This is a genomic window from Sunxiuqinia sp. A32, assembly GCF_052690465.1.
The window spans coordinates 230,686-284,054 of record NZ_JBQYLI010000006.1; the positions used below are offsets into that span (position 1 = coordinate 230,686).

42 protein-coding genes (1 of these 42 running past the window's edge) are annotated in these 53,369 nt (G+C 38.0%); 15 read left to right on the forward strand and 27 right to left on the reverse strand.

The genetic code is table 11. The features are described from left to right. Positions 1-1,404 carry the start of a c-type cytochrome biogenesis protein CcsB gene (gene ccsB, locus ACUNWD_RS08520; protein ID WP_445587370.1) on the reverse strand. It extends 1,644 nt beyond the left edge of the window, so only the first 1,404 of its 3,048 coding nucleotides appear in the window; it begins with the start codon at positions 1,402-1,404; its stop codon lies off the left edge, out of view. A 228-nt stretch (positions 1,405-1,632) separates the two neighbouring features. Between ccsB and ACUNWD_RS08525 the strand changes: the two genes are divergently transcribed. After that, on the forward strand, positions 1,633-1,845 hold the full coding sequence (locus ACUNWD_RS08525; RefSeq protein ID WP_445587371.1) for a YgaP family membrane protein: 213 nt from the start codon (positions 1,633-1,635) through the stop codon (positions 1,843-1,845). Between the two features lie 73 nt (positions 1,846-1,918). On the opposite strand, the gene ACUNWD_RS08530 is transcribed toward ACUNWD_RS08525, so the two are convergent. Beyond that, positions 1,919-2,350: a hypothetical protein gene (locus ACUNWD_RS08530; RefSeq protein WP_445587372.1), complete on the reverse strand. Its 432-nt coding sequence runs from the start codon at positions 2,348-2,350 to the stop codon at positions 1,919-1,921. Between the two features lie 160 nt (positions 2,351-2,510). Next, positions 2,511-5,135, reverse strand: a complete 2,625-nt coding sequence (gene alaS, locus ACUNWD_RS08535; RefSeq protein ID WP_445587373.1) for an alanine--tRNA ligase — start codon at positions 5,133-5,135, stop codon at positions 2,511-2,513. Between the two features lie 173 nt (positions 5,136-5,308). Here alaS and ACUNWD_RS08540 point away from each other — a divergent pair, with 173 nt between their 5' ends. From ACUNWD_RS08540 to ACUNWD_RS08555, 4 genes are read left to right on the forward strand one after another with little or no spacing between them, the layout of a single operon-like run. Next, entirely contained in the window at positions 5,309-6,280 is a 972-nt protein-coding gene (locus tag ACUNWD_RS08540; protein ID WP_445587374.1) for a M23 family metallopeptidase, read from the forward strand. A gap of 12 nt (positions 6,281-6,292) precedes the next feature. Then, positions 6,293-6,634 (forward strand): MerR family transcriptional regulator, encoded by a 342-nt coding sequence (locus ACUNWD_RS08545; RefSeq protein ID WP_445587375.1) that lies wholly within the window; start codon positions 6,293-6,295, stop codon positions 6,632-6,634. Between the two features lie 45 nt (positions 6,635-6,679). Then, positions 6,680-7,777, forward strand: a complete 1,098-nt coding sequence (locus tag ACUNWD_RS08550; protein WP_445587376.1) for a Nif3-like dinuclear metal center hexameric protein — start codon at positions 6,680-6,682, stop codon at positions 7,775-7,777. 24 nt (positions 7,778-7,801) lie between these two features. Then, positions 7,802-8,578, forward strand: a complete 777-nt coding sequence (locus tag ACUNWD_RS08555) for a zinc ribbon domain-containing protein (protein ID WP_445587377.1) — start codon at positions 7,802-7,804, stop codon at positions 8,576-8,578. A gap of 56 nt (positions 8,579-8,634) precedes the next feature. Here ACUNWD_RS08555 and ilvA read toward each other — a convergent pair whose 3' ends face one another. From ilvA to ACUNWD_RS08575, 4 genes are all read right to left on the reverse strand, one after another. Then, positions 8,635-9,885, reverse strand: a complete 1,251-nt coding sequence (gene ilvA / locus ACUNWD_RS08560; protein ID WP_445587378.1) for a threonine ammonia-lyase — start codon at positions 9,883-9,885, stop codon at positions 8,635-8,637. Positions 9,886-10,040: 155 nt separating this feature from the next. Further along, on the reverse strand, positions 10,041-10,850 hold the full coding sequence (locus tag ACUNWD_RS08565) for a TPM domain-containing protein (protein WP_445587379.1): 810 nt from the start codon (positions 10,848-10,850) through the stop codon (positions 10,041-10,043). A 6-nt stretch (positions 10,851-10,856) separates the two neighbouring features. Then, positions 10,857-11,297: a TPM domain-containing protein gene (locus ACUNWD_RS08570; protein WP_445587380.1), complete on the reverse strand. Its 441-nt coding sequence runs from the start codon at positions 11,295-11,297 to the stop codon at positions 10,857-10,859. Positions 11,298-11,309: 12 nt separating this feature from the next. Then, complete coding sequence (locus ACUNWD_RS08575; protein ID WP_445587381.1) at positions 11,310-11,903, reverse strand: LemA family protein; 594 nt, start codon at positions 11,901-11,903, stop codon at positions 11,310-11,312. A 131-nt stretch (positions 11,904-12,034) separates the two neighbouring features. On the opposite strand from ACUNWD_RS08575, the gene ACUNWD_RS08580 reads away from it, so the two are divergent. After that, positions 12,035-14,035: a urocanate hydratase gene (locus ACUNWD_RS08580; RefSeq protein ID WP_445587382.1), complete on the forward strand. Its 2,001-nt coding sequence runs from the start codon at positions 12,035-12,037 to the stop codon at positions 14,033-14,035. A gap of 6 nt (positions 14,036-14,041) precedes the next feature. Here the strand turns inward: ACUNWD_RS08580 and ACUNWD_RS08585 are convergent, their stop codons facing one another. The 6 genes from ACUNWD_RS08585 to porU form a co-directional block, all read right to left on the reverse strand. Beyond that, positions 14,042-16,207, reverse strand: a complete 2,166-nt coding sequence (locus ACUNWD_RS08585) for a tetratricopeptide repeat protein (RefSeq protein WP_445587383.1) — start codon at positions 16,205-16,207, stop codon at positions 14,042-14,044. A 61-nt stretch (positions 16,208-16,268) separates the two neighbouring features. Further along, positions 16,269-16,601, reverse strand: a complete 333-nt coding sequence (locus ACUNWD_RS08590) for a thioredoxin family protein (RefSeq protein ID WP_445587384.1) — start codon at positions 16,599-16,601, stop codon at positions 16,269-16,271. Continuing rightward, positions 16,601-16,960: a CoA-binding protein gene (locus tag ACUNWD_RS08595; RefSeq protein WP_445587385.1), complete on the reverse strand. Its 360-nt coding sequence runs from the start codon at positions 16,958-16,960 to the stop codon at positions 16,601-16,603. Before ACUNWD_RS08595 ends, ACUNWD_RS08590 begins: the two co-directional genes overlap by 1 nt. A 26-nt stretch (positions 16,961-16,986) precedes the next feature. After that, on the reverse strand, positions 16,987-17,466 hold the full coding sequence (gene ispF, locus ACUNWD_RS08600) for a 2-C-methyl-D-erythritol 2,4-cyclodiphosphate synthase (protein ID WP_445587386.1): 480 nt from the start codon (positions 17,464-17,466) through the stop codon (positions 16,987-16,989). After that, positions 17,466-18,641, reverse strand: a complete 1,176-nt coding sequence (porV, locus tag ACUNWD_RS08605) for a type IX secretion system outer membrane channel protein PorV (protein ID WP_445587387.1) — start codon at positions 18,639-18,641, stop codon at positions 17,466-17,468. Before porV ends, ispF begins: the two co-directional genes overlap by 1 nt. A 115-nt stretch (positions 18,642-18,756) precedes the next feature. After that, entirely contained in the window at positions 18,757-22,482 is a 3,726-nt protein-coding gene (gene porU / locus ACUNWD_RS08610; protein WP_445587388.1) for a type IX secretion system sortase PorU, read from the reverse strand. A gap of 227 nt (positions 22,483-22,709) precedes the next feature. On the opposite strand from porU, the gene ACUNWD_RS08615 reads away from it, so the two are divergent. Together ACUNWD_RS08615 and ACUNWD_RS08620 are read left to right on the forward strand one after the other, a co-directional pair. Further along, positions 22,710-24,167, forward strand: coding sequence for an SUMF1/EgtB/PvdO family nonheme iron enzyme (locus ACUNWD_RS08615; protein ID WP_445587389.1), 1,458 nt, complete (start codon positions 22,710-22,712; stop codon positions 24,165-24,167). A gap of 61 nt (positions 24,168-24,228) precedes the next feature. Then, entirely contained in the window at positions 24,229-25,521 is a 1,293-nt protein-coding gene (locus tag ACUNWD_RS08620) for a UDP-N-acetylmuramoyl-tripeptide--D-alanyl-D-alanine ligase (RefSeq protein ID WP_445587390.1), read from the forward strand. A gap of 26 nt (positions 25,522-25,547) precedes the next feature. On the opposite strand, the gene trxA is transcribed toward ACUNWD_RS08620, so the two are convergent. Beyond that, positions 25,548-25,919: a thioredoxin gene (trxA, locus tag ACUNWD_RS08625; protein ID WP_445587391.1), complete on the reverse strand. Its 372-nt coding sequence runs from the start codon at positions 25,917-25,919 to the stop codon at positions 25,548-25,550. A gap of 182 nt (positions 25,920-26,101) precedes the next feature. Here trxA and ACUNWD_RS08630 point away from each other — a divergent pair, with 182 nt between their 5' ends. After that, a complete protein-coding gene (locus ACUNWD_RS08630) occupies positions 26,102-27,523 on the forward strand; it encodes a CCA tRNA nucleotidyltransferase (RefSeq protein ID WP_445587392.1) in 1,422 nt (473 codons plus the stop codon). Here ACUNWD_RS08630 and ACUNWD_RS08635 read toward each other — a convergent pair. From ACUNWD_RS08635 to ACUNWD_RS08650, 4 genes are all read right to left on the reverse strand, one after another. Further along, positions 27,511-28,536, reverse strand: coding sequence for an endonuclease/exonuclease/phosphatase family protein (locus ACUNWD_RS08635; protein ID WP_445587393.1), 1,026 nt, complete (start codon positions 28,534-28,536; stop codon positions 27,511-27,513). The two genes, ACUNWD_RS08630 and ACUNWD_RS08635, sit on opposite strands and share 13 nt — an antisense overlap. A gap of 5 nt (positions 28,537-28,541) precedes the next feature. Continuing rightward, a complete protein-coding gene (locus ACUNWD_RS08640; protein ID WP_445587394.1) occupies positions 28,542-30,011 on the reverse strand; it encodes a right-handed parallel beta-helix repeat-containing protein in 1,470 nt (489 codons plus the stop codon). Between the two features lie 84 nt (positions 30,012-30,095). Beyond that, positions 30,096-31,535 (reverse strand): sodium:solute symporter, encoded by a 1,440-nt coding sequence (locus tag ACUNWD_RS08645; protein ID WP_445587395.1) that lies wholly within the window; start codon positions 31,533-31,535, stop codon positions 30,096-30,098. Further along, positions 31,532-32,650 carry an exo-beta-N-acetylmuramidase NamZ family protein gene (locus ACUNWD_RS08650; protein WP_445587396.1) on the reverse strand — a complete coding sequence of 373 codons (1,119 nt, stop codon included), beginning with the start codon at positions 32,648-32,650 and terminating at the stop codon, positions 31,532-31,534. Before ACUNWD_RS08650 ends, ACUNWD_RS08645 begins: the two co-directional genes overlap by 4 nt. 154 nt (positions 32,651-32,804) lie before the next feature. On the opposite strand from ACUNWD_RS08650, the gene ACUNWD_RS08655 reads away from it, so the two are divergent. The 3 genes from ACUNWD_RS08655 to ACUNWD_RS08665 all read left to right on the forward strand — a co-directional run bounded on the left by ACUNWD_RS08655 (position 32,805) and on the right by ACUNWD_RS08665 (position 37,118). Next, positions 32,805-35,747 carry a glycoside hydrolase family 3 N-terminal domain-containing protein gene (locus tag ACUNWD_RS08655; protein ID WP_445587397.1) on the forward strand — a complete coding sequence of 981 codons (2,943 nt, stop codon included), beginning with the start codon at positions 32,805-32,807 and terminating at the stop codon, positions 35,745-35,747. Between the two features lie 249 nt (positions 35,748-35,996). Further along, positions 35,997-36,248 (forward strand): DNA-binding protein, encoded by a 252-nt coding sequence (locus tag ACUNWD_RS08660; RefSeq protein WP_445587398.1) that lies wholly within the window; start codon positions 35,997-35,999, stop codon positions 36,246-36,248. Positions 36,249-36,329: 81 nt separating this feature from the next. Then, a complete protein-coding gene (locus tag ACUNWD_RS08665; protein WP_445587399.1) occupies positions 36,330-37,118 on the forward strand; it encodes a 3-keto-disaccharide hydrolase in 789 nt (262 codons plus the stop codon). Positions 37,119-37,182: 64 nt separating this feature from the next. Here the strand turns inward: ACUNWD_RS08665 and ACUNWD_RS08670 are convergent, their stop codons facing one another. Then, a complete protein-coding gene (locus ACUNWD_RS08670) occupies positions 37,183-38,892 on the reverse strand; it encodes a DEAD/DEAH box helicase (protein WP_445587400.1) in 1,710 nt (569 codons plus the stop codon). Between the two features lie 299 nt (positions 38,893-39,191). On the opposite strand from ACUNWD_RS08670, the gene ACUNWD_RS08675 reads away from it, so the two are divergent. Beyond that, a complete protein-coding gene (locus ACUNWD_RS08675; protein WP_445587401.1) occupies positions 39,192-39,605 on the forward strand; it encodes a hypothetical protein in 414 nt (137 codons plus the stop codon). Between the two features lie 83 nt (positions 39,606-39,688). Then, complete coding sequence (locus ACUNWD_RS08680) at positions 39,689-39,934, forward strand: hypothetical protein (RefSeq protein ID WP_445587402.1); 246 nt, start codon at positions 39,689-39,691, stop codon at positions 39,932-39,934. Positions 39,935-39,954: 20 nt separating this feature from the next. Here ACUNWD_RS08680 and ACUNWD_RS08685 read toward each other — a convergent pair whose 3' ends face one another. Continuing rightward, positions 39,955-41,085, reverse strand: a complete 1,131-nt coding sequence (locus tag ACUNWD_RS08685) for a nucleotidyltransferase family protein (protein ID WP_445587403.1) — start codon at positions 41,083-41,085, stop codon at positions 39,955-39,957. After that, positions 41,072-42,217, reverse strand: a complete 1,146-nt coding sequence (locus ACUNWD_RS08690) for a hypothetical protein (protein WP_445587404.1) — start codon at positions 42,215-42,217, stop codon at positions 41,072-41,074. Before ACUNWD_RS08690 ends, ACUNWD_RS08685 begins: the two co-directional genes overlap by 14 nt. Before the next feature lie 346 nt (positions 42,218-42,563). On the opposite strand from ACUNWD_RS08690, the gene ACUNWD_RS08695 reads away from it, so the two are divergent. After that, positions 42,564-42,860 carry a hypothetical protein gene (locus tag ACUNWD_RS08695; RefSeq protein ID WP_445587405.1) on the forward strand — a complete coding sequence of 99 codons (297 nt, stop codon included), beginning with the start codon at positions 42,564-42,566 and terminating at the stop codon, positions 42,858-42,860. 108 nt (positions 42,861-42,968) lie between these two features. Here ACUNWD_RS08695 and ACUNWD_RS08700 read toward each other — a convergent pair whose 3' ends face one another. The 6 genes from ACUNWD_RS08700 to ACUNWD_RS08725 all read right to left on the reverse strand — a co-directional run bounded on the left by ACUNWD_RS08700 (position 42,969) and on the right by ACUNWD_RS08725 (position 53,133). Next, positions 42,969-45,164 (reverse strand): glycosyl hydrolase family 28-related protein, encoded by a 2,196-nt coding sequence (locus tag ACUNWD_RS08700; RefSeq protein ID WP_445587406.1) that lies wholly within the window; start codon positions 45,162-45,164, stop codon positions 42,969-42,971. Positions 45,165-45,193: 29 nt separating this feature from the next. Continuing rightward, positions 45,194-47,605 carry a glycoside hydrolase family 2 protein gene (locus ACUNWD_RS08705; RefSeq protein WP_445587407.1) on the reverse strand — a complete coding sequence of 804 codons (2,412 nt, stop codon included), beginning with the start codon at positions 47,603-47,605 and terminating at the stop codon, positions 45,194-45,196. A gap of 37 nt (positions 47,606-47,642) precedes the next feature. Then, positions 47,643-49,088: a sulfatase family protein gene (locus ACUNWD_RS08710; protein WP_445587408.1), complete on the reverse strand. Its 1,446-nt coding sequence runs from the start codon at positions 49,086-49,088 to the stop codon at positions 47,643-47,645. 46 nt (positions 49,089-49,134) lie between these two features. Further along, positions 49,135-50,619, reverse strand: a complete 1,485-nt coding sequence (locus tag ACUNWD_RS08715) for a sulfatase (RefSeq protein WP_445587409.1) — start codon at positions 50,617-50,619, stop codon at positions 49,135-49,137. A gap of 34 nt (positions 50,620-50,653) precedes the next feature. Next, positions 50,654-52,039: a sulfatase family protein gene (locus ACUNWD_RS08720; protein ID WP_445587410.1), complete on the reverse strand. Its 1,386-nt coding sequence runs from the start codon at positions 52,037-52,039 to the stop codon at positions 50,654-50,656. A gap of 536 nt (positions 52,040-52,575) precedes the next feature. After that, a complete protein-coding gene (locus ACUNWD_RS08725) occupies positions 52,576-53,133 on the reverse strand; it encodes a hypothetical protein (protein ID WP_445587411.1) in 558 nt (185 codons plus the stop codon). Positions 53,134-53,369: the final 236 nt, after the last annotated feature.

Below are 53,369 nucleotides of genomic sequence, written 5' to 3' on the forward strand. Positions count from 1 at the left end.
AAAGAGCAGCACGGCAACCAAACCAACAACAGCTTTGGTTTTGCCCATTTGCTTTAGATGACGAACTTTAAACTGGAAATAAGAATTCTTATTAAATAACGAGAAAATCATCCCCAAAGCCAGCAACAAATAGCCAAGATAAGTTACTGCCGTTCCAAGAAAATCTTTATTTACCGAAAGAACCGTACCCAGTTCGTCCTGATCATATGATGACTGGTAAAAACGATAACCTCGATATTTTAGCGTGTTATTCATAAAAATCCGAAAATCTCTATTAATATTTCGTTCGTCATCAATCAGTTTAATTTCGCTTGCAAATGAGGATGGGCTATCCGAACCTATGTATCGTTCCAATTGAAAATCATCGAGGTAAAGAGAAAATGGCAAATTCAGTATTTTCGATCCATAAGTCAATTCAATAGAAGTTCCGCCTACTTTTACTGAAATTGGGTCACCAACTTGACGATCGCGACCAAATACATTCGCAACCTGCTTTCGCTGTCCATCAGAAACCTCAACGACAACTGCATCTTCAATTGAACTTTCCGGCGCCCCTCTTGTAACGCGCATTATTCCTTTTGCATAGAATTTTTTTATTAAAACAAGGTAATTATCAAATGCATACAAATGCATTGGCAATAATTCGGCTTTTGTATTGGCACTTAATTGTTCTGGTTCTTCCCCTCCCATGGATCGGATCTCCAAATCACGATCGGCTTCCACAAAAAGCTTTTCTCCATCTGTTGAAAATTCAAGGTTCGAACTTGTCTCAAACCCAATGGTCGACGGCCCCAGATTAATTTGCTCACCCTCGCGGAAAGTAAATGACTGCATCCCCTGACCAGCAGAAATCACAAAATCCACCAGCGGTTCACCAGATGGATGTTCAACTGGTGTACGAACAGCATCTTTTACAAACCCGATACTTTTTATTTCAACGTTTTGCCCACCGACTTCAAAGCTCGTATGAAACTGTTTTGAACTCAATTCAGAAAAAAGAACTCTCTTCTTAATTTCTTTCCCTTCCGTATTAATCGTAAAATACGTATCGGTTGATATAATCTCATTGGTTTTTGTTTTCTCCCGGATGTGCATAACACCTTCATAACTATAATACCGTGTTATAGCGGCACCAAAAACAATAAGAATAAATGATAAATGAAATATCCCAACCGTCAATCGTTGTTTACGATACTGACGATACCTAAAAAAATTATAGACCATATTAATTCCCAATAGAAGAAAAACCAGTTCAAACCAAGTCGTATTGTACACCAGAGCCTTCGCAGCCGGTGTGCCATAACTACTTTCAATAAATGTAGCAATGGCCATTGCGAATGCTAAAACCAACAATAAAAAACCCATAAAAGAAGTGGAAACAAGGAATTGAATTATTTTCTTCATCAGAATGCCAGTATAAATTTATTAGATCGAATACATTTAATTTGAAAAGGAACTTAAAACCAATCTCAAATTAATTCTTTACCAATAACATTTATAAGCAAGATTAGTTGAAATTTACTTCCACAGGGGAAGCGTTCAGGGAAGGTTTTACCAATTTTAATATAGTAAATGAAACAAAATTGCTACTAAAATTGTAAAAGCGATTACATCATTTAAAATCTAATAATTATGAAAAAGAACATGGGTATTGCAGATCGTACAGTTAGGGCTATAATTGCCATTGTAATTGCGATTCTTTATTACACAGAAGTTATAAGTGGAACACTGGGAATTGTTTTACTTGTTTTAGGGTGTATTTTTCTGTTAACAAGTATTATTAGTTTGTGTCCGTTATATCTACCTTTTGGATGCAATACCATCAAGAAAGAGAAAACAACTTAATTGTACTCGATAAATCTGAAATCGTTAAAATCTATCAGGTTCCTGGTAGATTTTTTTTTAGAAAAATGAATCCCTAATTCGAACGTTTTTTCAGCTGCTCTATTTTCTGCTGAAGTAATTCTACTTTTTCATTCTTTTGAATTGAAAATGTTTCAGTTTCCTGAATAACAAATTGATACAGTTTGACAGACTTTTCGTAAAACTCCAAACTCCTTCTGGTTTGGCTCTGTGCATTCAATAATTCAGCTTCGGCGTAAAATAATTCAGCTAATATCTCAAGATGATCGTGGGTGTAATTATGCTCTTGAATTAAATTTTGATTCAGGTCATCTAAACTAATTCTTCGAAAAAATGCAGCATCTTCTTTTAAATAATCCTGGTAAGCCTGCTCGATTGAATCACCAGCTTTTTGAAAGTTTCCCTTTTTTATCAAACCTAGAATTCCGGCAATCAAATCACCGATCATTTCAATCATTCGAAGAATATAATCTTTTTGATAACTCATCGTAATTATTATTGAGGTGATTTTATAAAGATAACAAAAATTATTCCGGGCTGTAGCTATCTCGCAATCACTGCTCAGTTCGCGGGTAAAATCCACAGCACCCATAAAAAATCCCGATCAAAATTGACCGGGATTTTCACATTATAGTTTTTCAAATTTTCTATTCGACAAAAGTCACAGCCTTCTCAATTGCAGCATCAATGCCAGCAACATCTTTGCCACCAGCAGTTGCGTAAAATGGCTGTCCTCCACCGCCACCTTTCATTTCCTTGGCAGCTTCACGAACAATCTGGCCGGCATTCAGTCCTTTTTCCTTCACCAGAGTATCAGAAATCATAATGCTCAAACTTGGTTTGCCATTAATTTCAGCACCCAAAACCAAAAACAGATTCTCAACTTCACCTTTCAACTGAAAAGCCAAATCTTTAATTGACTGAGGTGAATCCAATGCCACCTTTTCAGCTATTACATTGACTCCATTCAAATGTTTTACTCTCTGCTTCAATTCATCCTTAATGCCAGCTGCAGCCTCCTTTTCAAACGCTTCAATTTGCTTTTTCAATTTGGCATTTTCATCCAGCAAATCTTCTACCGATCTTTTAAGATTCTTGGTATTATTGAATAATCCACGAACTTCAGCAAGCTCATCCATATTTTTATTAATAAACGCTTCTGCTTTATCTGCAGTAATTGCTTCAATACGTCGAACACCAGCAGAAATCGCACTTTCTGAAGTAATCATAAACGATCCAATTTGTCCGGTTGACGGTGCGTGGGTGCCACCACAAAGCTCAACGGAATCACCAAACTTAATCACCCGAACATTGTCACCATATTTTTCACCGAAAAGAGCAATCGCTCCCATTTCCTGCGCAGCAGCAAACGGTATATCAATCTTTTCTTCTTGTGAATAATTTTTACGAATCAACTCATTTACTCGAGTTTGGATTTTGTCCAATTCGTCCTTACTAACTTTTTGGAAATGCGAAAAGTCAAAACGAAGATGTTCTGCATTAACCAATGAACCCTTCTGCTCAACATGAGTTCCAAGGATTTCCCGCAAAGCCTGATCAAGCAAGTGTGTTGCTGTATGGTTATTGGCAGTCAACCGGCGTTTAGAGTTGCTAACCACCGCTTTGAATTGGGCTGTTGCATCAGCAGGTAATTCTTTTGCAATATGAACAGTAAGGTTATTTTCCTTTTGCGTATCAATAATGCTTGTTTTAATTCCATTGGCCTCGATGTAACCAGTATCGCCAACCTGACCACCCGATTCTCCATAAAACGGAGTCTGATCAAATACCAAATGGAAAAATGCTTTGTCTTTTTGTTTTACCTGACGATAGCGGGCAATCTGAATATCAGCTTCCAACTGGGTGTAGCCTACAAATTTAACCTCATCGATTTTCTTAAGCTCAATCCAATCTCCTGTTTCCTGAGCAGCTGCATTGCGCGAACGATCCTTCTGCTTTCCCATTTCCTCGTCAAACTCGGCGCGATTCACTATCAAACCATTCTCTCGAAGAATAAGTTCTGTTAAATCAAGTGGAAACCCAAAGGTATCATACAATTCAAAAGCAGTCTTACCAGCCACTTCCGTTTTGCTTTCTTTCTTAGCTTTGCCCATCACATCATCCAGCAAGCGAATTCCGGTTTCGAGCGTGCGCAAAAAGCTTTCTTCTTCTTCCTTAATTACCTTTTCTATCAATGTCTGCTGAGCTTTCAATTCAGGGAAAGCATCACCCATATTATTTTTCAGCGATTCTACCAACTTATTAATGAATGACTCGCGGAAGCCAAGGAAAGTATAACCATAACGAACTGCACGACGCAAAATACGGCGAATTACATAACCCGCTTTATTATTGGAAGGTAACTGTCCATCTGCAATCGCAAAAGCAATCGCACGCAAATGGTCTGCGATCACGCGCATGGCAATATCATCCTTTTCGTTTTCGCCATATTTCTTGTTGCACAACTTGCCAATTTCAGTGATAACCGGTTGGAACACATCCGTGTCATAATTGGATTGCTTTCCTTGCAAAACCATACACAAACGCTCGAATCCCATTCCCGTATCCACATGCTTTGCAGGAAGTTCCTCCAGGCGCCCGTCAGCTTTCCTATTAAACTGAATGAAAACAAGGTTCCATATTTCGATTACCTGGGGGTGGTCTTTATTTACCAATTCAGCTCCGGCGATTTTTGCTCGTTCTTCGTCATTTCGAATATCCACATGAATTTCAGAACATGGACCACAGGGACCAGTGTCCCCCATCTCCCAAAAGTTATCTTTTTTGTTTCCATTCAATACGCGATTTTCGGGTAAATGCTTCCTCCAAATTGTTTGAGCTTCAATATCTAATTCCAGATTATCGTCTTCGCTTCCCTCAAAAACGGTTGCATACATGCGATCAGCTGGAATTCCCATTTTGTCGTGTAAGAATTCCCAGGCCCAATCAATTGCTTCCTGCTTAAAATAATCTCCAAACGACCAGTTACCCAACATCTCAAACATGGTATGGTGATAGGTGTCATGCCCTACTTCTTCCAGGTCATTATGCTTGCCGGATACCCTCAAACACTTCTGAGTATCAGCTACCCGAACCGATTTGGCAGGTTGATTACCCAAGAAAATATCTTTAAACTGATTCATACCCGCATTGGTAAACATGAGGGTTGGATCATTTTTAACTACCATTGGTGCTGAATCAACAATCGCGTGTTGTTTCGAAATAAAAAAATCTAAGAATGCTTTCCTGATCGCTTTGGAATCTATCTCCATCGTTCTTGATAAATTAAAATTTGTTAAAAAGTGCTGGTTTAATGGCAATCAAACACTAAGAATCAATAAATCATTTACTTTTGTGACGATGCCTACCGGGCTATTTTTTAAAGTCTTGCAAAGTTAGATTATTTACTTAAATTTGTTACATCTCGGAAAAAGAAATTGGTTTTATGGCAAAAGTGAAGTATAAATTCAACCCGAAAACATTGAGTTATGACGAGGTTGAACAAAATCTTAAATCAAAACTTCCCCGCTTTATTTTTTTCGTGGCTGCCAGCATTTTAATGGGAACCATTATAACTGTAGTTTTTCTGCAATTTTATGAAACACCCAAAATGCGCAACATTAAACGCGAGAACCAAAGATTACTCACTCAATATGAGTTGATGTATAAAAACCTGGAAAACATTGAAGATGTATTAGAAGACATACAACAGCGCGATGATAATCTTTACCGGGTAATTTTTGAGGCTGATCCCATCCCTAGCACAATCAGAAAGGCCGGATTTGGTGGTGTTAACAGGTATTCCCAACTCGAAAGTCTGGATAATTCGGAACTGGTAATCAAAACAGCAAAAAAACTAGATGTTATTGCCAAGGAAGCTTACGTGCAATCCAAATCTTATGATGAAGTTTTAAAGCTTGCCCTTACTAAAGAGCAAATGCTTTCAAGTATTCCTGCAATAATGCCCGTTTCCAATAAAGATTTAAAAAGAACAGCATCTGGCTGGGGATTCAGAATTGACCCAGTGTATAAAATTCGCAAATTTCACTATGGAATGGATTTTACCGCTCCTATTGGCACCGAGGTTTATTCGACTGGTGATGGCGTTGTAAAAGACGTTCGCACCGCTCGTTCGGGATTCGGCCGCTGGGTTGTAATTGATCATGGATTTGGTTATGAAACAGTCTATGGACACCTAAATGAATTCAATGTAAAAAAAGGAGATACTGTAAAACGAGGAAGTGTCATAGCATATGTTGGAAATGCGGGGAAATCTACCGGGCCTCACTTGCATTATGAAGTCCACAAGAATGGTAGAGCAGTCAACCCACAGTATTATTACTTTAAAGACCTTTCACCACAGGAATACGATAAGATGATCGCTATTTCTTCGAGTACAGGGCAGTCATACGATTAATTTTTTCAATTTGTGCCTTACAAAAAACCCAAAATAGAAAAGGTTTTTTACACTATTGGCGAAGTTGCTGATATGTTTCAGGTAAAAACGTCTACCATTCGTTTTTGGGAAAATGAATTTGATGAATTAAAACCCCAAAAAAACAAGAAAGGGAATCGACTATTTTCGCCTGATGACATTGCGCAAATTAAACTGATCTATTATCTGATTAAAGAGCGGGGACTGACGCTAAAAGGTGCCAAACAAAAACTGGCAGATAATAAAGAAGACACTTTAAAAAATCACGAGTTAGTTGATCGTCTAAAAACAATCCGCCAAATACTGATTGATATCAAAGATGAAATGTATGAATAGAAAAAGTGCAAAGTTCACAAAAAGAAGAAATTTAACGTTTGGAAAATGAAAATTGCTGAAATCATAAAACAAATAGAGTTATTGGCTCCACCAGCTTTTCAGGAATCCTACGACAATGCAGGCCTATTGGTTGGCAATTCTCAACAGGAAGTCAATCAAGCATTGATTACGCTGGATGTTACCGAGGCAGTTTTAGATGAAGCAATTCAGAACAAATCTGACCTCATCATCGCTCACCACCCGCTCATTTTCAGTGGACTAAAAAATATCAATGGAAAGAACGAAGTTGAGCGATGCGTTATAAAAGCTATTCAAAATAACATTGCGATTTATGCCGCTCATACGAATTTGGACAGCGTGCACGGAGGAGTTAATAGTAAAATATGTGAAAAGCTCGGATTAATAAACTGCCGGGTACTAGCTCCCGCAAGTGAGCAATTGAGAAAACTGGTAACTTTTGTTCCAAATGATCACCTTGAAAATGTTCAACAAGCAATTTTTGATGTAGGAGCCGGACATATTGGCAACTATGATTCCTGTGGCTATTCCTCACAAGGAAAAGGTAGTTTCCGGGGAAATGAAAATAGTAAACCATTTGTAGGTACGAAGGGTGAAATTCATTATGAAGCAGAAAGTCGTTTCGAGACAATCTTTCCAAAATACATACAAGGCAGCATAATTTCAGCGTTATTAAAAGCTCACCCCTATGAAGAAGTTGCCTATGATATCTATCCTTTGGAAAATAAAAATCCAATGGTTGGCATGGGAATGATCGGCGAACTTGCAGAAGCTATGGACGAGAAAGAATTTCTTCATTTTGCAAAGAATTCTTTTCATGCCAAGGTTGTGCGCCATAGTCCTCTGAGATCTCAAAAAGTAAAGAAAATAGCGGTCTGTGGTGGTTCCGGAAGCTTTTTAATCCGGCAAGCAATAAGTGCAAATGCTGACGTCTTAATAACCGGAGACATTAAATATCACCAGTTTTTTGAAGCGGAAAGCAAAATAGTTATAGCAGATATAGGACATTTTGAAAGTGAGCAATTCACTAAAGAAGTTTTTTATGAACTACTTACAAAAAATTTACGTAAATTTGCAGTCCGTTTATCGGAAGTGAATACCAACCCGGTAAATTACCTGGTTTAAAACTGAAATAACAGCATTCAAAATATGAATACACAGTATCAACAAGAAGACAAGAGTGTGCCAATCAGTGAGAAACTTAAAGCGCTGTTCGAGCTGCAAAGTGTGAATTCTGAAGTGGATAAAATTAAAACCTTACGGGGTGAATTACCACTCGAAGTTCAGGATCTTGAAGACGACATTACCGGATTAAGCACCCGTGTAAGCAATTATAGCGAAGATATCAAAACCTTAGAGACTTCAATTGCTAACAAGAAAGCTGCTATCAAGGAATCTGAGGCATTGATCGTTAAATACACCGAACAGCAAAATAATGTTCGTAACAATCGTGAATACGATTCTCTAAACAAAGAAATTGAATTCCAAAAATTGGAAATTGAACTTTCAGAAAAACGAATTCGTGAATTCACCGCTGAATTGTTTACCAAGAAGGAATCAATTGAGACTGCCAAGAAATTGCTTTCAGAACGTGAAGAAGATTTAGACAGAAAGAAAAAGGAACTGGAAGAAATCACGGCTGAAACAAAAATAGAAGAAGAAAAGCTGAAAGGTAAAGCTGAAAAAATCGAGAACATTATTGAGCCTCGTCTTCTAACTGCTTTCAAACGCATTCGTAAAAATGCGAGAAACGGATTGGCTGTCGTTACTGTTCAGCGTGATGCTTGTGGTGGTTGCTTCAATAAGATTCCACCTCAACGTCAATTAGACATTGCGAACCGCAAAAAGATTATTGTTTGCGAATACTGCGGACGCATCTTGGTTGACAAAGATATTCTGGAAAAAGAAGTTGCTTCTGAAGATTAATTCAAAGCAAGTCTAATAATATATGAAACCTTCGGCATTTGCCGGAGGTTTTTTGTTTATACGAGAAGTTGAAAAAGATCAGGTTTGTCATTTAGGTATTCGAAGACAAATCCATTTTCTTTCATCCGTGTAATTAGTCCATCAAAATCATTTTTATCCTGAACTTCAATTCCAATCACGGCAGCTCCCTTTTCACGATTCGTCTTTTTTGAGTATTCAAAATGCGTCACATCATCATTTGGCCCTAATACTTTATCTACAAAATCACGCAAAGCCCCAGAGCGTTGCGGAAACCTCACAATAAAATAATGCTTAAGTCCTTCATACAGCAAAGAACGTTCTTTAATTTCCTCGGTCCTGGTAATATCATTATTACTTCCCGAAACAATGCAAACAACATTCTTCCCCTTGATTTGATCTTTGCAGAATTTCAAGGCTGCAATAGATAATGCACCTGCGGGCTCAACTACAATTGCATCCTTATTATAAAGCTCCAGAATGGTAGTGCAGATACTTCCTTCCGGGACTTCTATAATTTCATCAATAACTTCTTTGCAAATTTCAAAAGTAATATCTCCTACTCGCTGAACGGCCGCTCCATCTACAAATTTATCAATCGTTTCCAGCTCAACAACCTTACCAGCTTCAATTGATCTTTTCATAGAAGGTGCCCCCAAAGGCTCAACTCCAATTATCTTGGTTTGAGGACTTACTTGCTTAAAATAAGCTCCAAGCCCAGCTGAAAGCCCTCCTCCTCCAATTGGAATGATCAGGTAGTCGATACGCTGAGTACTTTCCTGAAGAATCTCCACGCCAACAGTCGCTTGTCCTTCAATGATCTGCTCATCATCAAAAGGATGGATATATGCCATGCCCGTCTTCTTACAATCAAGCTTTGCGGCGTTGGAGGCATCATCATAAGTATCTCCTGTGAGAATAATTTCGATATTACTCCCCCCAAACATTTTCACCTGCGATATTTTTTGCTTTGGTGTAGTTGAAGGCATATAAATCCGACCTTCAATATTAAGCATCTTACATGAATAGGCAACTCCTTGTGCATGATTCCCTGCACTGGCACAAACAACTCCTTTTTTCAACTCTTCATCTGAAAGCTGAACAATCTTATTATAAGCACCTCTTATTTTGTACGACCGAACAACCTGAAGATCCTCTCTTTTCAGCAATATGTTTGCTTCGTACTCTGCAGAAAGGTTAATATTCCTTTGCAGCGGAGTAGCATTCACCACCTTATTCAGGTTTATCTTCGCTTTGGTAATATCTTTTAACTTGGGGAAATATGACATTCGATTCTATATTTTATGCGTTATGCGCAAAGGTAAAAAAATCGGTTTGACATTATTCCATCACTCTATTCATATTTATCCTGAACTGAAAACAAACATGTATAAAAAAAAGGATGACAACGGCCATCCTTATATATCTGTGTTATTAATTTACATTACCAACTGCCACCGGCGCCACCGCCACCGAAGCCGCCACCGCCAAAGCCGCCAAAACCACCACCTCCGCCGAAGCCGCCGCCCCCGCTGTTGAAGTTGTTCCAACTACCGCTACGATTACCTGACCCCATCATACCTCCCATGAGTAACCAGAATGGCAGACTACTTCCTCTTCTTCCAGCCGAATAATAGCTTCTCTTTTTTCCTCTGAATATTGGGATGATGACAAAGAAGATGATGAATAGAAAGACCATTAAACCAATACCTCCTGGTTTCGAACCACTTGCTTTTTGTTGATATTGATCTGCAGTATACACACCGGCAGCCAAATCCATGATAACTTTGGATCCGGCAGATAATCCGGCAAATGTTTCTCCCCGTTTAAAATAGGGAATCATCTCATTTTGAACGATCACACGATTTGCAATGGCATCCGGGATAACTTCTTCCAATCCATAACCAACTGCCACAAAAACCTGTCCCCGCTCATTTCCAATTTTCGGTTTAAAAACAATTACCACTCCATTGTCTTTTCCTTTTTGACCAACTCCCCAATTTTCTCCAAGACGAAATGCAAAATCGGAGATATCATAACCTTCTAAACTTTCAACAGTAACAATCACAATTTGGGTAGATGATTGCCCTGCAAATTGTGAAAGTTCCGCTTCCAACTTCTGTTCTTCGCCGGAAGAAAGAACATTACCAAAATCATTGACCAATCGAGGAGGATTTGGTTTTGCGGGAATATCTTGCGCCAGCAACCCAAGCACCATAAAAAAGACAACTATATAACTTAGAATTTTCTTCATCACGTGTTAGTTTTTACCGAATGAAATTTCATCGGAGAGTTCGTTTACATCATCAGTTTGATATGGGAAATGAAACTGCAACTGTTCCCCGGCTCTTAAAATTGCTTCAGAAAGTCCATCTGCAAACTGATCATTTTTAAACTTTGCCAGCATGAATTCCTTAATTTCATCCCAGAAGTTTTCCGGCACTTTTGCATTTATTCCGGCATCACCCAAAATGGCAAACTTATGATCTTTCACAGCCAGGTAAAAAAGAACTCCGTTTCTTTGTTCTGTTTTGTGCATTTCCAGTTTTTCAAACCAGTAGGCAGCACAATCCATCACTTCACCTTTACACTTTGCTTCAACATGAACTCGAACTTCTCCCGAAGTATTAAGCTCGGCAGCTTTTATGGCATTTGTTATTTGTTTTTTTTCTTCTTCCGAAAAGAAGTTTTGAACTGACATAGTTTTAGTTGTTTAGTTAAAAATTACTTCCGGTGCTTTTTCTGCTCCTTTTTCTGCTTCAAAATATGCTTTCTTCTCGAAGCCAAAGATATTTGCATAAATGTTCTTGGGGAATGTCCTAATGTACGTATTAAAATCGCGGGCGCTTTCATTAAATTTTCTGCGTTCTACTGCAATGCGGTTTTCAGTACCTTCCAACTGGGCTTGTAGATCAAGAAAACTCTGATTGGCCTTCAAATCAGGATAACGCTCTACAACTACCATCAAACGACTCAAAGCAGAGCTCAGTCCCGATTGAGCTTCCTGAAATTGTTGCAAAGCTTGTGGATTTAAGTTTTCAGGATTGATATTTACAGAAGTCGCTTTTGAACGAGCTTCAATTACTCCTTCCAATGTTTCTTTTTCGTGAGATGCATATCCTTTGACCGTATTTACCAGATTTGGAATAAGGTCAGCTCTTCGTTGATAAACGTTTTCAACTTGTGCCCAACTTGCACTAACGGTCTCATCTTTCGTAACCATACTATTGTATGTACCTTTGATTGATGAATATAAGAATATACCTAAAACAGCAATAATTGCTACAACGATCCAAATTTTCTTCATGACTTATTAAAATTTTAAGTGTTACACAAAAATGGCAAAACCGAACGAAAATCACCTTTTATTTTCGGGGAATGTCGCAATTTTGTCGTTAGACACATAGTCTCAAAAGGTGAACCAAAAAAACGAAGGTCATGAATAAAAAAGAATTTCAGGCACTTCTAATAGAAGGCATCCCATCCGTTTTACCTGCCCGTAAACCCTATGCACAAGGCATAAACCACGCCCCTAAACGTAAAGACATATTAAATAACGAGGAAAAAAAACTAGCAATAAAAAATGCATTGCGGTATTTCCCAAAAAAGCAACATGCCATATTGGCACCTGAATTTCTATATGAACTTCAAACTTACGGTAGAATATACATGTATCGGCTTCGTCCCAACTACAAACTAAAAGCCCGACCAATAAAGGATTATCCAGCAAAATCGACACAAGCTGCCAGCATCATGTTAATGATTCAAAACAACCTGGATCATGCAGTAGCGCAGCATCCCCACGAATTAATAACTTATGGTGGGAATGGTGCCGTATTCCAAAACTGGGCGCAATATCGCTTGTGCATGAAATATCTCTCTGAAATGACCGACGAGCAGACCTTGGTTCTTTATTCTGGTCACCCAATGGGTCTGTTTCCTTCGCATAAAAATGCTCCACGCTTGGTTATCACCAACGGAATGGTAGTTCCGAATTACTCGGACAGAGAAGATTATGAACGGATGAATGCGTTGGGAGTAACTCAATACGGACAAATGACAGCAGGCTCATTTATGTATATCGGACCGCAGGGAATCGTTCATGGTACTACAATCACCGTGATGAATGCAGCCAGACTGCAAGGAGCCCATGAAATGGCGGGAAAAGTTTTTGTGTCATCTGGATTAGGAGGTATGAGTGGTGCTCAGCCCAAAGCTGCAAAAATTGCAGGGATGATTGGCGTTGTTGCCGAGATCAATATCAAAGCAGTTGAGACAAGACATTCCCAAGGTTGGGTTGATGAAATTTTCTCTGATTTAGATTCACTCATTGATCGAATTACAGACGCAAAAAACAAAAAAGAAGGAGTTTCATTGGCATACCATGGAAATGTAATTGACTTGTGGGAAAAACTTGCAAAATCTGACATTCATATCGATTTAGGATCGGATCAAACTTCATTACACAATCCATTTGCAGGGGGATACTACCCTGCCGGACTATGCTTTGAGGAATCAAACAAGATGATGGTAGAACAACCTGATAAATTTAAGAAAGAAGTCCAAAAATCATTACGCAGACATGTTAATGCGATTAATGAGATGACTGCAAAAGGCATGTACTTTTGGGATTATGGGAATGCTTTTTTGTTGGAGGCAGGACGTGCTGGCGCCAATGTATTTAAAAGTGATGGAAACTTTCTTTATCCATCGTATGTGCAGGATATAATGGGTCCACTTTTCTTTGATTATGGTTTTGGACCTTTCCGCTGGGTTTGTACATCTGGGAAAGAAGAGGATTTACAGAAAACAGATCAAATAGCATTCAATGTCCTGAAAGAAATTGCCAAAAATGCTCCAGAAGAAATCAAATCACAGTTAGAAGATAACATCCACTGGATAGAAGAGGCTGGAAAAAATAAACTGGTGGTAGGTTCACAGGCACGAATTTTATATGCAGATGCTGAAGGCCGTATAAAAATTGCAAAAGCTTTCAATGAGGCCATCAACAATGGCGAAATTTCTGCTCCAATTGTATTGGGGCGAGATCATCATGATGTTTCCGGCACGGATTCTCCGTATCGCGAAACTTCAAATATTTACGACGGATCATCATTCACCGCAGATATGGCCATTCAAAATGTGATAGGTGATTCATTCAGAGGTGCAAGCTGGGTATCGATCCACAATGGAGGTGGCGTTGGCTGGGGAGAGTCCATCAATGGAGGTTTCGGAATGACTATCGATGGTAGCCCTAATTCAGATACGCAAATTCAAAACATGCTCCATTGGGATGTAAACAATGGGATTGCACGAAGGAATTGGGCAGGCAACAGTGCCTCAAAATTCGCGATAAAAAGAGCGATGAAAGAGAATAATCTTCTAAAAGTGACTTTGCCCAACGAAGCAGATCAGGGATTGATTAACAAGCTATTTTGATTGAACCTAGGCTGGTAATTTTTTTAAGGTAAATGAGAAAGTTGTTCCTTCTCCAACCTTGGAATCCACCCATATTTTACCGCCATTCTTATCTACAAACTCTTTGCAAAGCAACAGCCCCAAGCCTGAACCTTTTTCATGGTTGGTTCCATAAGTAGTAATGTGGTTATCTTCTTCGAAAAGACGAGGCAGGTCTTTTTTGGGAATTCCGACTCCGGTATCCTGAATTGAAACTTTTACGAACTCCCCATTTTCAAAAGTTGTCACTTTAATTTTACCATCCTCCGGAGTAAATTTAATCGCGTTTGAAATCAAATTACGCAGTATCAAATTCACCATATTCTGATCGGCATATACATAATGTCCTTCCTGAATGTCTGCATCCAGGTGAATCTTTTTCCCTTCCGAAAAGCGTGAGTTTAGCAAGATGTTATTATTGATGGAAGACTTAAGATCAACTTTGTCTGGCTCAAACTTAATAGAGCTTTTCTGGCTTTTAGCCCATGACAACAAGTTGTCAAGCAAAAAGTAGGTGCTTTCCGCTTCAACTCTAAGTTCATTTAGTATTTGAGTCCGCAGCTCATCAGAGAACATCTCCGGGTAATCTGCCAATTGACTTACCACATCTTTAAAAGCACCAATTGGATTACGAAGATCATGACCGATAATTGACATGAATTTATCTTTCGTATCATTAACACGCTTCAACTCCTCATGCTGGTCATAAATCTGCTTATTCATCAACTGAAGAAGTTCATTCGCTTTTTTACGTGTTTTACTATAAATGAGCGTCAACATAAAAACCACAACCAATAATCCTAAGCCAATTATAAGGAACCGGGTTTGACTTTTTTGACGGGTAATCTGCAAATCCTTAATTTCATTATCCTTTTGCAGAAGTTCTATTTCACTCTCCTTCTCATTCACGTCGAGTTCTGCACGAAGCTGAGCCAACTCTGTGCGGTGTTTTTCTTCATACAAAGTATCAGACAACTGAGCGTAGTTCCGATAGGCATTCAAGGCCAGTTCAAATTGATTGGATTTTTCAAAAACTTTCGACTTCACCAAATAGCTTCTTTGCAGTAACTCCTTAATTCCAGTATTTTTTCCAATCTCAATACAGGCTTCGCATAACAGAAGTGCTTCATAAAAATTCTCCTCATGCAAATAAACCTGAGCTAAAACAAGCTTACTATTGCCAATGCCTTCCTGCATGCTGGTTTCTTCAAATACTTTAAGAGCTTTTTGAGCATTCAAACGCGCTTTTGCATAGTCTTTAAGCAATATATATGATTCTGCCAAGCCAACCCATCCAAACGCTTTGTAATACCCACCAATGTCTGCACTGTCAGCAATTTCGATAATATCACCAAAGATTTTAATGGCTTTATCAAATTGAGACTGATCCTTATGAATTTCAGCAATATTATTAAGGACAACGACTTTCCCAACAATATCGTTAGAATCAGAATACATTTTATAGGCTTGCTGGTAATAGGTAAGAGCTTCATCATACATACCCCACGAATGATAATTCACAGCAATATTATTGTAAATACGCGTGGTAATTTTTGTGTCTCCCTTTTTTTCGAAATATTTTAGCGCCTCCGACAAGTACTTTAATCCTTTCGTCCGTTCTCCTTTATTTGTATAAATACTTCCCAAATTAAACCGGACACTTGCAGCCCGATCCTCTAAACCGGCTTCCTCTGCCTTATCTAAAGATTCCTCGAAATATTCTATTGCAGTATCATAATCTCCAACATTCATATAATAAACAGCCATAGAATTAAGGCCAATTGAAATATTCTCGGCATTATCTAACTTATAGGCGGCATCCAACCCTTTTTCTGAAAACTCTCGGCCTTCCTCAAAATTACCGGTAAACAAATGCCCCGCACCTATCAACAAATTAGCAGAACTCTCTCCTGCTTCATCACCTTGATCAAGGCTAATTCTTAGAGCAAGTTTGCCAAACTCAATAGTTTTTAATGGAGAAATATAAAGATATTCTTTAGCTAGTTCTAGATATGCTTCTGCTAACTGAACATCCCCGAGACCAGACAAATTTTTAGCAATGCTGTCAACTCGGGCATTTTGGCCGAAACCAATGCCTGAAAAAACAACTGCAAACGCAAAAAGCAGCAACGTTTTTTTAATCGTCCCTTTCAATTCTGAGGTATTAAATAATAGTCAGTTAAAAATACGCTTATTTGTCTATACCTCAAAGAAATTATGAAAACAAGAGGTGATAGGGTCTGTTCAATTCCTGCTCCAATTCGTAAATTCCGAAGCTTCTACTTTTCCGCAATAACTCCCTATCTTCAAAGAAGATAACCAAAGTAGGAGCAACAAATACTCGATAATGTGCAGCTATATCAGGAGCCTTGTTTATGTTGATATAGACCAATGCAATTTGGGGGAAATTACCTACGATAAGCTCCTGAATTTTGGGCTTTAAGACCTTGCAAACATTACACTCATCGGTTGAAAAATAAACCAAGGCAGCAGATCTTTCCTTAATGAAGGATTCGAGCTGATTTTTTTGTGTGATTTCGACAAACATTAATATGATCCTACACTTAATAAAACCAGCGTGCAAGCACGTTCGGTATATATACCAGAATTATTCAATTCTTGCTCTAATTCACCGTTCTCTGTGCCCGGATTAAAAATAACCCGTTTAGGTTTCAATTTAACGAGGTAGTCCGCATATTTTTGCTGAATAGGTGCACCAATATATAGAGTAACGGTATTGACACCTTCAAATTCTACTTGCTCGGTTTCAAAAATTACGTCTTCGACCTTACCTTCCCTGGGTGCAATTGCAACAACAGGATGACCGTGACTCCTGAGAGCCCGAATTGCTTTATTTGAATATCTTTCAGCTTTCTCGCTTGCACCGATTACTAAAGTTTTCTTCATAATTTTCAAGCAAATTTTAATATTAATTATGCTTTGTATATCAATACGACAGCATGTGCAGAAATCCCCTCTTCTCTCCCTTCAAAACCCATCTGCTCAGTTGTTGTCGCTTTAATAGATACTACATCTACATCTACATCTAAAACTTTCGCTAATGCCTGTTCCATATCTGGAATATAATCTTTCAGCTTGGGTTTTTGAGCAGCAATTGTAATGTCCAAATTGCCAATCAAATAACCTTTCCCCCGAATTAAATCTTTCGATTTCGCTAATAATAGTTTACTATCTATATTTTTATAGTCGGAAGAATTATCAGGAAAATGATAGCCAATGTCACGCATTTTCGCTGCACCAAGCATCGCATCGCATAATGCATGAATCAGTACATCCCCATCCGAATGGGCAACAGTACCTTTATCGTGTGGAATAAGAACACCGCCTAACCAAAGGGTTTCTCCTTCAGCAAGGCGGTGCACATCATATCCGTATCCAATTCTAAAATTCATTACCGTCGTTGGCGATTAAATGCCTCGAAGTCGAAAGATAACGAGAACCTAAGCGTATTCTCGAGTGGGTGGTTTCGCTCTGTTGGAACCAGGTATGAAAAATCAAGTGCAAAAACGTTCAATTTCAAACCAGCACCTGCCGTCAAAAATTTTCTATTTCCCTTATTTTCATTTTCATAAAAATAACCTGCACGTAAAGCAAACTGCTCATTATATACATATTCAACACCTAGTGATACATTAATTTCCTGAAGTTCTTCCTTGAATCCTCCCGGTGCATCACCAAAAGAACTGAACATACCTGCAATTACAGATTTATCTTCACTAAATCCTCCACCAACTATTACACCATCACCACCAATAGAATCAGCTAGACTTGGTGTTGGAACCAACAATTTATTAAGGTCAACATTAAATGAGATTGTATTATAAGTATCTAATTCTGTTTTGTAACCAGCACCTAATCTCAAGTTAGTCGGGATAAAGTCTTTTGTTGCTCCTTCAGTATAAGAAATTTTTGCACCAATATTCGAAATATTGATCCCTGCCGAAAACACAGATTCTTTTCTATTTACACGAAACTCATTCTGATAATAGAACGAGATGTCTGCAGCATACGAATTTCCAGCATGTGATTCTACTCCATTTATTAATTGACCTCCGGTCAAGTCTGAACGGATATAGCGTAATGCAACACCACCAGAAAAATTTTCTGAAAGTAAACGCGTATAGGCCACATCAAAGGCAAATTCATTTGGACTTTGCTGTCCCTGAACTTCACCATATTCACTCATAAATGTTATGTCACCCAATGAAAAATACCGAAGAGAAGCACTTACCGTTTGCATGTCATCTAATTTCTTATATCCCACCAGGTAAGCCAAATTAATGTCATCCACTAAATTACGAAGCCATGGAGTATAAGAAAGCCCAACTCCCATCTCACTTTCTATAAAAGCATATTTCGAAGGATTCCAGTGTTGTGAATTCATATCAGGAGAAGTTGCCACCCCGGCATCTCCCATCGCACCAGCACGTGAATCAGGTGCAATTGTTAAAAAAGGTACTCCCGTCGCTATATAATTTGCTCCGGTTGTAGTTGATTGAGCCATCGTACTTTGCGAGAAAATCCCTAATCCCATGATAGCTACAAAAATCGCTAGTAATCTTTTCATCTTTATCGTATCAAAAATTGAGTTGCAAATATAAAATGAATGTTCATGAGTTCCCAATTTCGAAAACCCAAAAATGAAAACGAAATATTTTCAGAAAAAGTATTTATCCTTTACATTAATATCTGGAAATAATCATTCGCCCTGTTTTTGCGGCACTGGCACCGTCGTCGGCCACAATAGTAATACGGTATAAATATGCTCCACTCCTGTACAAAAGCGTACTGTTAGTAACCTGCCAAAGCATTGGCAAACTATCATCGCCCGATGATCCTACCCGTTGATTTAAGATATCCAGCAAACTTCCGGACATATCAAAAACTTCAACAGTTGTATCAAAGGATTCGTCGGGCCGGTTATGTTTGAATACAAAATTAGTGTAATCTGTTACTGGATTTGGATAACAGGAAACCTCCTCTATTTCAAGATTACTGGTCACCACAAAGTGAATTTCAACTTCAGAAGAATTATTTAAAACATCCCAAACTTTTACTCTAAGTGTATGCCCTCCCACACTCAAGTTTCTTAAAGGATATATAATCTGGCCACTTTGATAACTGTCTCTATCCGACAAATAAAAATCATTTAATACAACGACATTACTGAAATCGCCATCCAAAACAGCAGTAATATCATGCCCAATCCCAGTTCCTACAGTATTGATCCCATGCTCATCCATCACATTTGCAAAAAGAATTGGGTTCTTTCCTACTTCATCACCATCCTTAAAACTCTCATCATTCAAAAACAAATTAATCTCAGGCCCTTCCTGATCAATAATTACGATTCCAGATGAACCTCCAATATAAAAATCAGTTGTATACCCCTGAGCATCATCTTCTCCATTATCTGCATAATAGATGATCTTTCCATTAGCAAGTGAGTATGAAATATCTTTAGGAACTATAAAAGTAAACTGAAAATTACCTTGAGAAACCGAAGCAACACCTTTATATATGATATTACTTTGCATAGAGAAACTCATTGGATCTTCTCCTCCATTACCCAATGTCTCAACGGTATCTGCTTTATCGTATACAACCGGAATTAATTCTCCATCAAAATTCGTCAGTGTATTTCCTGTATGATCTGTTACCCGTCCAGTTATAGTAACTGTAGAAAGTGAGGTAATCGTTTCGAGCTCCTGATCTACAGAAACACCGTTAATCGTCTCCGTTACAACTTTGAACTTTGGGTATGACAACCTCAAAGCCGGATCTGCTAAAAGAGTAAAATTTCGCTTATTGATTCCTGTATTCACACCATTCTTGGAACGCTTCATAATTTCACCCATACGTAAATTTTCTCCGTTCTCATCCTGACTAAATACATGTTCGTAAAATTCTTTGTTTAGTATGAAATTTGGATTTGAATAAACCAAACGGGTCGTACTAAACAGCCCAATTCCTCCTCCGTTCGCATTGAATAGAATATGCTCTCCTCCTGATTTCTCATCAGAATCAAAACGACTGATTTCACAAGTTGCGGTAACAAAAATCGGGAGCCTGTTGTAATTAGACCATCCATCGATATCATTAGTTTCCAAGACCCGCTCATGTGCTAAAGAAGTTTCATTTGCATGTCCGGTATAATTCAAAATAAGTGCTCCGTTTTTTACACGATTGTTAATCGCATTGGTAACATCAGGATATCGTTCTCCTCCAGGAGTTGATTCTTCTTGGTAAGCATCAAAGTATATTTTGTCGGTGTAAAAAGCAGGATTTGATTCATTGACAACCTTGGCCAAATCTTCGGCCTGAGTCATATGTGTATTATTATCCTCATCATCTCCAATAAAACAAACAACATTTCGCCAATCTCCCAATGAAACAGCATCCACATAATTCTTAATCTTTTGAATCATCAATTGTGCTTCCGCAACTGTTCCTGCTGGAATTCGACCAACCCCCAGATCAATCAATCCAGCATATTCTCCCTCGCCTCTATCAAGTAAAACAAAGAAGTCATCAGTAACAAATGAAGATGTTGGAACCAATGAATTTTCTGATTGATAAGTCGGCAGAAAGTTATTCCCATGTCCTAAAATATTCTTATTATCGTAGCTGCCATCACCCAAAAACAACACATACTTTAAACCAGATCCTTCAATGCTACGGTCGTAACACATTCGAAGAAAATTTCGAATACCAGCAATATCAATTTGTCCACTGGAAAACTCATTATAGATAACTTCAGGTGTTAGAACTTTTACGGTCATTCCATCCAGACTTCGATGGAAATCAGCTAATTCATTTGCTTGATTCAAAAAATTCGGATGCGTAATAATTATCAACTCACTAACATCTTGTTGGTGTAAGTTTTGATTCACTACATCATTAACTTTTTCCGGTTCCTGGATGTCTCCTTCCGGATAAAATGCAACATATTCGTGCAGCTTGTCATTCAAGACTTTAAAACTTGCAGTCCCATCGGTAACTGTTTTATCGATCGATTTGGGATTCAAATAATCAGTAACGTCCCAAACTTCCAGATTACTGTTCGACACAGAAAGGTTGAATTTTACAATATTCCCCTCACCAATACTCGTGATATCGCGAAAAGCAAGCTGATCATTATCCAATACTAAATTTCTCTGTGCATTGACAGTTATAAAATCGAGCCAACCCAGTGCAGAAGTATTAGATGCCTGATACTTTAACCCAATATCAAAATCGGAAGCAGGATCGTCAATACTAAAAAGTCCACTGCTGACATAGGCTTGCAAATCGACCAGATTTCCTGTATTTAGCGCTTGAAAATTGATTGTTCCCGCGTTTACAACATCATACTGTACATTAAAAGTTGATGCTTGAGATGACCGCGCCGCTCCTTCAATAAATAATTTAACAGGCTGGCTATTATCTATATTTTTAATGGAGAATGAATAACTTCGCTGTTGATTTCTTGAAAATTTATCTCCAAACCAACGTCTACCAGACTTTATTATATTTTCTTTTTCCTCCTCCAGATAACTGTAATCCTGAAACGAATTAATTTCACTAGTAACAGAGCCCGATTCCTCCGGTACTGTTTCGACAAACCGAGATTCTCCAACATCGCTTAAAAAGTAATAAGCATAGTCAGAGTAGTCGTTCAATTCTTGTTTAAAAAGTCCATCCGATTCGTCAAATAGCCATTTAACTGTTCCTGTTGAGTAAAAGAACAGACAATCTTTATTACCTCCATCTTTCCCATGCCAAATTGCATTTTTCTCTAAATCATCATAAAAGAAATCATCATTCATTTTTGGAAGCATAAAACCTCCATTTCCATATAAATTAACTTTCGAAGGGTTCGAAAAACCCCACGCTTCAAGCTGATCAAATGTGATTTTGTGAATCCCTCTGTCCACTGTTCTAATTTTCACCCATTTCCCGGATGATAAAACTGATGAAGTTTTCCACAACTCTTCAACCTTTGCTGACTTCAACCTATTTGTTTCATCCAAATAAGTTTCAATTTCAAAAGAAACCAACTTTTTTACCTGATCGCCATATTTAATTAATGGAACAAATTCAATCCAGGCTGACTTCCTATTTGATGAATAAACAATCGCTGGATCAACAACAAACTCCGGTGAAATTGCAGATTTATTGAAATTCTCATTCTCGCTAACATCTAAAAATACAGGATTAATTATCCTAATATTTTCATTTTGCTCCAATGTGAAGGTCTCTTGGTAAACAGGTAAGTTGTAATCATTCAAAATACCTCCTAAGATAGGAGCCCCAACTCGAACGTTGTTTTCGGTTTCCGCAATCCAATTAATCTTTCTGGGAAAAACTTTAGCGCTCAGACTATAGAATATAGTAATATATAAAACAAGAAGTATAAATCTTTTCATCAGCATAAATCAAAATACATTCAAGAAACGTGGATAGAATAGCAATATTGTTGTCAATTATGAGTTAAATAAAAACAAAAATCTTACAAGACTTATCCAAGGAGTTGACAAAAATACAAAGAGAAATCAACAATTTCTTCTTAAAAAGTTGTCATGGCCAAACAATAAGAATTGAACAATTTAGTTATATTTGTGAATATTAAAACCAATCTGAAATCGAAAAGACAATGAAATTCAAAGCCATATTATTTTTAGGACTAGCTGTAATCGTAGCTGGTTGCGGACTTTTAGGCAAAGGTGGTGATTTCGGCAGCAAAAAAAATTCATCCCGCACTACGGGTTGGAGTTATAACGATCCCGACAATGGCGGTTTCCAGAATGACGATGATTATCAGCAAATTACTGGTCCCGGATTAGTTTTTATCCAAGGTGGTACGTTTACAATGGGACGAGTAGAACAGGATGTAATGTACAACTGGGATAACGCTCCAAGACGAGTAACTGTTGCTTCTTTTTACATGGATGAAACTGAAGTTTCGAATCTGGATTACCGCGAATATCTATTTTGGCTGAACAGAGTTTACCCAAATAATCCGGAAAAATATGAGGGTGCTTTACCCGACACCTTGGTTTGGAGAGAAGAATTAGCGTATAATGAACCATACATTAATAATTACTTGCGCCATCCTGCCTACAGTGACTATCCTGTAGTTGGTGTTAGCTGGGAACAGGCAAATGATTATTGTAAATGGCGTACCGATAGGGTTAACGAGCAATTGTTAATTCAAAAAGGGATTATGACCAATGATAATACACAAGGAGGACAAAATACATTTACTACTGAAACTTATCTGACTGGCTTATATCAGGGTACCGATGGCGACAAACCAATGGAAGATGCTACGGGAAATGCGAGAAGAATTCGCTGGGAAGATGGAATTTTGTTTCCTGATTATCGCCTCCCAACCGAAGCAGAATGGGAATATGCAGCCTATGGTTTAATTGGTAATGCAGAGGGAGAATTACTTACAGATCGTAAATTATATCCATGGAATGGATCATATTTGCGTAATGATGGTAAAAAAGAACGAGGACAAATGATGGCAAACTATACTCGTGGACGAGGTGACTTGATGGGTATGGCTGGTGCATTAAACGATAATGCTGACATAACAGCTCCTGTTTTCTCATATGAACCAAATGACTACGGGTTATATTGTATGGCTGGTAATGTTAATGAGTGGGTTGCTGACGTTTATCGTCCATTAAACCAAATTGATGTTAATGAGTTCCAACCTTTCCGTGGTAATATTTTCACTCAATACAAAAGAGATGCTGAAGGAAATCTTGTTCGTGATGAATACGGCGAACTAATAAAAGATACTGTTGCTGATTATCGCAATTTTAAAGACGGTGATTACAGCAATCAGATTATTGAAGGACAAGACTGGAAATCTATTAAAGACCAACTTTCTACAGACGACATGTATGTGAAAGCTCAAGGAGATGACAGCTTTAGTTCTTTAATCACTGACGACGTTAGAGTTTACAAAGGTGGTTCGTGGAAAGATAGACCATATTGGTTGATACCAGGAACTCGAAGATATCTTACTGAAGATGCTTCTGCAAGTGACCTTGGATTCCGTTGTGCCATGACCCGTGTTGGAAGCCCTGAAGGATTTTAATCATCAGATATAAAAACATTAAAACCTCATTTGAAAAAATGGGGTTTTCTTTTTTCTAATTATGACAACAGAGCAACTTTATAGTATTTTTTGCAAGTATCCTATGATATCAACAGATACACGGGACATCAAAAAGGATTCAATTTTTTTTGCGTTAAAAGGGGCTAATTTTGATGGGAATAAGTTTTCGCAAGAAGCATTAAACAAAGGAGCTGCCTACGTTGTTGTTGACGACCAGAAATTGTCCGGAAAAGAAAATCATATCGTTGTCGACAACGTGTTGGAGAGCCTACAGAAATTAGCAAATTACCATCGTAATCAATTTGATATACCCGTTATTGGTATTACCGGAACGAATGGTAAAACCACAACAAAAGAGCTAATTGCTGCTGTTCTTCAGAAAAAATATCAGATAACTTTTACTCAAGGAAATTTTAATAATCATATCGGAGTTCCATTAACCTTACTGCAAATAAAGAAAGAAACTGAAATTGCAATCATCGAAATGGGTGCTAACCATCCGGGTGAAATTGCAGAGCTATGTGAAATTGCAGAACCAAATTATGGAATAATTACCAATATTGGGAAAGCTCATTTGGAGGGATTTGGCTCATTTGAGGGAGTCATAAAAACCAAGTCCGAATTGTATGACTTTCTTCGAAAAAAAGGTGCTCCATGTTTTATTAATGCAGACAATGAATTACTTATTAAGCAAGCTATTGGCTTAAAACAACTATCCTACGGAAAAAATACAAGTGCCGATTTAAAAGGCCAAGCAGAGGAGTCAGGATACTTTCTCACCGTTAAAGCCCTATTCCCCAAAGGATGGCTATATCTAAAATCAAGACTTATCGGAGCTTATAACTTCGAAAACATATTGACCGCAGCTAGAGTTGGTCTTGAATTCGACGTGGATCCACTAGCGATTCAAGATTCAATTTTGAAGTATCAACCAACCAATAACCGATCACAGCTGATTGAGAAAAAGAATAAAAAAATCATCATGGATGCCTATAATGCGAATCCTACAAGTATGGAGGCATCATTAAAAAACTTCTTTTCAATTAATGCCACTCATAAAACAGTTATTTTAGGCGACATGCTTGAATTAGGAAATGACACACAAGAAGAGCATCAACGAATTGTCGATTTACTGGAAGCTGAAAAGCTTGATAATATCATTTTGGTAGGTGGCATATTTGCAACCACCTCAACAGGTATAAAAACAAAGAAGTTCGAACAAGTCGAACTTCTTATAGACTACCTATATCAACAAAAACTATTGGAAGATAACTTAATCCTTATTAAAGGTTCCCGAGGCATTCATCTTGAAAAGATCCTGAAAATCCTTTAACAGGTAAGTGTCCAATTGGAATTTTCTTAATTTACAGCTGGCTTCTCAACTTTCAGTACTTCTGCAATTGCCTGAACAAATGTGTCCTTCGGCAATGCTCCCTGAGCCATTTGTGGTTGTCCATCCTTCGGGACAAACAATAATGAAGGGATACTCTGAATACCAAACATTCCTGCTAATTCGCGCTGTTCTTCAGTATCAACTTTATAAATTTTTAACGAGTCACCATACTCTTTTTGTAACTCTTCCAACAATGGAGCAACCATTTTACATGGGCCACACCAATCTGCATAAAAGTCGATTAAACAAGGAACTTCACCTTCGTATTTCCAATCTTTATTTTGTTCAAAATTGAAAACTTTCTCTTTAAATGTGTCTTTCGTTAAATGTTCTAACATGGTAATTATTTTTAGATTATAAATATATACATTTTTAGATATATGCATATCAATGATTATGCCAATATATTTATTGGTTCATTCTTCACACAAGGTATAGAAATAATTGTAATTTTGTCACGGTTTAAAACAAAATGTCATAGTATTTAAAGTCAGTTTTATAACGAACTGAATATTTTTTCATGAAAAAACATCTTAAACACCCAATATTTACAATCATTTCAGAAGAGGCAGATCTGTTGGGACAAGAATCTTTTGTGATCGGTGGTTTTGTCAGAGATATCCTTTTAAAACGAAATTCACCTGATATTGATGTCGTCACTTTGGGCAGCGGAATTGAGCTTGCAAAGAAAGTTGCCAAACGGATTAGCCCAAAATTACCAGTTAGCATATTCAAGACATTTGGAACAGCAATGTTGAAATATGAAGGGTTGGAAGTTGAATTTGTCGGTGCACGAAAGGAATCCTATCAAGAAGATTCAAGAAAGCCTTCTGTCGAAAGTGGCACTTTAGAAGATGACCAAAAAAGAAGAGACTTTACAATTAATGCTTTAGCAATTTGCCTCAACTCAGATAGATTTGGTGAACTGATCGATCCTTTTGACGGGGTTGCAGATCTTAAACGGAAAATAATTCGAACTCCGCTCGATCCTGGAATTACGTTCTCAGATGATCCCCTGCGAATGATGCGTGCTATTCGCTTCTCAACACAGCTCAATTTTATTATTGAAAGTAGCACCATTGAAGCAATTTGCGCGAATAAGGAGCGTATTAAAATCGTTTCAAAAGAACGCATCATGGATGAGATGAATAAAATTATTTTATCAGACAACCCATCCAAAGGATTTAAACTATTAGATAAATGCGGACTGCTTGATATCATCTTCCCTGAATTGGCTGCCATGAAAGGGCGGCAGGAAATTGGAGGCATTGGCCACAAAGACAACTTTCTTCATACATTGGAGGTACTGGATCGTATTGTTCCGAACACCGATAATCTTTGGCTTCGCTGGTCAGCATTATTGCATGATATTGCCAAACCAAGAACCAAACGCTTCATCCCAAAGTTAGGATGGACTTTTCACGCACACAATTTTGTGGGAGCCAAAATGATACCTGGTATCTTTCGCCGAATGAAACTTCCGCTCAATGAAAAAATGAAGTATGTTCAGAAGATGGTTTCGCTGCATATGCGACCAATCGTTCTTTCAGAAGAGGAAGTAACGGACTCAGCAGTTCGCCGCTTACTTTTCGAAGCGGGAGACGATATTGATGATTTGATGACACTATGTGAAGCCGACATCACTTCAAAAAATAGTGAAAAGGAAAAACGCTACCTGAAAAACTTCCAGCTGGTCCGTGAAAAATTAAAAGATCTGGAAGAACGAGATCATATTCGTAATTTTCAACCACCAGTTTCTGGAGAAGAAATAATGGAAGTTTTTGGCTTAAGTCCTTCTCGCGAAGTCGGCATTATCAAAGCTGCAATTAAAGATGCAATCTTGGATGGTGAAATTCATAACAATTACGAAGAGGCGTATTCATTCATGCTTAAAAAGGCTAAAGAACTGGGATTAGAACCAATCGGCAATCAATCTGAGTAAGTTAATTTAAGTCGAACTGGAAGATGATCACTAAATCCACCGTGGTATTTAAAACCGTTATATGTGCGAAATAACTTTTTACCCTGAAATTTTTCGTCATCTTCCAATAAAAAATCTTGCTCAATAATTTCAGCAAATGAACTTTTTGTGATCCACTGGTGTGAGTCATTTAATAAATAATCACTTACCATAACCTGGTCAAAAACCGCCCAACTCTGCTGATGCTTGAGCGTTCCTTTATTTTTCCATTGTGCTGAGAGATTTACAATTTCACCGTCGATAGGCGGATTATCATGTTTAGCTGCAGCCAACCACTTTGAAATGCTTGGACTTTGAGGTTCATCATTGAAATCACCCATAATAATCACCTTTGGGTGATGATATCGTTTCTTTAACTGATTTATCTTTGTAAGTAAGTTTTTTGCTGCAACGATTCGCTTGGCCTCTGTCTCCATTAATCCGCCATATCTTGAGGGCCAATGATTGAAAAATACATGAATTGTATCTTTCGGCTGTAACTGAAAGCATGCATATAAAATTTCTCTTGAACGTATTAATTGACCATCATCATCTTTCAACGGTATATATTCAAAAAATAAAGGAATACATCTCTCTGCTCGATACAGTAATGCCACATCAATGCCTCTGGCATCAGGAGAATCTTTGTGAATAATTCGATACTCAAACTTCTTAAGAGGCGTATTTTCAACAAGTTCTTCAAGCACAAATCGATTTTCAACTTCACACACCCCAACAATATCAGGAACTGAGAAATTACACGAACTTAATATTACTTTGCTCGTTCCAGCTAATTTCTGATGAAATCTTTTCTTTGTCCAGTGTCGATCTCCCTGAGGTAAAAATTCATTATCATTGATCAACGGATCGTCATAAGTATCAAACAAGTTCTCCAAATTATAAAAAATAAGATTGAACTCGCCTTTTCTAAATTTAGTTTGCGATAAAACAGGAAAAAGAAACAGGAAAAAAATTAGGGTGAGGGATGGTTTCATAAGTTTTAGTCATCAGACTTTTCTATTCGCTCAAATGCGCCCAAATCCGGACCATCATCGTCCGTCCTACTGTCATTTTTAATATCAAATGGATACTTATTTCCAATTAATTTCGAACCAACATCCTTCGCCGGACTTAGAGTATCCAATTCAAAGTTCATTTTATCATACGGATCAATAAACCTTGGATCTTCACCTTTTATTAAACTAATGTAGTTGTCTTTATTAGAAGTATTGAAGGTATCAGCAAGCTGAATTAGACAATGATCAAACTTATAATTAAAAGTAACTTCATCTGTTTTTGCCAATTCAAGTTCATTCCTAGATGAGATATTCCCTGCAATGATACTGTTTGAAAAGGTAGCTTTATTTAGTTCACCAACATAGGTCGCACTCGATCCATTTGTGCGATCAATAATCACATGGTCCGAAATCATTAGCGAAGCCGTTGATCTGGCTCGATTTGAATAGCCCCCCCAATAATTGCCAATAGTTGTGTGATTAAAAGTATAATCTCCACCAACCAATAGTGCCGCACAATAAAACCCACAATTTGAGATTAAACAGTTCGTAGCCTCAATCTTTGATTTCATGGCAAAAATACCGGCATAGGCCATATTTTGAATTTTTACGCCGGAAAGCTTTACACTAGCAGAACCTTCATTCTCAATCGTTCCTACCTGGAGTCCAATATTGGCATTCTTAATTTCTACTTGCTCAAATACGTTATCCTCACTTCCTGAAAATAGCAAAATTCCATTCCACTGATCAGGCACATCTTCATAAGCATCCTCCAATCTATCTCCCTGAAAAACTACTGGCTCATCAACTGTACCTTTTGCATTTACAGTTCCTTTCACATACAAGCCTGCCCGATTGTGAAAATAGATTTTGGTTCCGGGTTCAATTGTAAGAACGGCACCACTATCAACGTAAGCGTAATTATAAACCAAATAAGGTTTTTCAGAAGTCCACGTCGATGTTTGAATTTCGACATCTTTAATCAATTTGAAATCCTGTCCCCAGGCAACCAAATCAATATCCTGCAAATTAGCATTGGTTAAAAATTCAATTGAATCCTGAACTACCATCGGGAAATCACCACCTGTTGGATCTACAGTAACTTCAACAAAAATGTAAATACTGTCTTTTGGCAATATCTCAATATCATACAGTTCATTTGCCGCAGTTCCATTAATATTCAACCTGAAGTTTGAATCTTCACCACCTGCAAGGCGAACATTTGAAATAAGCAATTTTTGATCGTATGGATTATATACTTTAAGATGTTGAGTTGTAGAACCAATCGTAGTAAATATGGTATCAAACATCACTGTATCAACAGAAAAACCTAGTTTTATATCAGCCGAAGAAGCATACTTTTCATCTTCACAAGAAATCAGACAAGCAAATGCCAGAATAACAAGGGCTATATGGATAAAACTCTTCACAAGATACTTTAGGTCTAAACGCACTTAAGTTAGTGTTTAGTATTGTAAAAATATAAAATGATTTTACATTTTTTAACATTTTTCTGCAATAAGATTGAAATTAACTATCTAGTTTTTACGAATAATTAACACAAGTCCAAAAATCATCAATAAACCATTCAATATTAACAACTCAAAACCAAACTGATAACCACCAAAAAGCTTCACTGAATAGCTTGCAATAATGTAGGTAAATATTGGAGCTAAAACAGCAATAAATGGAACCCAGTAATCCTTAATTTTTTTCCTAAAATAAAGGGCAAAAATAAACAAGCCCAAAATGGGACCATAGGTATATCCCACTGCTTTAAATACGGCAACGACAACACTCTCATCATTGATGATTTTAAAAGCCACAATCACAACAACAAGAATTGCAGCAAATGCAAAATGCACGATATGACGAGTCTTTTGACTTTTGTTGCTTTGAATTTTATCCATTCCTAGAAAGTCGATACAAAAAGAAGTGGTTAATGCTGTTAACGCGGAGTCAGCACTCGAAAAAGCAGCAGCAGTAATTCCCAACAAAAACGCAATGCCAACAGCAGGGCCTAAATAATTGAGGGCTAACAGTGGATACAATTTATCTGAGGTTTCCGGAAGAACTATCCCCATCGAATCGGCATATTGATACAAAACAACGCCCAGCCCCAGAAACAGCGCTACAACAATTACAAACAGGGCACTAAACACAAGCATGTTTTTTTGGGCTTCCGGCAAAGATTTACAAGTAAGGTTTTTCTGCATAATATCCTGATCCATCCCATTGATAGCAAGCGCTGTAAATATTCCAGCAATAAACTGTTTTGCAAAAAAGTTGGGAGACTTCCAGTCCCAGAAAAATATTTGCGAGTATTTATGATCGAATATATTGGAAATCATTCCTTTTGTGCCCCAATTCATTTCTTTGCTGATGAAAAAGAGTGTGAATATAAGGGCAAGCATTAAGAAAGTGGTTTGCAAGGTGTCCGTCCAAACCACCGTTTTTATACCTGCACGATAGGTGTACAACCAGATCAATAACACACTGATGCAAACCGTTAATGGAAAGGGCACTCCAAACGAATCAAAAAAAGCTAATTGCAACACAAGAGCCACCAAATAAAAACGAAAAGCAGCACCAATCAATTTCGAAATTAGAAAGAAAAAAGAAGCCGTTTTCCTGCTTCGGACACCTAATCTTTCTTCTAAAAATGAATAAATAGATATTAGTTTAAGCTTGTAATAAATGGGGAGTAGAATAAATGCTATTAGCCAGTAGCCAACTAAATTCCCAATAACAAACTGCAAATAGGAAAATGCAGAATTCCCAACCTCTCCGGGAACCGAAATAAATGTGACACCTGACAGCGTTGCACCCAACATACCATAGGCAACCAAATACCATGGAGATGATTTATTCGCGTTGAAGAAACTAAGTTGATCGGAATGTCTGGACGTTAGCCATGATATAACCATCAACAACACGAAATAACCAGCTACGATAGAGAAAAAATGGAATGGATTCATGGAGCTGTATTAAAATCAGGGTACAACAAATATTTCTTTCGAACACATTGGTATATCTTCAAATCATCTTCCCAGGCTTTTTCAATTTCATCCAAAGATTTTCCGCTTCGAATATCCTCAATAAGTCGCTCATTCCCGGCTAACAAATTAAACCATCTCTCAGAACTCCAAAATTCTGCATCATTTCCAAACTTATTATAAAATTCGAGGAACCATTTTAAAGTGAATTGTGAATTTCTTGCCTTTTGCCTAAAATCAACACCATAACAGGTCTTATCCTTTTGCTTCGGTTTTGTTGCCATACCCGGAATACTTGTAGGGGTGAAAATAAAATCCCCAAAAGTACTATCCGGAAAACCGATTACCTGAAACGGGAAATAAGTCCCTCTGCCAATACTCACATTGGTAGCTTCGAAAAAGCATAGCGAAGGATAAAGTCGTATGCTTAAGTCATTTGGCAAATTAGGTGACGGTTTTATTGGTAATGAATAGGGCATTTCGTGAGAATAATTTAAAAGTGAAATCACTCTCAAATCACATTTTTCACCCCCATTTAGCCAACCTTCTCCATTAATCATTTTTGCGATTTCCCCAATAGTGCAACCATGCACCACAGGAATCGGATGCATCCCCACAAACGATTGGAATTTCAAATCTAAAACCGGACCTGCAACATAATCTCCATTTGGGTTGGGCCGATCGAAAATTAGCAGTTGCTTTTCACTTTCAGCACAGGCCTCCATCACATAATGTAAGGAACTTATATAGGTATAAAATCGAACTCCTACATCCTGAATATCAAATACAATAATATCCAGATCTGCAAGCTGCTCCGCTGCCGGCTTTTTATTATTTCCATAAAGCGAAAATACTGGAATACCGGTTTTTACATCAATCTGATCATCCACCTGCTGCCCGGCATCAGCATCTCCACGAAAACCATGCTCGGGGCTAAAAACTTTTCGAACATCAACCTCTTGCGATAGCAAATAATCCAGAAGATGCTCATCCCCCACCCTTGAAGTCTGATTAACAACCAATCCAATCCTGTTTCCTTTCAATAGTGGCAGGTATTTATCAGCTTGTTCAGCACCCATCACTATTTGTTGAGCCATTGAAAAATTCCAGCAAATCAGCAATAAAAAAAACACTAGTATCGTTCGCATCCTATAATCACGTTGTAATACCACTAAAGTAAGAAAACCAAATTGAAGCCCCATTTTCTTTTTGATATTCTTTCGTAATTTTAGCGCTTAAATTATAGACTACATGAAATTCCTAAACCGAATAATTTATATATCACTCTTTTTAATTTCATATTTCCAAGGAATATCACAACCTGACTTTGTCCGCTATTTGAATCATTCATGGGTTGACTCGTGTCTGCAATCCATGACTTTAGATGAAAAAATCGGACAACTTTTCATTCTTGATGCATATGCCAATAAAGGTGCGTCAGAGTATAACGAACTTTTCGAGAAACTTGACAAATACCATCCGGGTGGGATCATTTTTATGAAAGGTGAGGTGGATAAACAGGTACGATTAACAAATATGCTTCAACTCAAAAGCAAAATTCCATTGTTAATTTCAATGGATGCAGAATGGGGACCGGGATTTCGTTTGGAAAATACGCCCAAATATCCTGTACAAATGGCATTAGGTGCAATTACCGAAGACAGTCTCATATACCAAATGGGAATTGAAATTGGAGAGCAACTTAAAAGAATTGGCGTATCTGTAAATTTTGCGCCAGTCGCTGATGTAAATAACAACCCAGCCAATCCGGTTATTAACTTCCGTTCGTTTGGAGAAAATCCAGACAATGTTGCCCGAAAAAGCTGGCTGTACGCTAAAGGGCTTCAAGATGTCGGAATACTTCCCGTTGCAAAGCATTTCCCAGGGCATGGTGACACCCAAACAGATTCACACTTGGGATTGCCTGTAATTAATCATTCGATCGCTCATTTGGATTCCATTGAACTAAAACCATTCACCTATCTAATCAACAAAGGTATTGGTGGAATTATGACTGCACATCTACACGTTGAAGCTTTTGACCCCGAAAAGAAAATTCCGGCTTCTCTTTCTAATACACTGATAAGCAAAAAATTAATTGACGACCTTGGCTTCGGTGGGCTGGTAATTACCGATGCGATGAACATGCACGGAGTTAGCAAACTCTACACACCAGGCGAAGCAGCTGTTCGGGCACTTCTGGCAGGAAACGATGTCCTGGAAATGCTTCCTGATGTTGATGCAGCGTTTAATAGTATTAAAACTGCCGTTGAAAAAGGCATTATTAGTGAGACAATAATAGACTGGAAATGCCGCAAGATTCTTGCCGCCAAGAAGTGGTTGCAATTAGATCAGTCGAAACCAATACTCCTTGAAAATTTACATGATGATCTGAACAATTCAAGTTACGAGCTTACCAAAAGGTTATTACACGAGCAATCGCTCACCTTGATAAAGAACAACAATAATATACTTCCTTTACAAAATCTGGATACTTTAAAGGTTGCTACAGTTTCAGTGGGAAGATCAAGCCAAAGTACATTTCAAAACATGATAGGCAACTATCAGGCCGTTGATCATTATCTACTTAAAGAAGATGCAACAAGCGATGACGTCAAAAAACTCAGAGCTCAACTTGAAAATTACAATCTCATTATTTGTGGAATACACAATCTCAATCTGAGTCCTAAAAGTCAATTTGGGACTGACGAATCGATTGATAATTTTCTGTCTCAACTAAAAGACAAAAAGAAAATAATTGCTCTCTTAGGTAATCCATACGCCTTAAAATACATTGCAGAAGCGTTTAATTCCGAAGCATTGCTCGTTACCTACCAGGAAAACACAATTACTCAGGAACTGTCTGCAGAGGCAATTTATGGAGCAATTAATGTAAATGGCAAACTCTCTGTAACGGTTAACGACGAATTTCATTCAGGATATGGTCTCTCAATAAAAAAAAACAACCGATTAAAATACACCATCCCTGAAGAGGTTGGAATTAATTCGAAAATTCTTCAAACCAAAATCGATTCATTGGCAGAACTTGGCATCGCTGAGAAAGCCTACCCTGGGTGTCAAATTTTAATTGCTAAAGATGGAAAAGTAATTTTTCACAAAACATATGGCTATCATACCTACGACCAAAAACACCCCGTTTTAAAGGACAATATTTACGATTGGGCTTCACTCACAAAAATCACAGGGCCTCTTCCTGCCTTAATGAAGTTATATGGGGATAAGAAATTTAAACTCGATGTTCCGTTTCAATTCTATTGGCCTGACTTCAATGGTAGTAACAAGGCACACATTACTGCCCGCGAAATTCTGGCCCACCAAGCACGATTGCAAGCATGGATTCCCTATTGGACCAATACCCTCAAAAAGAATGGAAAGTTGAGAAAGTCAGTTTTCAAAGACCATCCGACCAACCGATTTGACTTGAGAGTTTCTTCCAATCTCTACATGAACAGCAGTTATTTAGAGAATATGTATGCAGATATTCGTGATTCAGAACTACTACCGACTAATAAATACAAATATTCTGGATTGGCTTTTTATCTCTTCCCAAAAATTATTGAAAACTTGACAGAGAGGAAATATGAGGAGTACTTAAAGGATGAATTCTACAAACCACTTGGCGCAAATACAATCACCTATAACGCATACAAACATTTTCCACCAGAAATAATCATCCCCACGGAGAATGATGAATTTTTCAGACATGAATTATTAAAAGGTTTTGTACACGACGAAGGAGCTTCTATGATGGGCGGAATTTCGGGAAATGCCGGCCTTTTTGGCACTGCAAACGATCTTGCCAAACTAATGCAAATGTATCTTCAAGGAGGTAATTATGGTGGCAGAAGTTTTATTGAGAAAGAAGCGATTGACGAGTTTACCCGCATTCAATATCCAAAAAATGAAAACCGCCGCGGGTTGGGCTTTGACAAGCCATACATAGACAATTACAAAAACCAATTAAAAGATGCATATCCAGCAGTAAGTTCGAGCACTAAAAGCTTTGGACACAGTGGATACACCGGCACCTTCACCTGGGCTGATCCAAAAAACAACCTGCTATTCATCTTTTTCTCCAACAGGGTGTATCCTACGCGGGAAAACTCTAAATTATTTGACTTAAATTTGCGCCCGCAGATGCATCAGGCTATTTACGATTGTCTTCAAAAATAGAGGCCCCAATCCTTAAAAATTGTTAAAATGTTTTTTAACATGAATGACTGATAATTAGCTCAATCAATCACAGAAATGCCCGATTTTTAGAAGGTTCAAGCATCCAAAAATGTTTCATTTTTTTTTCAATCTTGGATTTCATATAGTATTTATAAATCCACAGTCTAAAACACTTACATTATTAAATTATTAATTTTAATTTTATAAGGACATTTTGAACTTATTTAATAACTATAAAATTTTACTGCCATGGATAGAAAAATCACATTTAATGAGCTTCGTAAAATCAAAGACAGTTTACCTGACGGTTCAATTCGTCAACTTGCGCAGGAGTTTGATATTGAAGTGGAAACCGTCAGGAATTATTTTGGAGGCGCAAATTATGATCGAGGCAGATCAGTAGGGATTCATTTAGAACCAGGACCAAATGGCGGAATAGTACTCATCGATGACACCAAAATTCTTGACCGGGCAAAAGAACTTTTAGCTGAAGTCAATTAATAAGACATTAAAAAATATTTATTTTTAAGCTGCTTTTAAATTAAAGGCAGCTTTTTTTTATCATCAACTAAACCTCTAATCATGAAAAAACATTTAATCCTTCCATTATTTGTCTTGGCTACATTTGCATCATTTTCTCAAGTTAAGTTAAAACCCATTTTCAATGGTTCAAATCTGAAAAACTGGGACTTTTATATCGGAACCGCATTAAAGAACCATGAAGACCTGAAAGCTAAAGCAACTCCAGAAAATGTATTTTCGGTAGTTGAAGAACAGGGCGAACAAGTTTTACGAATTGCAGGAAATATTAATGCTTCAATCGCTACTAAAAAAGCTTACGAAAACTACCACTTCAGAATGGAATATAAATGGGGAGATGAAGTGTTCACATCTCGCAACAGCGGATTACTTTATCATAGCTATGGCCCATTTGGAGCTGGCATTGGCACATGGATGAGCTCCATCGAATTTCAGTTAATGCATGGTAATTTGGGAGATGCCTATATGATGGCCGATACCTATGCTGAGATTCAAGTATCAGGAGATGATGCCAATAAAAACTATTCACCAAACGGTGAAAAAATGAACTTTGGAAATGATCAAAACGGTGGTAAAATTGCCCACAAACAAAAAGACATGGAGAAACCCGTAGGCGAATGGAATGTGCTCGATCTCTATTGCTTTGGACAGAAAGCATACCATGTTGTAAATGGAGAACTCGTTATGGTATGTAACAATACAAGTAAAATTATTGACGGAAAAATCTCCCCCCTGAGTAAAGGAAAAATTCAGATACAATCAGAAGGTGGTGAACTATTTATTCGGAAAGCTGAAATTGGCAAAATAAAATCACTACCAGATTCATTTTAATACTTTTCATCAAATAAAAAAAAGTGAATCAGATATTTGATTCACTTTTTCTATTCTTCTATAACTAGTTTCTTTTTCTTCTTTTATTGCCGCCCTGCTGCCTAGTTGCAGCCTGTTTCTTCTTATGAAAAGGCTTGCCTCCATAACTTGATGGTGAAGAAGAAATTCGTTCTTGTCCGGTAACTCGATCAACTTCTAATGTATGACCATCAACCACCGATTTATTCATCGAACTAATTAATTCTCTTTCGAAGTTGGCATCAATTTCAAAAAAGGAAAATTTTCTCTGAATATCTATTTTACCAATTTCAATATTCTTCCTGCGCAAACTATCATTAATCATCCCAATTAAACGAGATGCATTTAGATTATGCTTTTTCCCGGCGTTTACAAATAAACGTGAAAACTCAACTTTTGATCTTTTGTCAAATGTTTTCTTATCTTTTCCCTGTACATTTAAATCAGGTGCATTCTTATAATATTCCAGGAAGCGATTGAATTCAACCGATAAAAACCTTTTTAAAATTTCTTCGCTATCCAAACCTTCAAATTTTGCCTTAATTGCAGGCAAGTATGGATCAATCCTCGAATTGTTTACTTCCACTTCTGCAACTTTATCAACTAAGTGCATTAGTTGAACCTGGCAAATCTCTTCACCTCCGGGTATCATTTTTCGCTCAATCCGTTTCTGCGAAAGTCTCTCAATTTGTTTCAATCTTCCAGTTTCACGCATGTGAACAATTGAAACAGAAATTCCGCTTTTCCCTGCTCTCCCGGTCCGTCCACTGCGGTGAATATAAACCTCTGGGTCATCCGGCAAACTATAATTAATAACGTGTGTAAGACTATTTACATCCAATCCGCGCGCAGCCACGTCAGTCGCAACCAACATTTGCAAATTCTTATTACGGAAACGGCTCATCACATGATCACGTTGAGCCTGAGACAAATCTCCATGCAAAGCATCAGCATTATAGCCGTCTGCCATGAATTTCTCAGCAACTTCTCTGGTTTCCATCCTTGTCCGACAAAAAACGATCGCGTAACAATTCGGATAATTATCTGCAATTCGCTTCAAAGTGGCATATTTATCACGGGCATGAACAAGATAATAATGATGTTCCACATTCTCTGCACCAGCATTACGACGCCCAACAGCAAGTTCCTCTGGTGAATGTAAATACTTCCGCGTCATCTCAGCAATTTCCTTCGGCATGGTTGCAGAAAAAAGCAATGTTTGCTTAATAGCAGGAGTATTTGCTAAAATAGCATCCATTTCTTCTTTAAATCCCATGGTCAACATTTCATCGGCCTCATCCAATACCAACCATTTAATGTGTCCTACGTTCAATACTTTCCTGCGAATAAGATCATGAACACGTCCTGGCGTACCGACTACAATCTGCCCACCTTGACGCAATTCTCGGATTTGCTTACCTATATCTGCTCCACCATACACTGAAATATTTTTAAAGCCTTTCATGTATTTTGAAAAAGCATCTAAATCACGACCGATTTGCAAGCACAATTCACGTGTTGGACACAAGATTAATGCTTGTACATTATCAGTTTGCATATCAGCATTGTGCAACAATGGCAAACCAAATGCTGCAGTTTTTCCAGTTCCTGTTTGCGCAAGCGCAATCAAGTCATTCTTATTATTTAAAAGATGTGGAATTGTTTTTTCCTGAATAGGTGTTGGTTGCTCGAAACCCATTTCACCAATGGCACGGAGCAACTCAGGCTTGATGCCTGTTTGTTCAAAAGTTGTCATTCTGTATATTTTATAAGAAGAGCAACATGCCCTTCTCCCCCAAATAAGCACAGATGACAATTCAATTTATTTTTCAACAGACCCTGTTGCCATCAATGCAAAAATTGAGCTGCAAAGGTAGTTTTATTTTTCAGACAGACAGCAAAACAACCATTTATGCCTCATCTGTAAGCTTAATGTTAATTCTAACAGCTCATTTTACATGAAATAGTCATTGTTGAATAACATTCATTCAAGTTCCAGACAATTAAAATTAAAACAATGATATTTTGTAACTTACCTTAACTGAAAATAACCCCATGGGACACTCTTATCAATTCAGATGCAAAGACTGCAAACACGAACAACAGCTTTATGAAGGCTGGGGATTTATGATTCATGACCAGTCGGCCACAGACTTTCTTGCCAATGGGCAGGTAAAACTGCACTACAAAACTCAAGAAAAGATTATCAATCTCAGTAAAACACACAACGACCTTCACCTGAAAATGGAATTCCGGATTTATCGGTGTAAGAATTGTTTGCAAGTTTCAGACAGGTTATATGTTGAAGTTATTCAGAATGATAAAGTCCTTCACAAAACCCAATTTAAGTGTTCTCAATGTCAGCTTCGTTTAAAACACACCAACATCCACAGTTTGAAATATGTAATTTGTCCCAAGTGCAAAGGCAACCGTTTTTTGAAGAATAAAGAATTAGTTATTTGGGATTAAAAAGTTAGGTTATTAATGCACAAAAAAGCTTCATTTTTGTTTACTTCAACTGTTAGCTCACCACAGAGCATAAATATCAAAAAATGAAGATTGCAATCGTTGCCCTTATCGTCTTTATAATAAATGTTCCCTTCGGGGCATTACGAGCCAAACACAAGAAATTCTCATTGATGTGGTGGGTTTATATTCATATTCCTGTTCCATTTGTAATATTGATAAGAATTTACAGTGATATCGGCTTTGCACTTTATACCTATCCCATATTGGTTGGAGCTTTCTTTTTGGGGCAGTTTGTTGGAAGAAAATATTTACCGCTAAAAAATAAGTAACCACTTTACCTTGACGGATTCTATCCTTTTATATTCCTTTTATAGAACCGAGAATACATTCTAAGATGATTACTATACCAATCTTTATTTGTGATCCTTTTCGTTAGGTATTGTCTTTTTTCTTTTGAGTAAAAAGCTTTAAAAATCTGGCCCAAATACCCCTTAAAAATTCGTTGAAGGATGAATACTGAACTCAAATACGTCTTTTGAGAAAATTTAGACCTTTGAATAAGAAAATGTCGCGACATAAGTACCCGATACGACAAATTTCTTTTGGAATAGAACGACTTATTTAATCCTAGCATCATACCAACATATGCAAAATAAGCAATTGCTTTTTGTTTAGGTTTTATGGATGGAATCGCCCTTTCCAGAGGACATCTTTTCGACAATAGATATAAGTCATAGACATCTCTTAATGAAACTATTCCAGTCAAAAAACCTTCATCTACCAACTGACAATGAATAAAGTTGTGGATAATTTTGTGAAGATCTGATTCAACAAAACAACCAAGTAAAGACGAAATCTCCCCTTTCTCCTGATTTATAATTTCAGAATTAAACCAGCCGATATAACTGCGATCAACAGGAATTCTATGTATCTCTACATCAGCAACACAATCTTTTCGGAATAATCTTGGATAATGTTTCGCTTTATGAATATCCACCCACTCCGAAGCTTCTTCGGCAACCATATATCCGATATTTCTCAAAATCTCAGCAGATTTTACATAATCTTCCTCCTCTACCAAAAGATCAATATCACTCATCATTCGCTCGCCTTTATCACGGTATAAACCATCCATCAAATTTGCAGCTCCTTTTAGCAAAATGGGCATAATCCCATTTTTATTAAGTGATTCGACAATCTCTTTTAGCTGCTTTTCTATTTCAGAATTCCTTGAAAGGTTGAGTTGATACATCTCCTTCAAATGCAAAGTCAATTCTTCAGGGATGTGATCTAATATTCCGTTTGTCTGAAATTTAAGATATACAGTCGGAAGAATTAAATGATTGCTACAAATAAAAACGAACCGCTCCCAATCGATTAGTCCTAAGTTGGATTTCTCGATTAACTCATCTCTAAATTCAGGATTTTCATCCAACCCCAAGCATTTTCCAACTAACCTGAAAGTTTCAATATTTATCATTATCAAACAATTGTTTTACTGCATCGATAGCCCGTTCATTATTAGAATATGTAAGTTGATAAAAATTTAAATGTGACAACAGGTTGAATAGTATTTCAATATTTTCAGGAACCGGAGGCACCCATATTTGTTCGAGAAATTCTTTAATTGCAAAAATCTGATCCAGCTTTTCCAAGCTAAAATCGACACTGCTATCATACTTTATAAATATGATTTCAGCAACCGGATACACCATCTCCATTAGTTCATTCACGATTGGTACATATCTAACATTTTTATCAGGTGATACCTTCACCAATGGTTTATTCTCGATGCCTTGATAAAAAGTTTTCAGCAAATCCATTGCTCCCTCTTTCACCGACATTGCAATTGGAAAAGGATATGCGTTCATGCTAAGTTTGTCAAACGGAACAAAATCATCTGAGATAAGATGGAATCCATTTGCTTGCAGCAAAGCTGCCATGGTAGTTTTCCCACTTCCCGGAGCCGCTGAAAACAGTATAGTTTTCTTCCCATTAGTGATTGCTGAAGCATGCACCGTCATCAACCAATCATCATTGTATCTTCCATGCAGCACATTCGATAATTCCAGAAAGATACAGCCTTTTGTCAAATGACTTTCGTCCCACCCCCAAACGCCTTTTATCTCATTATTCAGCCGTAAAACAACCTTATCTTGAAATGAAAATAATTCAAACAGCAACGGTTCAGCCTTAACATCAGTAACAACTAAATGACAAATTAGCGGATGTAAATAATCTTCCACCCATTCGCTTCCATAAACAAAATCAACAACTCGTTGACCAAATTGATAATGGTAGTTCGAGTACGGCTTAAAAGAATAATCCCGCAATACCTCTAAATCTATTTGTTCTTCTATTTCAGGCTTTTCCTTCCTGTTCATCTCAGAAATACGTTCATGCATTTCTTTTACAAAAACACTACTTTCCTGTTTTTCGAACCCATAGCTATCAGAAAAGACTTTAGTTGTTTGATCAATTCCATCTCCATTTGCCAATCGACTAAAAACAAACCACGCCAGTTCTTCTAACTGAAAATATTTATTTGATTGCTCTAACCAAACTAAATACGAACTTCCAATTTTTTCTTTTCTATATACTACTTTAGTCATTAGAACTTTTTACATATTAAGTGTTAAAATAATGATTTAAATATATGAACTATTTACAGACGCTGTGAAACTAGATTCTTAATTCATTCGAATTATAGGTTTACCAATATTACAATTAAAAACATTCCATTATCACCTCCAAAATGTTTCAATCTACGCAAATAAATGCATGTTCAATTTCATGGAAGTAATTTATACTAAGACTTTCATATCTTATTTTTGCGTAAAATTACCCATTGCTTTATCTGAAAACAAGATGCATTTTTGTTCTACAGTTTGTAGTTGTTTTACAAATGATATATTACGAGATTAATAAAGGACATAAATAATTCAAAAATTTATCGTTATGGAAGCTGAAAATAAAAACATTACTAAAAACCTGGAAGAAGGTATAGAAAGTAAAAAAATCACGAGGAAAGAAGCAATCAAAAAAAGTGGATATGCAGCTTTATCTGCAGCTACCATGATGGTTCTTCTTAGCAATAAGGCGAATGCAACACAACCACACACTTCTCCAAAAGTGAATAATGGTAATCATTATGGCAATCAAACACCAGACCAAAATCCTAATGATAATAAAAATCAGTATAACGGAGGAAATAACAACCAAAGCAATAACAACAATGGACCTTGGGGTGACTAAATTTTATTCCGATATAAATTGCAAAAGGACCGATATAACCGGTCCTTTTTTATATGTATTTGTGTCCCATCTAAAATAAGTTAAAAACAGAAAATCATCGATCAAGTACTACCAAACATCCTGCGTACTTCCACTTTTATAAATTACCGGACGTTCGAGTGGCGGTGCAATAATCATTCTACCACCTGATGTACTTTCAATAACCATATGCCAAAGATCAGGTTCTACATTTGGTCCGTTAAATTGATCAGGGCCTCCTTTATGAAGCCTTGGTTGATTAAATAAACTGGCCAGTAAAATATTTTTCGAGTTTTCAATTTGAAAGGCACTTGTATTTGGCCAAGGAGTTTCATTTCCACCAAATCCAAACACTCGTATATTTTCTGAATTTCGGATCAATACTGCAGGTGCATTTGCCTCACATTTTACTCCATATAATGTTATATTCCGAGAATTCCTTATTTCCATATTAGCATCACTTCGCGCATGTTCCGGATTACATTGATAGATGCGAAATGGCTCAGTCGTTCCATCAACTAATAGATGACGAAATGAGGATCTGGAGTCAAAACTCCAAGTTTCATCGTAATAATTATACCAACGTCCCCCTCCATTTCCAGTAACTCTGACCGATGGATAAATCCGCTCCGGTTGCTTCATGTTATCATGCATAATCATCCAATCTCTGACAATCGATTTTCGACCTGCTCTCCACAGAAGATCATAGGAAGTAGCAGAACTACGAGCCCATGTTCCAATAAATGCGACTACAACCTCAGCATCAGCATCATCAGGCGTTCGGAGAATAGGTTGTGGATTTTTATCATCTAAAAAATCACCTTCGGCTTCTGTCACAATCAAACCGGTGATATTTGGCATCAATCCAATCAATTTTGAATTCGACTTCAAATCAATTGTTTTAGTAACTCGGTATAAACCAGAAGGCACAAAAACGATTTCATTTTCATTTATCGCTCTTTGAATCGCTTGAGTATCATCCGTAACTCCATCCCCTTTCGCATTATACGGTGGATTCTTCACATTCACGGCACCTTCCCTATCCCATGATGGGAAAGTAGAATCCCAAGCGTGCCTTGAAATCAAATCCACGGGCGGCACAACTCCCTTAACCATTTCCAATATTGCTTCGTCCTGTTTTTCCCCATCAACGTAAATCGGAGAAGTATATTTTAATTGATTAAATGGGCGCATGTCGTATCCCTGTGCGTACTCTTTTACCTGAATCCAACCTTCCCTCAAACCATCAATAATTCCGCCAGAAGTATGATTTATCAATACTTCTGCATTTTTCACATAACAGTTGTTCAAGTACACACCACAATTTGAATCAAAAGCAGTGCCTGCACCTCCAGAGAACTCGATTTGACAATCAACAAAATTTATTGGCCCATTCCAGGCTGACAAACCCTTGTTGTTTAGCCCATTCAAAATATCTATTGAAGTTTCACTTTTTGTCCATAAATCCACTGCCTTCACTGCAGTGATTGGATACTTAGAAACAATCTTAACTCCAGTAGCTGTTAGAGTCTGGCGTCCCTGGTACAATATTGCATGTTGCGTTTGATCAATAAAAGTAAATCCGGTTAAACAAGGATTCGGTTGAGAGGCAGAACCGTCAAATCCAATTTTGCCACCCACAACAGTTACATTTACATTACTTCCTCCAGAGCCATTTGCCCCTTCAATTCCAATCAATCCATGCGTAACATCAATCGTTGCATCCTCAATGGCCATTCCCTGAGCTCCACGCATCCTCACAGCGACAGCTCCAAGATTTCCCTTGCCAATTTCCACATCTATGCCGATCAGTCTGGAATTCATAAAAGAAGGGCCAAAATTCGGATACTTCGGAGGATTTGTTTGTGGTCTACCCATATGAAAATTCAGGACCAATTTGGGATGTTTTTCGTCAGCATATCCCGAAGAATTATTGGCAAGTAGTATTTTAGGTCTCACAGAACTTTCTGTTGATCCAAACAATGTGATCCCCCAATATCGACCACTTTTAAAATCACCTCTCTTCTCTAATTCAGGAGGAGCATGTCTGCACTCCAATGTGTTCGATATTTTATATACTCCGGTTGGGAAAAAAGCAACCATATGATTTTGTTGCGCATAATCTATTGCCTTTTGCAAAGCCTCAGTACAATCTGACGCGCCCGTTGAATCCGCAAAAAATGGAGATTTCGTTACGTCAACAATTCCAAATTCGGTCAAATCCGCTCCACATACCACTGATAACACACTTAAAAGCAATATAATAAGAGTAATATGCTTTATCATTTTAAAGAAGTATCAGATTTTATAATTATTTAGTCTTCGATCTCTGTCAATTCAACATCTACAAAGACTTTTTCTGACCCAGGCATGATTTTCCCTGATCGCAACACCAATCCAGGAATAAATTGCACCGTCAACGAATTCTCACCCTTTTTCAGAAGGCCTTTTACCTCATTAGGTAAGATAACCTCCGCCATGCGAAGTTCAGGCATCTTCTGACGAGTTGTCTCATCAGCAACAAATTCGCCATTTAAGTAGATTCTCGCATGCATCCACGGAGTGCCTTTACCCTCAAGCCGGGTATAAATTCTGACCGTATGACCTTTCTCCGGATGATCAATCTGAACTGACTTACGAATCAGAAGCTGTGATCTTCCATCCCAGCTTGTTGCAGGTTTTGGCACCTCTACATTTCCAAATGGCCCTACCTGTTTTGTCCATTCCAGATCTTCAAAGTCAGGGACTTTCTGAAGAGCTAACGCATCCAGAATATCCTCATTTTTTGCCCAATCTTTAATCTCCTCAATTGGCATAGTTACCATCTCCCAATCCTGAGGTTTATGCATTGATGGATGCAATACTACTGTTTGTTTTGGGGTTTCTGTATACAATATTTCATGAATGACTCCCAAACTGTCCGGTTGAATTTTACTCACTTCACGATCAAAAGTCAGCCAACCATTTTCTTCCAGTTTCATATCGGTCATCTGTGTATAAACAGCTGCTCTCAGTCCACTGTTTTTTAGTAAATGAAGATGCTCTACAAATTCCAGGTATTGGTTTTGGAAGGGTTCCCCAATTGTAAAAGTTGGTCGAAATACGTCGTGTTTGGTATTGTCATCCCTCGGAATCTCCGGATCGAAACCACCATGCAACGGATTTGGAGGTGTACCTGTTTTATTTGACCGGCCAGTCCAGTTATGTCCTGGAACCGCTGATGCAAATCCCCCACATTCTCCAAGCACAACCACCCTCGAATCTTCTCCAAGAGCGGGTATTGCCGGGCGGAAAGTATAATCGTGAATGTCGCGAATATTACCAACACCAGGCACATCATTCCATCCACTGGCAATGCTAAACAGCCGAGTATCATCCAAAGGTTTAACTTGCTCATAAATCCGTTTAGACTCGTGCTGTCCCCAACTTTCATTAAAAATAACCCACAGAATAATTGCGGGACTATTGTAAAGTGTTTTTATTAACTCTTTTTGTTCGTTAAACCAGAAATCAGATCCAGTCCTTTCGGGGTTTTTCATATTAAAACTTCCGCAAACGAAATCCTGCCAAACCAACAATCCAAGCTGATCACAGTGGTAATAAAACCGCCGTGGATTTTCCTTGATATGCAAACGAACCATGTTACATCCAATTCGCTTCAGATACTCTGCTTCCCATTTCATCGCCTCATCACTTGGTGGGGTAAGCCCTCCATCAGGCCAATAATTTTGATCAAGCGGTCCCATCTGGAAAATCGATTTCCCATTCAGCAGAATGTCTGTTCCTGTTTTCGATTTTGCAAGTTCGATGGTGCGCATCCCAAAATAGCTTTTCACCTCATCAACCACTTTTGAGCCATCTAAAAGGGAAACTTTCAGATCATATAAAAATGGTGATTCAGGGCTCCAATGTTTTGCAGATGGTATCTTTATTTTTGCTGGCTCTCCCGGATTGGCAACAACTGATCCTATTTTTGATGCACCATCAGAAACTTCATACTTCACCAAGATGCCGCTGTCATTTCCATCAAGTTCAGATTCAATAGAAACTTCTTTAAGGTCTGCCTTTATCTTTAAGGAATTAATGAATGCTTTTTCCGAGACAGGTTCTAACCAAACCGTTTGCCAAATCCCAGAACAACGTTCGTAATGTTCGATCCTTGAGCCCTGTTTCCCTAATGATCGAAAGCCTGTTTCCTGCGGATCGTATACCCTAACTATTAAGGTCTGATCCCCTTTCACCAACTCACCCGCATCTACCTGAAATGAAAAAGGCTGATACCCTCCTTCGTGGGTTCCCAGCAATTTCCCGTTAAGCCATACCGAAGTTTCAAAGTCCGAAGCTTCGAAATGAAGCAAGAACTTTTCACTTGTGCATTTCTCCGGCAAGTTAAACGAGCGTTTATACCAAATAGCATCTTCTTCTGTTACTTGTTTGCCCACTCCTGAGAGCGGTGCTTCTATGGAGTAAGGAACCAATATCTGTCCATCCCAGTTGGCTGGTGATTCTTTTTGTGATTTTGAAACAACGGCATAATCCCACAGTCCATTCAGGTTCATCCAGGCATCCCTTACCATTTGAGGGCGCGGGTATTCCTGCCAGGCATTTTCAGGAGTCACTGCCTTGCCCCATCGAGTCGCAATGGATGGAAAATTAGGCTTCCACTCTGCGTTGACCATCAAACAGGTCAGCATCAGAATACTGATTAGTTTTATTCTTTTTTTCATCGGTTATTAGTTTCTTTTTAGTCTATAAGAATTCCAATTAATTTACCACTGCCTCTACAGGCATTGCGTTACGCCAGTTCAACAACTTATCTTTCAATCTTTCAGTGATTTCTTTATTTTGATCAGCAAGGTTATTCTTCTCAGCAGGATCATTTTTCAGGTTATACAATTGTGCATCTGATCCGTCAACATTGATCAATAATTTCCAATCGCCTTCTCGTATTGCCAGATTTGGAGATTTAAACTCTTTGTTCCCCGGCCATATCGATCCACCAGGATTACTACCATACTCCCACATAACAGGAGGAGTAACTGTCATTGGTGATCCTTCAAAAGCATTACTTTTATCCGAGCCGTCCAAATTCTCGGGATATTCTATTCCCAGCAAAGTACACACTGATGGAAATATGTCGATTGCAGAAACCACTGTCTCCGAATCAACCTTGCCTTCCGGGAAATGTCCTTTCCAATATACAATGAAAGGTTCACGAATACCTCCTTCATAAAGACTCCACTTTCGCCCATTCAACGAACCGGTAAAGCCTGGAGGATAAAGTTCCCCCTGATAAGCTTCAGGGTAACTTGAGGTTTCGTAATAACGAGGCCAATCTGTCGGACCATTATCACTAGCCACTAAAATGATGGTATTCTCAAGTTTTCCCATTTCGTCAAGCGTTGTTATAAAACGTCCAATTTGCCTGTCCAGTTCTTCAAGAACCGCAAAGAACTTTTGTTCCCATGGGTTTTTTGTCACGCCTTTCCATTTCTCAACTTTGGTGCTGTCCGGCAGGTGCGGATCATGAACATCATTTGGGCACAAGTTGATATAAAAAGGCTTATCCTCGCATTTTTCGATGAATGCAAGTGCGCTGTCAATGTAAATTGATGTTGAAACGCACTTCTCTGCCCATACAATTTTTCCTTTCCCGAGCTTTGAACTCTGGGTGCTTATACCATGATTAGGGAAAAGCACACGATCTCCAATTCCTTCAAATGCTACCATGGATTTGTCAAACCCGTATTCTGTAGGGTAAGGAACATCTCCTACGTCGCGGCCACCTCCCATGTGCCATTTACCAAAATGGCCTGTTTGATATCCATTTGCTTTCAATGTTTTTGCCAGGAATGGAGCAGTTGGATCCAGGTAATTCTCCATTGCTCTCTTTTTATTCTGCTTCGAACCTGCAATGTAAGAATGGATCTTAAACCTCATAGGATACATTCCGGTATTTAACGCCACACGTGAGGGTGAGCAGATTGGTGAATTCACATAAAAATTTGTAAAACGAACACCGTTCTGAGCCAATTTATCAATGTTTGGGGTTTTGACGACTGTATCTCCATAGCAACTTAAATCGCCAAACCCCATATCGTCAATAAAGATCATAGCCACATTGGGTTTTTCCACAGTTTCTGCATGAGTGCATCCAGATAGTACACTACTCAATAATAATGGAACTGAGATAAATACCGAATTCTTCATTATTTGTCTTTTTAGCTATTCAAAAATCGCAGCTTAACTATTGGCACTAGTGAATCACGAAATATGGTTTTTCAAGCAATTCACTTTTTATAGATTGAAACTTTCTCCCCGGATCTTTTGCCTCATCATACTCCGGATTTGGAACGGGTAAACCCGCATCAATCTTTTCGAGATAATCTGTTAGCTTTTTATCCAGTTCCTTAACTTTCTCAGGAAACTTTTGTGCCAAATTGTTTTCCTCGGAAATATCATTCTTCAAATCAAATAGATAAAAAGAATTATCCTCATAAAATTTAATCAGCTTAAAGTCACCTTGAACGATTGCTGAAGATGGTTGTCCACCTTTCTGAAGTTGATAATGTGGAAAATGAAAAACCAGAAAATCATTGTCCCTGTCGACTTTATTTTCACTTTTAGGTTTATTCAACAAACTGGCTAACGAGCCACCTTCAATTCCTTTAGGAAGATCTTTTATTCCCAGCCAATCACCAATTGTTGGCAGTAAATCGTATGCAACAACGGGAACATTGGAATACGCATGTTTTATTCCTGGCCCGGTTATCATAAAAGGAACCCTAATGCCACCTTCCCAGATAGTCGCTTTCCATCCATGTAAAGGTCCATTAATATTGCTCGGGTTGTTCAAAGGATAGCCTCCATTGTCTGCAACATAAATGACATACGTATTATCAGAAATTCCCAGTCTCTTTATTTCATCAAGAATTAAACCAACACCTTGATCCAAATCTTCAGCCATCCCGGCATATGCAGAATGGATATGTCTTTCTCCCGGAGTTCTACTTCTAACCTTATCCAGCGTTTCCTTTGTAGTTTCGATACCTAAATGGGTTGCATAATGCGAAAGTTGCAGATAAAATGGTTTTTTCTCAGCGACCTGATCATCCATCCAACTTATTGCTCGCTTGGTAATGCCAAAAATATCTTTTGGATTTCCTTCTAACCTAAAATTACCCTCACGGTTAGTGGTTTTCCCGTCGCTTGCATCAAATCCGTGCATCTCAGGACCTCCGTTCCCTAAATGCCATTTTCCAAAATGAGCTGTTGTGTATTCAGGCAAATTACTTTTTATTAATTCAGCAATGGTTGTTTCCTCCGATGGCATTCCGCTTATATGAGTGGGGGGATTTAACTTATTCCCATTATACAAAGCACCTGAATGCCTCTCGATAATATCCGTCAAATGAAGCTTAGCCGGTGATTTGCCAGTTAACAAACTTCCACGTGTCGGAGAACAATTAGGATGAGATGCATATCCATTTGTAAAAACTACTGCCTTTTCTGCAAATCTTTCCAGGTTCGGAGTTTGAATAAAATCACTTTTTGAATCTTTAATTTGTGGATTCATTAAAACTGACGTGGCTCCCCAACCTTGATCATCTGCTAAAATCAAAACTATGTTTGGCTTACTTTTGCTTTCGACACTTGATTTGGCGGGATGGCTAAATGCCACTGAAACACTGCAAAAAAGGGAAAGACCACCCAATAAAAGAGTGATATCATTCCTCTTCATGCTTATTCGTTTATTCATAAGTTCTAAAAACAGTTTATTTATTTGCGTGTCTCCCAACCATATGCTCAAAAGCCTCAAGTTCTGTAGCCTGACCTTTATCACCACAAGAGGCCATCCATTCTTTCAAGGCTTTATCCATACGCTCGATAATCTTTTTATTTTCAGGTTTCTCAGCGAGATTATTTATACAATACGGATCTTTCTCCAAGTCATAAAGCTCAACGCCCGGACGATGCTGGTATTTGTTGGTAATCTGGCGGGCATTAGCATCAGTTTCTGCAATTTCCTTCCACTCTTTGAATAGCGCTCCCTCACTCTCTACATTTTTGAAAACGGCATCAGGGGTCAAGTTCACAATGTATCGATATTTCTTGTCTGCTACCGATCGTATCCCATAGTAGGCACTTCCCTTATTAATGCCCCGGGTAGTTTGCAGGGAGAACGTGTATTCTTTGTGTTCCTTAACTTTCCCTGTGAGCAACGGAACTAAGCTTTTTCCGTCAAGATGTGACTTAGGTTTCACTCCGGCAATTTCTAAAAAGGTAGGTACAACGTCCACATATTCCACCAATGCGTCCGACTCCATTCCGGCTTTAATATTTCCAGGCCATCTGATAATGCAGGCAGAGTGAACCCCAACATCATAGCAGGTCCATTTGGCAAACGGGAAGCTGTTTCCCTGTTCACTTAAATAGACGACAACAGAATTGTCTGCCAGCTTTTCTTCATCCAACTTTTTAAGCAACGTGCCAAATTCGCTATCCATGTAATTTATTTCAGCAAGATACTTACAAAACTGGCTTCGGGTTTTTGGCACATCAACATAAAATGGAGGGAGTTTCACTTCTTCCGGATTAAACATTTCCGGATTACCCTTATTCCACGGAGTATGCGGCTGATTAGATGTTACGAAAAGACAGAATGGCTGATCGTTTTCTTTGCACACATTTATAAACGAATCAACGGCTGCAAAATTAATATCATTACTTTTTGACAGGGGTGCATATAAATCCCACGGGAAAACGGATTCCGGAGCCACATGAGACTTTCCAATTAAAGCAACCTGATAACCGGCAGGCTTTAAATGATGCGCAATACTCAATGTTCCCTCTTTTGCCATCGTGTGATTTGGATAGGCACCAGATTTTACCGGCCACACACCAGTCATCAAATTATGTCTTGTCGGTGAACACATGGGAGCTGCCTGATAGGCTTTGGTAAAACGAACACCTTCTTTTGCAAATTGATCAATATTTGGAGTTTTGGAATCCTTGCTTCCATAAACTCCCAAATCGTAATAAGAACAATCGTCAGCCATAAATAGAACCAAATTTGGCTTCTTGTTTTCTTGTGCTATTACAACTGATGACAGACTTAATGCAAGGGCGGCAAAAGCGATTTTACTCTTTATATTTTTCATATTAGTATACATAAATGGATTATACGTAAATGAGATACTTAGTTTTAGAACAAAAATCCACAGACAATTTACACAATGTCTTTTTGCACATTATTCAATAACAAAGGAAATTGCTATGCCGCAGAACAAGGAAGACTATTTCGCGAAAGAATAGCAGTATTGTTCATATTTATACAAATGGGATTTTTTGAGGTGATAAGAGGGGTGAATTCAAGGCAATTTTCACAAAATACTGAAACGACCAAAAGGTATCCTAAAATTAAACTAGAATAAATTTAATGAAGCTTGCTATCAGGTAGGCTTTTCATCAACTTCACTTTAATGAAAATCTTTCCAAAAACAATTTGGTAATCTTACAATATGATTTTGTCGAAAAAAAAAAGAAAAAATTAGTTTCGAAAAGCTTTTTGAGTATTTAGAATTGTGCTAGGTTAACAATATTGACTTGGCCAATCATTTTTTCACTAAAAAAGGGAAGACATCTTAAATATAAGATGCTTCCCCTTCAAATATGTGATTAATTCAAATTTTAATCATTAGAATGTAACCTGTAATCCAAGGTTTACCACCCTTTGGTTCATATAAGCATCACCTGCTGTATTCGTAGAAATCTCAGGGTCTTGCTGATACTTATCATAGCTTGTCAAGGTCAACAGGTTGTACGCGTTTACATACAAACGGGCACTGTTGATGTTAAACGGTAAAACACGTTGCGGGATCTGGTACCCCAAATCAACCGTTTTCAAACGCATATACCATGCATCAACTAACCAGAAGTCGGACATGTAAGCAGAACTACTGTTTACAGTTGTTGGATTACTTGTTAAACGGGGGAAAGTTGCAGTTTCTGCAGTTTCCGGGGTCCAACGGTCAAGGTGGATTGGCTGGAACTGGCTTTTGAACGGTTCAATACCTGTACCGACCACACTGAAACTGTAGTTAAACGATCCCTGGAACAAGATGTTAGCTGTAAAGCCTTTGTAGTAAAATCCAAGTGACCACCCCAATGTAGTATTCGGCAGGTTTGGTTTACCAATCGGCCCACGGTCAAAATTATCAATGATCCCGTCTTCGTTCAGGTCGGCATATTTCAAATCACCGGCCTGTACCGGTACATCACTGATCGGTGCAGCAACATCATTATCCGGGTTGTCATCATTATTACGGGCAATATCATCTTCTGAATAGAACCCTAAATAAGTATATCCAAATGGCTGTCCGATTGGTAGGCCGGTTTCCTGTAACCAAGGATATGTAAGTCTTCAGCCTAATTTGGACAGATGGGTATAAAAATTAAGAGATGGTTTTCTTAATTTAATAACCATAAAAG

What these genes read in the sequence shown, in the direction of transcription:
- porU (WP_445587388.1), bottom strand. Translation starts at nt 22,482, where the DNA reads ATGAAAAGATTTATACTTCTTGTTTTATATATTACTATATTCTATAGT.
- ACUNWD_RS08660 (WP_445587398.1), top strand. Translation starts at nt 35,997, where the DNA reads ATGGATAGAAAAATCACATTTAATGAGCTTCGTAAAATCAAAGACAGT.
- alaS (WP_445587373.1), bottom strand. Translation starts at nt 5,135, where the DNA reads ATGGAGATAGATTCCAAAGCGATCAGGAAAGCATTCTTAGATTTTTTT.
- ACUNWD_RS08690 (WP_445587404.1), bottom strand. Translation starts at nt 42,217, where the DNA reads ATGACTAAAGTAGTATATAGAAAAGAAAAAATTGGAAGTTCGTATTTA.
- ACUNWD_RS08580 (WP_445587382.1), top strand. Translation starts at nt 12,035, where the DNA reads ATGAATAAAAAAGAATTTCAGGCACTTCTAATAGAAGGCATCCCATCC.
- ACUNWD_RS08655 (WP_445587397.1), top strand. Translation starts at nt 32,805, where the DNA reads ATGAAATTCCTAAACCGAATAATTTATATATCACTCTTTTTAATTTCA.
- ACUNWD_RS08675 (WP_445587401.1), top strand. Translation starts at nt 39,192, where the DNA reads ATGGGACACTCTTATCAATTCAGATGCAAAGACTGCAAACACGAACAA.
- ACUNWD_RS08710 (WP_445587408.1), bottom strand. Translation starts at nt 49,088, where the DNA reads ATGAAGAATTCGGTATTTATCTCAGTTCCATTATTATTGAGTAGTGTA.
- ACUNWD_RS08680 (WP_445587402.1), top strand. Translation starts at nt 39,689, where the DNA reads ATGAAGATTGCAATCGTTGCCCTTATCGTCTTTATAATAAATGTTCCC.
- ACUNWD_RS08650 (WP_445587396.1), bottom strand. Translation starts at nt 32,650, where the DNA reads ATGGCTCAACAAATAGTGATGGGTGCTGAACAAGCTGATAAATACCTG.
- ACUNWD_RS08695 (WP_445587405.1), top strand. Translation starts at nt 42,564, where the DNA reads ATGGAAGCTGAAAATAAAAACATTACTAAAAACCTGGAAGAAGGTATA.
- ACUNWD_RS08575 (WP_445587381.1), bottom strand. Translation starts at nt 11,903, where the DNA reads ATGAAGAAAATTTGGATCGTTGTAGCAATTATTGCTGTTTTAGGTATA.
- ilvA (WP_445587378.1), bottom strand. Translation starts at nt 9,885, where the DNA reads ATGTCATATTTCCCCAAGTTAAAAGATATTACCAAAGCGAAGATAAAC.
- ACUNWD_RS08635 (WP_445587393.1), bottom strand. Translation starts at nt 28,536, where the DNA reads ATGAAACCATCCCTCACCCTAATTTTTTTCCTGTTTCTTTTTCCTGTT.
- ACUNWD_RS08555 (WP_445587377.1), top strand. Translation starts at nt 7,802, where the DNA reads ATGAATACACAGTATCAACAAGAAGACAAGAGTGTGCCAATCAGTGAG.
- ACUNWD_RS08665 (WP_445587399.1), top strand. Translation starts at nt 36,330, where the DNA reads ATGAAAAAACATTTAATCCTTCCATTATTTGTCTTGGCTACATTTGCA.
- ispF (WP_445587386.1), bottom strand. Translation starts at nt 17,466, where the DNA reads ATGAATTTTAGAATTGGATACGGATATGATGTGCACCGCCTTGCTGAA.
- ACUNWD_RS08590 (WP_445587384.1), bottom strand. Translation starts at nt 16,601, where the DNA reads ATGTTTGTCGAAATCACACAAAAAAATCAGCTCGAATCCTTCATTAAG.
- ACUNWD_RS08720 (WP_445587410.1), bottom strand. Translation starts at nt 52,039, where the DNA reads ATGAAAAATATAAAGAGTAAAATCGCTTTTGCCGCCCTTGCATTAAGT.
- ACUNWD_RS08715 (WP_445587409.1), bottom strand. Translation starts at nt 50,619, where the DNA reads ATGAAGAGGAATGATATCACTCTTTTATTGGGTGGTCTTTCCCTTTTT.
- ACUNWD_RS08565 (WP_445587379.1), bottom strand. Translation starts at nt 10,850, where the DNA reads ATGAAGAAAATTCTAAGTTATATAGTTGTCTTTTTTATGGTGCTTGGG.
- ACUNWD_RS08685 (WP_445587403.1), bottom strand. Translation starts at nt 41,085, where the DNA reads ATGATAAATATTGAAACTTTCAGGTTAGTTGGAAAATGCTTGGGGTTG.
- ACUNWD_RS08630 (WP_445587392.1), top strand. Translation starts at nt 26,102, where the DNA reads ATGAAAAAACATCTTAAACACCCAATATTTACAATCATTTCAGAAGAG.
- ACUNWD_RS08700 (WP_445587406.1), bottom strand. Translation starts at nt 45,164, where the DNA reads ATGATAAAGCATATTACTCTTATTATATTGCTTTTAAGTGTGTTATCA.
- ACUNWD_RS08670 (WP_445587400.1), bottom strand. Translation starts at nt 38,892, where the DNA reads ATGACAACTTTTGAACAAACAGGCATCAAGCCTGAGTTGCTCCGTGCC.
- ACUNWD_RS08550 (WP_445587376.1), top strand. Translation starts at nt 6,680, where the DNA reads ATGAAAATTGCTGAAATCATAAAACAAATAGAGTTATTGGCTCCACCA.
- ACUNWD_RS08570 (WP_445587380.1), bottom strand. Translation starts at nt 11,297, where the DNA reads ATGTCAGTTCAAAACTTCTTTTCGGAAGAAGAAAAAAAACAAATAACA.
- ACUNWD_RS08705 (WP_445587407.1), bottom strand. Translation starts at nt 47,605, where the DNA reads ATGAAAAAAAGAATAAAACTAATCAGTATTCTGATGCTGACCTGTTTG.
- ACUNWD_RS08530 (WP_445587372.1), bottom strand. Translation starts at nt 2,350, where the DNA reads ATGAGTTATCAAAAAGATTATATTCTTCGAATGATTGAAATGATCGGT.
- ACUNWD_RS08615 (WP_445587389.1), top strand. Translation starts at nt 22,710, where the DNA reads ATGAAATTCAAAGCCATATTATTTTTAGGACTAGCTGTAATCGTAGCT.
- ACUNWD_RS08525 (WP_445587371.1), top strand. Translation starts at nt 1,633, where the DNA reads ATGAAAAAGAACATGGGTATTGCAGATCGTACAGTTAGGGCTATAATT.
- porV (WP_445587387.1), bottom strand. Translation starts at nt 18,641, where the DNA reads ATGAAAAGATTACTAGCGATTTTTGTAGCTATCATGGGATTAGGGATT.
- trxA (WP_445587391.1), bottom strand. Translation starts at nt 25,919, where the DNA reads ATGTTAGAACATTTAACGAAAGACACATTTAAAGAGAAAGTTTTCAAT.
- ACUNWD_RS08645 (WP_445587395.1), bottom strand. Translation starts at nt 31,535, where the DNA reads ATGAATCCATTCCATTTTTTCTCTATCGTAGCTGGTTATTTCGTGTTG.
- ACUNWD_RS08595 (WP_445587385.1), bottom strand. Translation starts at nt 16,960, where the DNA reads ATGAAGAAAACTTTAGTAATCGGTGCAAGCGAGAAAGCTGAAAGATAT.
- ACUNWD_RS08620 (WP_445587390.1), top strand. Translation starts at nt 24,229, where the DNA reads ATGACAACAGAGCAACTTTATAGTATTTTTTGCAAGTATCCTATGATA.
- ACUNWD_RS08540 (WP_445587374.1), top strand. Translation starts at nt 5,309, where the DNA reads ATGGCAAAAGTGAAGTATAAATTCAACCCGAAAACATTGAGTTATGAC.